Genomic DNA, 54,602 nt, shown 5'->3' with positions numbered 1-54,602 from the left:
CGCCCGACGCCCGCGCCCCCGCCGGCCCCGACTCCGGTGCCGGCGCCCGGGCCGCCGCCGCGTGCTCCCGGCGCGCAGTCCATCGTGACCCGGCATCTGGACGGTTCGGTGGAGGTGGTCACCGATCTCGACGGCGACGGCGTCGCCGACATCGTCCAGGTCGACCTGAACGGCGACGGGGTGTTGGACGTCACCTACGTGGACAGTGACCACGACGGCCGGCTGGACACCGTGCTGCGCGACCCCGGCATGGTCGGGACGGGCGGCGGGGGCCAGCGACGCGCGTGAGCGCGCGCTCCGGGCTCAGAGCTTCGCCATCACCTCGCTGGCGACCAGCTCCAGGTGGGCCAGGTCGCTGAGGTCCAGCACCTGGAGGTAGATGCGCTGGCTGCCGGTCTCCGCGTACCGGCCGATGGTGTCGAGGACCTCGGCGGGCGTGCCGGCCAGGCCGTTGGCCCGCAGCTCGTCCGGTTCGCGCCCGATGGCGGCGGCCCGGCGGTCCACCTCGGCGTCGTCGCGCCCGCAGCAGAGCACCAGGGCGTTGGACCAGACCACCTCGGCCGGGTTCCGCCCGATCTCGGTGCACGCCGCGCGGACCCGCTCGAACTGCGCCGCGGTGTCGGCCACCGAGGCGAACGGCAGGTTGAACTCGTCGGCGTAGCGGGCGGCCAGCCGCGGGGTGCGCTTCGGGCCCATCCCGCCGAGCAGGATCGGCGGGCGGGGCTGCTGCACCGGCTTGGGCAGGGCGGGCGAGTCACTGATCGGGTAGTACCGGCCGGCGTGCTGGAACCGCTCCCCCGCCGGGGTGGCCCAGAGCCCGGTGATGACCTCGAGCTGCTCCTCCAGCCGGTCGAACCGCTCGCCCAGGGACGGGAACGGGATGCCGTACGCGGTGTGCTCCTCGGCGTACCAGCCGGTGCCGATGCCCAGCTCCACCCGGCCACCGCTCATCTGGTCGACCTGCGCCACCGTGATCGCCAGTGGGCCGGGCAGCCGGAAGGTGGCGGCCGTCATCAGGGTGCCGAGCCGGATCCGGCTGGTGTCCCGGGCCAGGCCGGCCAGCGTGGTCCACGCGTCGGTGGGGCCCGGCTCGCCGCTCGCGTCGCCCATCCTGAGGTAGTGGTCGGACCGGAAGAACGCACCGTAGCCGGCGTCCTCGGCGCACCGGGCCACGGCGAGCAACTGGTCGTAGCTGGCGCCCTGCTGAGGTTCGGTGAAGATCCGCAGTTCCATGATCCGAGCATAGGTAGTTCGTCCCGATGCCGCTCCTGGACGGTGACGGTGGCCATATGCTTTGACAGTCATATGAACGGTGAGGCATATTCGGGCGGTGTCCACCGACGTCTTCACCGTCCTCGCCGAGCCCACCCGGCGCCGGATCCTCGACGAGCTCCGCGACGGGGAACGCAGCGTCGGCGAACTGGTGGACGGCCTCCAGGTCAGCCAGCCGGCAGTCTCGAAGCACCTGCGGGTGCTCCGCGAGGCCGGCTTCGTCTCCTGCCGGACCGCCGCCCGACAGCGGATCTACCGCCTCGACCCGGGCCCGCTGCGGGCGGTCGACGGCTGGCTGGACCCGTACCGCCGGCTGTGGAACCGGCACCTGGACGCGCTGGAACGACACCTTGACAGTCAGGAGCAGTGAATGGACCGCGAGGCCTTCCGCCCGAGCCCGCCCGCCGAGGTGCGCGCCGAGCCCTCCGCCGCCGGCGCCACCCTGGTCTTCGTCCGCGACCTGCGGCACCCACCAGCCACCGTCTGGGCGGCGCTGACCGACGCGACACAGCTCGCCGAGTGGGCGCCCTTCCTCGCCGACCGGGATCTCGGCGCCCCGGGCGCCGCGGTGCTCACGATGGTCGACGGCGAGACCACCACCCCGACCTCGGCGACGGTCCGTCGGGCCGAACCGCCGACCCTGCTGGAATACACCTGGGGCGACGACCTGCTGCGCTGGGAGCTGAGCGCGCTGGGCACCGGTACCCGACTCACCCTGCGGCACTCGGTCGCCGACCGGGGGATGCTGGCGATGGTCGCCGCCGGCTGGCACCTCTGCCTCGACGTGGCCGACCGGCTGCTCGACGGCGATCCGGTCGGTCCGATCCGGGGCGCCGAAGCCCTCGACTTCGGCTGGCCCGAGCTGCGCGACACGTACGCCGACCGGTTCGACGAGAGCTGAACGGCCGCGTCCGCGGTCCGCCTCCCCCGACCGGGCTGTCGCCGGCGACGGGCGTCCGGCCATCCGGTGCCGACGTCTCTTCCGCCCGCGTGCCCGCGGCGTCCACGCTGGACGGAACCGGCCGCGACCGGCGGCGCGGCGGACGCGAGGAGCAGATGATGGACGATCAGCACCGTGACCGGTTGACGACGGCCGTGGCGAACCTGGTTCCCGAGCTGTCCCGGCGGGCCGGCGAGATCGAACAGGCCCGCGAGCTGCCCGCCGACCTGCTCGACGCGCTGCGCGACGCCGGCTGCTTCCGGATGTTCGTGCCGCGCAGCCACGGCGGGTACGAGGCCGACCTGCGCACCGGGCTGCGCGTGCTGGAGACGTTGGCGCGGGCGGACGGGGCGACCGGCTGGACCGTGATGATCGGCGCCGAGACCCCGCACCTGCTGGCGATGCTGTCCCGGGAGCGGTTCGACAAGCTCTACGCCGAGGGCCCGGACGTGGTGGTGGCCGGCGGCTTCGCCCCCCAGGGTCGGGCCGAGCCGACCGACGGCGGCTACCGGGTCACCGGTCGCTGGCCCTTCGCCAGCGGCAGTCTCCACGCCGACTGGATCTTCGGCAACTGCCTGCTGACCGACGCCGGGCAGCCGCCGACCGGAGAGCCGCCGCGACTGCGCTCGATGCTATTTCCTGCCGACCGCGTCACCGTGCACGACACCTGGCACGCGTTGGGCCTGCGCGGCACCGGCAGCCACGACGTCGAGGTGGCCGACGCGTTCTGCCCCGCCGATGACAGCCTCGACCTGTTCACCGGGGTGCCCTGCGTACCCGGGCCGGGCTTCGTCGCGCCGCTGGTGCACTTCGTGCTGCACCTCGGCGCGGTCGCGGTGGGCATCGCGCAGGGCGCCCTCGACGACATGGTCGCGTCGTTGGCCGGTGGCCGGCAGCGGCTCTACGCCCGCCAGTCGCTGGCCGACTCGCCGGCCTTCCGGATCCAGCTCGGCCGGGCCGACCTCGACGTCCGGGCCGCCCGGGCACTGCTGCACGACCTGGCCGACGAGCTCTGGGCGGCCTGCGCCACGGATCCGGCGGCGGTGGCCCGGCTGCACCCGCGGATCTCTGCCGCACTGCCCTGGGTGACCGAGCGGACCGCCGTGGCGGTGGACGCCTGCTACCGGGCCGGTGGCGGCGGGGCGTCCCGGGACGGCGCGCCGCTGCAACGTCGGTTCCGGGACATCCACACGTTCAGCCAGCACGCCGCGGCGGCCGAGGGTTGGCTGGGCAACAACGGCACCGAACTGCTCGGCCGTCCGGTCGAGTTGGCGTACTGAGCTCGGCTCGGTCAGACGTACGGGCGGGTGGCGTACGCGGTCCGGAGCGCGGCCAGCCCGGCGGCTCTCGGCGAGAGGGTGCCCCATCCCGAGTTGAAGTAGTTGGTCTGGACGATCCGTGGCCCCCGCTCGGCGTTGAGCTGGGCCACCGCCGCCGGGACGGTGGCGATCCAGGCCGGCTGGTCCGGGATCTCGGCCGACCGCACCCCCCACTCGGCGATGATCACGGGCCGGGACAGCGCCACCGGGCCGAGGTCGGCCACCGCCCAGTCCTTCGTGCGACGGAACCGCGACAGCGCGGTGTGACCGGCGTTGGTGGCGTAGGCGTTCCACTGGAGGAAGTCCAGCCGGGACATCAGCGACTCCGGGTGGGTGCGCTGGAAGCAGGCCCGGTCGAAGCCGCCGACGCCGACCGAGAAGGTGGTGCCGGCGGGGAGTGTCCGTGCCTTGAACCAGGTGAGGATGTAGTTCATCGCCTGCACCGCGCGGGCGTCCGACTCGGCCCAGGTGTACGCCTTGCCGTCCTCGGTGGTGCCGAACTCGTGGTCGGTGTCCAACTCCGAGGCGAGCTGGATGTTCACCCCGAAGCCGAGCGTCCGGTACTGCGCCAGGGCGCGGTGGAGCAACCCGTCGCACTGCCCGTTGACAACCTGGCTGTACCCGTACGCCTTCGGCCAGGTGGTGCCCGGGCGCTGCTGGATGGTCATCGATGGTGCGGGCACGGTGTAGTCGGTGACGTCCACCCGGAAGCTCTGCGGCCCCGCGTTCGCCGCGCCGTAGTGCTTCAGCTCCAGGACCATGTTCATCCGCACCCCGGCCTTGCCCAGGTTGATCAGCCAGGGCCGGTTGTAGCCGGGGAAGACGTAGCCGTCGGCGAAGCTGCGGTACTGGGTCAGCGAGCGGAAGTTGCCGCCGGCCATGTCGGCGGTCGGGTCCGCGCCGCCGGAGAGGTAGTAGCCACCCAGCACCGGTTGGCTCAGCGCGTAGTCGGCGGTGGTGGTCGCGGTGTGGCCAGCGGCGTCGCGGACCTGGACGGTGACCCGGGGCATCACGCCACCGCCCGATACACGGCCACCGAGCCATTGTCGGAGACCCGGGTCCAGGTACGCCCGGAGTCGTCGGTGACGGTCAGGGTGAGCGGGTCGATGACCGCGGTGACCTTGACGGGTGCGCTGCTGTTGCCCTGCGCGTCGGTGACCACGATGGTGACGGTCAGGGGTCTGGTGTCGGCGTCGGAGTAGGTGACGGTCAACAGCATCTGATCGCCCGGTGTGTAGACGGATGCGCTCAGGGCTGCGGTCGCGGTGGGAGTGGCCATGTTCGGGGCCCTCTCTGGTTCGGCCGCCGGGTTGGGGCGCGGGTGAGCGACCCCGGACCCTGCGGGGTCCACGGTGCGAAAGACGGCGGGGTACGGCGGCGCGGCCGGATGGGCGGCGTCGCCTGGCCGCCGGAGGTGTAGACGACCTTGTCCCGATGGGCGATGGCACCGTTGCGGGCGCCCGCAGCGGTGTGGGCGGCAGCCACGGACCGGGCCGTACGCGAGGTCGGAGCGGCGGCTGTGCCGGGTTCCCCCGCGGCGGCGGCGCCGGGCTGGGTGCGGACGGCCCCGGTGCGGACGATGCTGTCCCCACCGGGCCGGAGGAATGGGATGTGGCCCGCCATCCGTCCGCCTCTTGACCTGCCCCAACAGTGCTCTACCAGGGGCTTTGCCGTCTTGTCCGGTATGCGACAGCCACCTGCGGGCCCTGCCTGTCAGCGCTCCCCGGGGCCGAGCGACCGGTGCACGGTCACCGTGCCCGGCAACGCGGCGCACCCCGTACGCACGTGTTCGATCTTCGCGGCGCGCTCCGGGTCGGTCTGGTCGAACAGGACACCGAGGGCGGTGCCGCTGTGCGCGATGACCAGGCCGTGACCGTCGACCTCGCGGCAGAGGCGGTGCAGCACGTCGAGGTGCCGACGCGGGCGCAGCTTGCCGTTCAGCACGGCGCTGCGGGTGGTGACCTCGCCGACGGCGGGCAGGTCGGCGGCGCGTACGGCCTCGGTGAGCGCGGCGAGCAGCCGCGCGTACTCCCGCTTGTCGGCCTGGTCGAACGGCTTGGGGATCCGGTTGAACCGGATGGTGTCCACGGTGCCGCCCTCGTCGTGCGCCACCACCGTGAGCGGGGGCAGCACGCCGATCCGCTCCCGCAGCCGCACCTCACGGTGGTGGAAGGCGACGATGCCGTCGTACATCACGCCGTCGGAGGGCTCGATCCGGCGCAGCAACGACTCGATGGCGCGCTCGCCCAGCGTCATGCCGAACGCGTCACCGACCGCCCGCGCGGTGGCCACCAGGTCCGCCGACGAGCTGGCGAAGCCCTTGCCCTCGGCCAGGTCACCGCCCAGTTCCAGCACCCCGCCGCCGGGAATGCGGAACAGTTCCAGGACGGCGGCGGCCAGCCGGGCCGACTTCTGCTTGTGCTGCGGGAAGACCCGGACCCGGTCCAGCCCGGCGCCGGGCCGGAAGGTGGCGGTGGCCCACCGCGCCATCGGGAACGTCACCAGGAAGTCCCGGTCGGCATCGGGCAGGACGCCCTGCAACAGCTCACCGAAGGTGCCGAACGCGGTGCCGACGCCGAGCCTGCCGGTGGCCGCCCGCGGCGCGTCCCGGCCGACGGCGTACGCCCGCTCCCTCCGTCGCACGATCGACCTCTCCGTCGCGTTGGCTGCCGCCGGTCACGTTACGTCTCTGCTACCGGCTGCCCCGACTACCGTCCGAGCGGTCACCGCCGTCTTCGGGAAAGCTTGACCAGCGCGATCCGTGGATGATCGTCGCCGGCGCCGTCACTCGGGCACGGCGCCCCGGACGGCCCAGGCCCGAGCGATGAGCCGGATCGAACCGTCGGGCCCCATCGGTAGCCGGGCGGCCAGCAGCTCCCGCAGCGCGGCCCGCTCCGGCAGCGGCAACGCGCGGGCGTCCCCGACCTGGAAGGTCGCCCGACCATCGGCGACCCGCCTCGTACGCGTCACCGTCCGCCCACACCGGCTGCGCCATGCCCGAACGATACGACAGGTTCCGTCGCTCGCTGACGCGCCGACGGGGGGCGGCGGCTCAGCCGGCCTGGCTCTCAGTCGAGGTGCTCGCCCGGGGCCGTCTGCAGCAGCCAGGCCAGCGGCATCCGTGCCCGCTCCTCGTAGGCGCCGTCCCCGATCAGCCTGTGCAGGGTGACGGTCTGCGCGCTGTCCCGGTCCACCACCCAGTACTGCGGGATCCCCGCCGAGGCGTACTCCCGCACCTTCGTCACCGAATCCATCGCCTCGGAGCCGGGTGACACGATCTCCACCACGAGCACGATCTCGGTCACCGCGGCCCAGACGCTGCGCGCCGGCGGTTTGCGCCACACACTGAGATCGGGAATCCGGCCGCCGTCACCGTCCGGGCCGGAGATCCGTACACCGGCGGCCTGGAGCACCTGGTCGGCGGGCCAGCCAGCCATGATCAGCCAAGCGAAGAGACGACTGGCGATCATGGCGTGTTCCGAGTCGGACGGCGGCATGACCGACAGGACCCCCTCGGGGCTGGTCTCGTAACGGTGGCCGTTCGGATCGGCGCCGTTCATCGCCGCCACGTCGTCGAGCGTCACGATGGCGGGCATGTGCATGCCAACGGCCTCGGCGCTCATGCCCTCATCCTAAGCGACCAGCCACGCCGACTTCGGTAGTGCGACGCGCCCGCGGGCGGCACCTCGACATTTCCGGCGGGTTCGCATGCGGGCGAAGGAGGCCGACCTGAGCCCGCGCATCGGATCCAGCTTCGGCCGCCGATCGCGACCCGCGCCCTGTATCTGGGCGGGCTGGCCGCCCTTGTCCTGGGAGGCTTCTGGGCTGTTCCCGCCGCGGTGATGACCGCCCCGCTGGCCGGATCGGGTTGGACGCTGCTGGCCGTGACGGCCGGCGTGACCGGCGGGTTGGCGTGGTTCGGGATCGTCGCTGAGCAGCGGCGGGTGAAGGCCGACGAGGCGGAGCATGCTCAACAGCTGTCGGCCCGGTGGGCGGCCTTCGACGACTGGCGGCGAAAGCTGTCGGACAAGCCGTCCGACCCGGAGATGGCCGCCTGGTTGGAATGCGACCGCAAGATCCTCGTCGACAAGGCCATGCAGCAGTATCGGCTCAGGCCGAGCCAGGTGGTCGCGCACGCCTTCATCGAGGCACCCGCGAGGTCGTACAAGCGGGCGCGGGTGGTACGCGGCCCGTGGCGCTATTCCCGGTACCGTCTGCTCCTCTTTCTGCTGACGGACGACGGCGTGCGACAGGTGAACATCGACCTCGACTTCGAGGAGGGTGCGTCCCGTACGACCCAGCGGCTGAACTACCGCTTCGACGCCGTGGCCGCCGTACGTATCGATGGGGTGGCGACCCAGCAGCAGACGTTCGAACTGACGCTGTTCAACGGCGAACCCATCTCCGTTCGGGTCACCGTCTCGAACACCGAGGGGATCCGGTCAGATGAGGACCCGAGGGCCCTGTCCCAGGTCTCGTTGGACGCGTCCGGTCTCATCCACACCCTCAACGTGCTGGAGGGGATCGCCGCCGAAGGTAAGGAGTGGATCAGACAACAGCGGCAACGGGCCGACGAGCGGCTCGCCGAGCTCACGAAGAGTGTCCACGACCTCATCGACTGACGCTGTCATCCCCTGTTCCCGACCGACGACCCACGCTCAACGGGCCGTACGCCCCGGGTGCTGGCCGGACAAGCGCCCACATTCCTGTCGGCGATGGACTCGAACGAACCCCGGGCCCTCGGGAGATCCGAGGGGCCCGGGGTTCGAGAGCACGTCAACCGGCGAGCGCCAGATCTGCTGTTGTGGCTTTGATGCCGCGCATGAGCGTGAGGACGGCCTGGACGGACGGCAGCATCAACGCACCGGAGCGGGTCAGCGTCACACCGGTGGAGGTACGGACGAACAGCTTTGTGCCGAGGCTCATCTCCAGGCACTTGATCTGGTAACTCACCGCGGGCTGCGAGTAGCCCAGGGCCCGGGCTGCCATGTCCATCCGTCCGTGCTCGGCTACAGCGACGAAGGCCTGTAGTTCGCGCTCGTTCACAAGATACCCCCGAATATCGACTGACTCCGCTTGACTTGTCATCACCAAGCAGTCATCAGGTTAATGACTTCCGTCATGCCGGTCAATACCCCTCCGGAGGAAGTCGGAGCCGCATCGTGCCCGGTCAGGGCGTCTTTCAGGAAGTACACAGCCAGATTTCCGTGACACAGCGCGAGTCATGCGCTAGGGAAGCGTCAGTCATCGACGATGACTGCGGCGGTGGGTGTTCGCCTGGGCGAGCTGGCACGCGCGCATCGCGTCGACGGTCGGTCGTGCGCCGCGGGCACGTCGGCGCACCTCAGCCACCCGGTGGAAGGGGGCCGCGCTTCGGCCGTGACGAGCTGCCAGGCGCGATGCGGCGCGTGGATTCGTGGCGTGGCTGTGACACACGAGGACCTCCTGTCGACGTGGATGGCTTCGGTAGCCCCACGTCGGACAGGAGGTCCTCGTCATTGCGGTTCGCCGGGTCCCGCCGTCACACGAGCTCGATCAACGAACCGTGGCGGCACACCCCGGAAATGGTCACCAGAGCGACGTCGGCGTTCCGCACGCCGTGCCGGCGCACAACCGCGCGGTGGCGGAGGGCCGACCGATCAGGTAGGTCTGAAACGTCGTGACGAACGACTCCGGACTCTCTCCGGCGCACGTCACGGGCGACTCCCAGGTCCCACCGAGGTACTGGATCTGGACGTGGAAGCAGCCGGTGGCGGTGCCGGTCTGGATGATGCCCTTGACCGTACGCTTCTGGCCGACGCCCAACGGGTCCTGCTGGACCGTCTGGGTGCCGCTCGCCGTGGCGCCGCCGTAGGACGCCTCCCACGGAAAGGGCAGCACCGACGCGGTGGTGGGCGTCCGGGCGACCGCGGGCGCGGCGACGGAGACCGCCGCGGCAGTCATCACCACGGCCGCCGTGACCACCCGGCGAACCCTGCCTAACAGTGACATGAATTGCCTCCGAATACCGATTGATGGTTCGGGAAGCGGCCCGGCGGAACTGATGCGGCAGGTAACCGATCGCATTGCCGTGCTTTCGCCGAGACAATCACAGCGATCTGGCGACGGGGCGGGCAACGCCATATCGAACTTTTGAAAGAGCGGTCACCCCGGTGCGGCGGCGCGCGATTTTAGGTGCAGCCGGCACCGGTGCGCCACCCCCGACCAGGCTGGCTCCAAAAAATTCGAAACGGACTCCACCCGACGGGTCCCACCCACTAGACATGGGGTCATGACGAAGCACACCGCAGCCACCACTGACGACAGCCGCCTCGTTCGCCGCCTGGTGATGCCCGCGATCGCGTTCGCCGCGATCGCGTTCGCCGGCTCGGAGTCGACCGACCAGACCGTGACCGACCAGTCCCAGGCCGGCATCGTGGCGGTCGCCGACGCGCCGGTGCCGGAGCCTCGGGTGTCGGCCGACTGGCCCTGGTGAACGACGACGCCGATCAGCCGGTCGCGGCAGCGAGGGAGCCGCGGCCGGCTCCGAGCCCTCCACCACCTGACGGTGGTGGAGGGCTTCTTCACGCACGCATCTCAGGACGCCGGGGCGTCGTCCACCTCGCGCCAGATCTGGACCGCCCGCCGGTAGGCCGCGGCCGCCTCGGCGAGCTGGGCGGCCCGGCGCAACGAGGCGGCGGCCTCCTCGGATCGCCCGCAGCGGCGCTGGGCCCGGCCGACGGCCAGGACGAAACGCACCCGCTCGATGGCCGACAGGTCGGCCTCGTCGACCGTGCTGGCGATCTTCAGAGCCCGTTCCGGTTCACCGACGGCCACCGCGTACCGGACCTCCAGGCTGGCGGCTGCGGACGGCGAGGCGGCGAAATCGGCCGCGGACATGGCCGCGCGGGCGGCGACCATGTGCGCCGTGATCTCCGGCAGATCGGCCTCGGCATCCATCAGCGCGGACACGGCCGCCGCGGCGAACCGCGCCCAGTCCCGCAGGGAGGTGGTGGGGTTCGCCAACATCTCCCGGGCCGAGCGCAGGTGCTCCAGCGACCGCTCGACCTCGCCGATCCGCGCCATGGCGATGCTCGCCACCCAGTGCGCCCGGCCGGAGATGGCGGGGCTGTCCAGCTCCTGCGCCAGTGCCATCATCCGGTCGACGATCCGGATCACCTCGGCCCCGCCGCCGGCGTCGCTCAGCACCGAGATGTGCACCGCGTACAGGCGGATGTGCTCGCCGCCGCGGACGAACGCGGTGCTGGTGATCTCCTGCTCGGCGAGCTCGATGTGGGTGAACGCCTCGGCGAGCCGGCCGACGTCACGGGCCGCGCCGATCAGCGCGATGCGGGCGCGCACGAGCGCCTCCGGTACGCCGGTCTTCTCGGCGACCTCGACGAGCTCCTGCAGCAGGGCGTGTCGGGCGACGCGGTCGTTCCGTTGCTCCAGCACCCGTTCCAGGGCCAGGCCGCGGCTCAGCATCGTCGTCGCCTCACCGGCCTCGTGGGCGGCACGGTACGCGCTGGTCAGCCCCTGCTCGGCGCGGACCAGGTCGCCCTGCTCGATCGCGCTGCCGATGACCAGTTCCTGCGCCAGCCGTGCGGCTTCCAGGGGCGGTCGCGAACCATCCTGGGGCGGTCGCGAACCCGACGCCGGCGCGGGTGCGGCGTCCCGGACAGCTTCGGCGTCGTCGATCAGAGCGGCCATCGGTACGCCGAGGACGCCGACCAGGTGGGCGACGACCTCCAGGGTCGGCACCCGGGTGCCGGACTCGAGCAGCGAGATGTAGGACTGGTTGACCGCACCGACGGCGAGGTCCCGCTGGGACATTCCGCGTTCGGTGCGCAGGCGTCGCAGCCGTCGCCCGAACTCGGGCTGGGCAATCTGCGTGGCCATGCGACTACCTCGTGTGCCTTTCCGTATCCAATTCGACGCGGTCCGGTGACGGACCAGGGAGCAGAATACGCCGCGCACGCCGACGCACCGGCTCCGCCGATATGATTCGCGCTGCATTTTGTCGGGACCATAAGGGTGCACGAGTACCGGGGACGGCGAACGCCCCCGCGAGCAACCCCGGGGGAAGGTGCTCGCGGGGGCCGGGACCTGCCACGGCCCGGAGGCTATGACTCGAACGATGCCTCCAGGCATATGACCGGTTCCGGCGACCTGCCCGAGGTCCGGCGGGGCACCTCCGGCGGGTCGCGCCTGCTCCCTCTATCTCACCGAAACGGACTCAGTCCGACAAGTCGGTATTAAAAATTTTGAATCGGCGCCGTGCGCGGGATCCTGGTGGAACGGGGTGCCAGCCGGTGCGCTGCACAGCAACCGGTCCAGGACCGTCCGGGCCACCCGGGCGTCGAACCGGGCCGCCAGACCCGCTCCGGCCGTCGTGACGAGCCGCGCGGCGAGCTCGTCGTCCCGAAGCAGCCGGACCAGCTGGCCGGCCAGCTCCGCGGCGGTCTCCCCGGCCAGGACATCGGTGCCGGCCGCCAGGCCCATGCCCTCGAAGGCGATCGGCGTGCCCACTACCGGGACCCCGTACTCCACCGCCTCGCCGACCTTGCCCTTCACCCCGGCGCCGTAGCGCAGCGGGGCGACCGCCACCCGGGCGCGCCGGTACAACGGCTCCAGTTCGGGCACCCAGCCGTGCACCGTCACCCGGTCACCGGCCAGGTCCGTGACCGCGGGCGGGGCCGCGTCGCCGACCAGATCCACCGTCGCGCCCGGCATCTCGGCCCAGACCAGCGGCATGATCTCGGTACACAGCCAGCGTGCCGCGTCGACGTTCGGCTCGTGCAGATAGTTGCCGACAAACAGCACCCTTGGCGCCGACCCGCGCTCGAGCGTGGTGCGCGCGGGCCGGTGGATGTTCGACAGCACCTCGATCCACGCGTCGGGCACCAGCTCCCCCAGCAGCCGGCGCTCCTCGTCGGAGACCACGAGCGTCACATCGCACTCACGGGCCAGCAGCAGCTCCACCGCGCGCATGCTGTCGGCTCGAGCCCGCAACACGTACCGGTCCGCGCTGCCCTGCGCGGCGGCCAGCGCCGCCTGCCGTTCGAGCCGACGAAAGTGCACATCGACCGTGTCGTACGCGACGAGGCAGCCCGGCGCGGCGTCCCGCACCCGGGCCAGCATCTGCACCGCGGGCCCGGGGCGGCAGAGCAGCGCCAGGCCGACCCGGTGCCCCTCGTCGGAAAGGAACCGGGTCTGCTGCGCCCGATCGGTGATGACACCGACGCCGGCGGCGCGCAACCGGTCCGCGTACGGCCGCTCGGCCCTGCCGTTCTCCGGGAAGAAGAGCACCTGACGCCCGAGGGCGAGCAGCTCCTCGATGATGCGGTGCAGGCGTAGCGAGCCGGAGTCGCGGTCCGGGGTGGGCAGCTGGTGGTCGACGACGAGGACCAGGTCGGCGGGTGGCACGGCGGTCAGCTCGCGGCGAACAGGATCAGGAGCTGCGCCGTGTCCAGTCCGTGGAAGGCGTCCCGCAGCGGCCCGGACGCCCAGCCGGTCCGGGCGATCTCGGCGGCCCGCGCCCGGGTCGCCTCGTCCCGGGCACCGGGGACCGCGCCGATGCCGTGCAGGATCGTGATCAGCACAGCGGTCTCCTCGTCGGGCTGGGCCCCGTTGAGGGCGGCCTCGATCCCGGCCCGGATCTCCCGCTCTCGCGCACCGTCCGCGGTCGGCCAGCTCCGGGTCTTCACCAGACCGAGCACCCGGTTCTCCTCGATCCGGATCGCGCCGTCGGCGGTGAGCAGCTCGAGCAGCGGCTGCCAGCAGTCGTGGCCGAGGTTCTCGGCGGCCCAGCCGACCTTCATCGGCTTGTCCCCCAGCTTCGCCAGCGCGGTGTCCAGGGCTGGGTCGCCGGTCGGGGTGCTGTCGGAGACCACGACCCGCGCCTCCCGGGCGTCGTCGGACGCGGGGATCGAGATCCGACCGGCCCGCACCAGGTCGAGCAGCACGGCACTGCCGACCGCGCGGTACCGGCGGCCCAGGTCGACGGTGCTGCGCCCGCTTTCGTCATCGAGCAGCAGCAGGACAAGGTCTTCGGCCAGTCGGGACATGAGCTCTCTCCTCGGGTTGGAACGGACGTACATCGAACAGCTGCGGGCGGGTCAGGTTCAGGCGGCGCGGCGGCGCAGGGCGCGGTCGCGGCGGGCGGCCATCGTGGAGCCCGACTCGCGGCGGGCCATGAGGCGCAGCACCACCGGCGCGGCGAGCATGCCCAGCACCGCCCACCCCCCCAGCGCTACAACGGTCTCCCAGTGCCGCCACGATTCGCCGATCTCGGCGGCGAGGGCGCTCTCCGGCAGCAGCGCGGACCGGGCCGCCAGGCCCAGCCAGTACAGGGGGAAGGCCTGCGCGACGATCTGCAACCAGGTCGGGAAGCCGGCGATCGGGTGGAAGATGCCGGAGACGGTGGCGAGGGCGAAGACCGGCAGCATGACCAGACCGATGCTGCGCGGGCTCTCGATCAGCGAGCCGAAGACCGCGCCGAGGGGCAGCATCGCCAGCAGGCCCAGCGGCAGCAGCCAGAGCAGGGTGAGCCACCGCCGGGCCTCGCCGAGATGCAGACCGTCGACCAGCAGCGCACCGGCGCCGAGCACCGCGACCCAGGCCACCAGGACCATGCCGGCGACCAGCAGCACCTTGCCGATCAGGTACGACACCATCCCGTGCGGCAGCGCCTTGAGGCGCAGCAGTGTCCCGTCCTCGCGCTCGACCACGAGTTGCTGCGCCAGGTTGAGCAGGCCGTTGAAGCCGATGCACATGCTGAGCAGGCTGGGCAGGACGAAGGCTGCCACCGACACGTCGGTGCCGGCGAGCATGTTGTCGCGCAGGAAGTAGATCGGTGCCAGCAGGCCGATCAGCCACACCAGGTTGCTGCCGAGGTCCTGGCCGTTGCTGAGCACCTGGCGCAGTTCGGTGCCGCCCCGGCTCAGGCCCTGCCGTACGGCGTTTCCCGTCACGTTCATCGCTTCGCCTCCTCGCGCGCCACCATCGACAGGTAGATCTCCTCCAGACCCGCCCGGTGCACCCGCAGGTCCTCGACCTCGCCGCCATCCTGGATCAGCCGTCGCACGAACACCGAGACATCGGCCGTACGCGCGCTGTGCGCCCGGCCGCCGCTGGTCCAGGTCACCTCCGCGTCCCCGCCGAACTCACGGGCCAGCTCGGCGACGGTCCCCCGGGCGGCGATCCGGCCGCCGGTCAGGATCAGCACCTGGTCGGCGAGCTTCTCGGCCTCGTGCAGGTCGTGGGTGGTCAGCAGGATCGTCATCCGGGCGTCGGCCAGGGTCCGGAGCAACTCGTGGAACTCCTGCCGAGCCTGCGGGTCGAAGCCGACCGTGGGCTCGTCCAGGAACAGCACCTCGGGCCGGCCGACGATGCCGACGGCGATGTCGAGCCGGCGGCGCTGCCCGCCGGAGAGCGCGCCGATCGGCTTGTCGGCCTGCTCGCTCAGCCCGACGGCGGCGAGCAGCTCGTCGACGTCCCACGGCCGCGTCACGCCGTCACCCGCGTACGGCCGGTAGAAGGAGCCGAAGTGGGCGAGCAGTTCCCGGACCCGCCACTTGCCGTGGTCCCGCCAGGACTGGAGGACGATGCCGAGCCGAGCCCGCCACGCCTCGTCGCCACGGGCGGGGTCGACGCCGAGCACGCTGACCTCACCGCCGGATCGGAGCCGGAAGCCTTCCAGGATCTCGATCGTGGTGCTCTTGCCGGCGCCGTTGGGCCCGAGCAGGGCGACGATCTGGCCGCGGGTGATGGTGAAGTCGATCCCGCGGAGCACCTGCTGGGCGCCGTAGCTCATCTGCAGCCCGCGCACCCGCACCACGGGCGGCGGCTCCGGTGGGGCGGTCCGGACCGGGTCGGCTGCGGTGACCGTGGTCGTCATGCCGCGCGTCCTTTCTGAACGGGGTTCGCACCGGCCGGGGGCAGGTGCAGCTCGATGTGGTCGGCGGCCGCGCGGGCACCACCCGCGGCGGCGATCTCGGCCCGCATCTCGTCGAGCCGTACGCGGGCCTGGGCGCTGGTCGTGATCGCCCGTACCGCGGCCCGCACGGCACCGGCGTCGAAGGCCCGCGGCGGGATGACCCGGCCGAGGCCCAGGGCGTCGATCCGGGCGGCGGTGACGAACTGCTCGACCCCCTGCGGGACCACCACCAGCGGCACGCCCTGGGTCAGTCCTTCGAGGACGCTCCCGGTGCCGCCGGCGGTCACGAAGACGCCGGCCTGTTCCAACACCCGCACCTGCGGCACCCAGCGGTGGACCTCGACGCCGGTCGGCAGGTCGCCCAGCGCGGCGGGGTCGAGGGTGTTTCCGGTGGCGATCACCACGTGCCACCCGTCGCCGGCCAACGCCGCCGCGCACTCGGCGAAGGCGCCGGGCCGGGTGTTGTACGTGGTGCCGAGCGAGACCAGGGCCACCGGGCGGCCCGGCGGGGCGGTCCAGTCACCGTCGGCGCGTCGCCGCCACGGGACGGGGCCGACGAAGCGGTACGCGTCGTCGACCTGCGCCGCGTTGACCTGCAACGATCGCGGCATCGCCACCACGCACGGCTTGACGTCGGGAGCGACCCGGACGGGGGCGCCGATCTGCTCCTCGCTCCCCCGGTAGAAGACGTGGGTCGGCGAGAACTGCACCTCGGGCACCCGCCAGTGCCGCGCGAGCAGCGGCGCGTGGGCGGTGACCGTGTCGTACACGATCAGGTCCGGGCGGTCGCCGGCGTACGCCGCCGCGACCTGTGGCAGCGCGGCGTCACGTTCGCGGGCGAAGACCGCCGCGGCCTGCCGGCCGTCGTCGTCGGTGGCGAGCCAACCGCGACCCGGGGCGTCGGCCGACGGGAAGGTCGAGGTGTACGGCACCAGGGTGGCGCCCGCCTCCTCGACGAGCGGACCGAAGTCCGGTGCGGTGGCGAAGGTGACGCGGTGCCCCCGGCCGGCGAGCTCCGCCACCACGCCGAGCATGGGGTTCACGTGGCCGTGCAGCGGCACGGACATGAAGGCGATGTGCGCTCCGGGCGGCGGGTGGGCTTGCGCCACAGTTGTTCCCCCAATTCGAGGTGGGCCGCCGCCGGTGCGAGCGATCAGGTCGCTACGGGCGGGGGCGGCCGTCGGTCACTACGTCGTCGGCGACTCGGCGAAGCTCGGCCATGTGCGCGGTGAAGACAGTTCTACCGAGCGGGGTGAGCGCCACCCAAGCGTGGATTCGAGAATTGAATGACTCCTTGCGCAGGGTCACGTAACCGGCTTCCTGCAACACTTTGAGCTGCTTGCTGAGCACCGAGTCGCTGACCGCGAGGGCGTCGCGGATGGTCGAGAACGACAGCGACTCGACCCGGCTGAGCATGGCGCAGATCTGGAGCCGGTTGAGCGGGTGGATCACCTCGTCGAAGCCGTCCCTCATGCCTGTCGGCCCAGATCCCGCACCAGCGCCGCGTCGATGCGACGGCCGGCGACGACCGTGATGACGAGCATGACGACACCGCAGGCCGCCATGGCGCCGCGCAGGTCGGCCCCCCACTCGAGGGCGAGCCCGAGCACGATCAGCACGGGCAGCGCCATACCGGCGCGGACGCTGATCCGGCGGGCGCCGGGGGTCGCGTGGTAGCGGTCCAGGGAGATGCCGGTGACGTGGTTGGCCGCGAGGTTGAACAGCAGCGGCCCGATCAGCAGACCGATGATCACGCCGTACGGGATCCACGCCCAGCCGATCGAGACGGCCGCGAACGCCCAGAACAGCGACAGGCCGATACCCAGGTGGTACCACCACGGCGCGACGGCGCGGCCGGCAACGATCTCGCGGCCGCCAGCGACCTCGGCCAGCGTCCGACGGGCTTCCTGCGGGCTCATCCGCTCCATGGCTCCTCCAGTTTCCATAATGGAAAGTCTAGGCCCGACTTTCCATGGCGGCAAGTCGGTCGGCGGAAAAGTCGGCGGGCGGATCGCCCAGCACGACGGTGTGGCTCAACGCCCCGAACAGATCGTGCGCAGCCCCGGACAGGTCCCCGGGTCGAGGCGTCCGCAGCAGCTCCGGCCGCCGGACCACCCAGTCCAGCCCGCGCCCCGCCGCCGTGGTGTGCCGCAGCGCGTCCGCCAGCCCCGCCGGCGAGTCGAATGCCGACAGCAACTGCGCCGAGCAGTACCGGCGTACGGCCGCCAGCTCCTCCTTGGACGGCGGCTCGGCGATCAGCGCCGCCACCTCCGCGCGTACCCCCGCCACGGCCTCGTCGATCCGGTCCCGGGGCACCGCCAGTCGTACGGAGGCCCGCCGGTACCCGGCCAGCACGTCGCGGCGCGCCAGCATGACGTCGGCGCGCCCCAGCCGGCGACACCGCTCGGCCAGCCTGGCGGTGGCGTGCCCGCCCAGCAGCGCCGTGGTCAGATACCGGGCGGGCTCCGCCGACCCGGCCTCGGGCTCACGCCCGGAGAGCGTGAGATGGACGGTGTCGCCGGCCGCCTCGCGCAGGAGCAGCACCTGCGGTCCGGAGTCGTCCGGCGCGGCCGGTTCCGCACGAGGCGCGGCGGACCAGCCGGCCAGGGCGTCGACGGCCGCGGCGAGGAGCACCTCGGCGTCCGCGGCGCCGACCACGACCAGCGTGGCGTGCTGCGGACGCAGCACCCGGAGGTGCAGCTCGGTCGGATCGGCCGGCGGTCGCTCGGACTTGCCGGCCCAGTGCCGGCGCAGCGCCTCGTCCATCCGCTGCTGCGGTACGAACGGCGCCGGCCGGGCCGCCGGCAGGGGTCGCCACGCGGGCAGCGGACCGGGGACCAGCACATCGGCCACCACCTGGAGGAGCTTTGGCAGCAGCGCGACCGGCGCCCAGGCGCTCAGGTCGGCCCACTGGCCGTCCTGCGCCAGCTGCAACTCACCGCCCATCCCGGCGACGCGCCGGGCCGCGTCGGTGTGCGCGCCGAGGATCCGCAGCAGATCGGCGACCCGCTGCGGATCGCGCCAGCCGTCCGGCCCGAGCGGCAGCCGCAGCCGCAGCTCCACGAGCTCGGCCCGGCGGTCGGGAACCGCGACGACCCGCAGGCCGTTGGCGAGGCTGATCTCCCGCGCCCCGGTCAGCGCCGGCGGGACGGGCGCGCCCAGCGCGGGCACGGGTCGCGGCCCGCCAGCGCTGGCGCCGAGCTCCGCCGCGGTGCGCCGAACTCGGTCCGGACGCCGGTCGGCCACACGGTCCGGCCGTCGGTCGGCCACACGGTCCGGCCGTCGGGTGGCCACACGGTCCGGCCGTCGGGTGGCCTGGCCCTCCCCGTCGGGGCCCCCGTGCGGGCCGGCGACGAGCAACGCGCTCGGTGCGACGGCCAGTGCCTCGGCGGCCCGGGACACCCGCTCGGCCGAGGTGTCCGCGATCAGGCGGGGCAGGTCGTCGACCAGCTCCGCCCGGCCGAACAACAGCTCGAAACGGCCCAGGGCGCGGCACCGGTCCTCCAGCCGGGCGTGCTGCCGGCGGTGCTGCCCGGCCAGCTCGGCCGCCGCGCGTCCCACTCCGGCCCGGGCCCTCGCCGGGTCGCCGAGGCGGGTCCACTCGGCCGCCAGATCGCCGACGAAGCCGTCCGGCGTCAGGTCGTCCGGCAGCACCGCGGTCACCACGAAGACGTCTGGTGCCAGCGCGTCCAGCGGCCCGAAGAACCCGCAGCCGGCTCCGGCGCGGACGCCGACCCGCGGATGCCGCCACCGGGAGGTCAGCCAGGCCAGCACCATGCACGCCACGTAGTCCGGCAGCTCCCGCAGCGGATCGGGCAGTCGGTGTCCGAGCGCCAGCGCGGTCTGCGCCGCGCCGGCGACCCGCTGACGGACCTGACGGTCCTGACTCGGCGGCGGTTCGGCGATCGACGGCGGCGGGTCCGCCGGCCGGGCGGGCACCCCCGCGAAGTGCCGCTCCACCAGCGGCCAGACCGCCGCCGGTTCGTGCGGGGTCACGATCGTGAGAACCGCGTTCGCCGGTACGTAGTGGGCGTCGAAGAAGGCGGCGCAGTCGTCCACGGTCAGCGTCCGCAGCGTGCCGACATCGCCGTACCCGTCGTGGGCGTTGGCGAACGAGCGGAACATCACCTCGGGCAGGCCCGGCCACGGCAGCCTGCCGTACAGCCGGCTGTCCCGCATGCTCTCGATCTCGCGACCCACCTCGATGAGCTGGCTCGCCAGCTCGGCGTCGGTGAACCGCGGCGCGCGCATCCGGTCCGCCTCCCGGAACAGCGCCTGTTCCAGCGCCGCGGCGGGGACCACCTGGAAGTAGTCGGTGTAGTCGGCGTGCGTGGTGCCGTTGGCCGTACCGCCGAGCGGATGCAGGTCGTCGTAGAACCGTCCACCGGGCAGGCTTTCGCTGCCCCTGAACATGAGGTGCTCGACGAGGTGGGCGATCCCCTCGCTACCGGGCGACTCGGCCCGGAAGCCGGTGCCGTAGTGGACGCTCACCGCGGAGCGGGGCGCCGGCCAGCCGGGCAGAAGCACCACGCGCAGGCCATTCGGCAGCGTGCGCCGGTGCAGCGGATGAGCGGGTCGCGACCCAGCCGGGACAGTCATGGGTTTTCCTCAGGGGGACAGCAGGTGCCGGGCGAATCCGGTGTACTTCTCGAAGACCTTCGGCTCCCAGCCGACATAGGTCGTGTAGTCGTGCACGTGCAGCAGCACCCGGAAGGCGACGGTCTCGCGCCACCGGTCGTCGAGGTCGCGTCCGTAACCGTCGAGCAGGGCGTTGGTCAACCGCTGCCACGCCGGCCGGTCGCCGCCCAGGTACCACTGCAGCTCGACGAGCTCACCGAGGACCCAGCCGAGGTCGTAGTACCAGGGCGCGGCGCACACGTCCTCGCCGATGAGCGCGTCGGCGCCCGCCTCCTCCCCCTCCGCCGGGATCAGCGAACCCAGACCGGGCGCTCCGTGGCACAGGACGCGCTCGTCGGCGGCGGCGATCCGGGCGGTGTGCTCCCGCACCCGGGCCAGGGCCGCGGCGCCGAGCCGGGAGCGCAGCAGGGATTCGGCGTACGCGCTGCGCGGGTGCGGTGATCGCCCGTCGAGCCAGCGGGTGAAGCGGACCAGCCCGCGCGGCGCCCGCCCCGCCGCGACGTCCGGCGGGAGCGGTTGCTCGTGCAGCTCGTGCAGCGCCTGGCCGAGCCCGTGCACCAGGGGCGCCAGCGCCGGGTCGGGGCCGCCGCCCAACAGGGCGGCGGCCACCGAGGTCGCACCCCGTACGAGATAGGTCCGCCCGTCGTCGTCGGGCTCACCCACGGCCCAGCGCACCGACGTCGCGGCCGGTCGTGCCGCGAGGAGCCGGCGCAGCTCGGCGCCGGCCGGCGCGAACGGCGCGGGCGCCAGCGGCCCGGGTGCCCGCCGCCACCGGTATCCACCAGCGGGCTCGGGGCGTACCGCGGTGACCAGCAGGCCGGTGCCGAAGTCCCGGCCGGTCGGCGCGGTCAGGGTGGCCGTTGTCATACGGTCACTCCCCCGGTCAGGACCGGCACGTCCACCTCGGCCAGCTCGCGGCGGCGGGCCTCCAGCCGGCGCAGCGCCTCCGGCAGGGGTGGGCTCACCCAGCCGTCGTCGCGGCCGGTGGTGAGGCTGCGCGCGGGCAGCGGGGGAATCAGGGCCACGTTGCGCCGCTCGGCCAGGGTCGCCCAGTGCCGCTGGAAGGCGGGGCTGTCCAGGCCACCCGGCGGCAGCGCGGGCGCCAGGCCGACCGGCGCGGAGGTGCACTGCATCGCCAGCAACGCCGGGCTGTCGGCGAGCCCGAGGGCGAGCCGGGCGACGAAGTGGAACGTCGCCGGGTAGACCAGCATGGCGTCCGCCCACTCGACGTGCTCGACGTGCCGGGCCCGCTCGCAGTCCTCCCAGGTGTCGACGACCACCTCGTGGTCGATCCGGAGGCTCAGCGCCTGTCGGGTCACGAAACGCAGGGCGCTGGGAGTGGCGACCACGGCCACGTCCAGCCGCGGGTAGGTCTCCCGGAGCCAGTTCAGCCAGGTCGGCACGTTGCTGGCCGCGGCCGAGCCGGTGACCACCAACAGCAGCCGCCTCAGCTCCAGCTCCGGCGTCTCCAGGAACTCGAGCGGTGGCCCGGCACTCATCGCGCCACGTTCCCGAGGATGGTCTCCAGCTCGCCCAGCGTGGTCCGGGCGCCGTACGTCACGCAGACCCCGGCCAGGTTGAACGCCACCTCGTCGGCGCCCGCGGCACTGAACTCCTTGATGCCCTGCGTCAGCTCCTCGTGGTCGCCGTAGAGGAAGGCGCCACCCTCGACGAGGGCCCGGCCGCTGGCCCGCGGGTCGTCGGCCATGTCCACGTCGATGCCCGAACGGCTCAGCATGTCGATGTAGTGCGGCAGGCGCATGTGCCCCGAGTTGCTGTTCAGGGCGAGGTCGACCGGGTCACGGCCGGACTCCCGCAGCGCCATCGGCACGATCGCGACCAGGCGCGGCATGGGCCGCCCAGCCCGCTCCGCACCCCGGCGCAGCGCGGGCACCACGGTCTCCCGCAGGTACGAGGCCGGGGTCAGCCAGGTGATCGCCACGTCCGCGACCTCACCCGCCAGCTCCGCCATCCGCGGCCGCAGCACGCCCAGCCCGATCTCGATGGGCGGGCGGGGGAACGTGCCCAGCTCCATCCCGCACGAGAAGAACTCGCCCTGGTGGTTGACCTTGCCGGTCTCCAGCAGGGACCGGACGATCGTCGCGTACTCGCGGACCGCGCCGAGCTGGCTGCGGTACGGGGCACCGAGCGTGCCGCGCTGCAACGATGCGCCACCGGGGCCGAAGCCGGCCACCACGCGGTGCCCGGTGGCCACCGCCAGCGTCTGGGCGCGCAGCGCGGCGTCGTACGGGTGCAGGAACGGCATGAGGTTGACCGAGGTGCCCATCGGGACCCGGAAACCGCTGGCCGCGGCGTACGAGAAGCTGACGTGGGTGTCGCCGACGTTGCCCTGCCCCTGCCAGAGGCAGGTTGCCTCGCTCCACTGGGTGAGCGCGGCGAACGGCAGCAGTTGCTCGGGGCGGCGCGGCGCGAACGGCATCATGATCGAGTAGTCGGTCATGCCAGGGCTCCTGTTCCGACCAGCATCTGGCCACGGACCAGATCGGTGTAGTTCGAGCAGTTGCGCAGAAGCTCGTCGTGCGGTCCCTGACCGACGACCTCGCCCGCCTGGAGGATGACCACGTGGTCGGCGTGCTGGATGGTGGAGATCCGGTGCGCCACCACCAGCACGGCCCGGGTGGCGGCCAGGTCGTCGACCAGGTCGCGCAGCTTCTGCTCGTTGATGCTGTCCAGGTGCGACGACGGTTCGTCGAGGAGCACCAGAGGGGCGTCGGTCAGCATGGCCCGGGCGATGGCGAGCCGCTGGCGCTGACCGCCGGAGAGATCGACGTCGCCGGCGAGGACGGTGTCCAGGCCCTGCGGCTTGCGGCGGATCTCGTCGGCCAGGCCGACCCGGTGCAGCACCGCGAACAGCTCCCCGTCGGAGAACGCCGCGTCGCCACGGCCCAGGGTCAGGTTGCGGCGCACGGTGTCCTGCACGGAGCTCGCCGCCTGGTCCACGTAGGCCACCTGGCCGCGCAGGTCGGCGAGCGGCCACTGCCGGGTGTCACGGCCCTGCACGCGGATGCTGCCTGCGGTGACGTCGGCGAAGCGCTGGATCAGCTCCACCGCGGTGGTCTTGCCCGCGCCGGAGAGGCCGACGATGGCGGTCAGCCCTCGCGCCGGCACCTCGAACGAGACGTCCCGCAGGACCGGCGTGCTGCCGTAGCTGAAGTCGACGTGGTCGAACTGCACCGCCGGCACCGGACCGACCGGTGCGGCCACAGGCTGCGCGGTCTCGCCGCCCGACTCCTGGGGCTTGTCGAACAGGCCGGTGAACCGTTCCCGGGCGACCGTGCCCATCTTCAGCGCCGTGACGCCCGCCGCGATCATCATGAACGGGCCGGTGAGCTGCAGCAGGTAGAGCAGGAACGCCACGAAGTCGGCCAGCGGCAGGCTGCCGGCGACCATCCGCGCGCCGCCCCCGGTGATCACCGCGACCAGGGCGATCTGCTGACCCAGGTTGACCACCGGGGTCATCAGGGCCTCCATCCGGGCGGCGTCGATCTCGCGGCGGGCGACGGTCTCGGCGTGGCCGGCGAGGTCCGCGCTCACGGACTCCTCGGCCCGGTACGCCTTGATCACCTTGACCGCGTCGACGGCCGCGATGAACCGCTGGGCCAGGACGCCGGTGGACTCCTGCACGGCGACGTAACTACGCCGCAGCCGTTTGACCACCAGGGTGATCAGGCCGCCGGCGACCGCGAACGCGCCCAGCGTCACGGCCAGCAGCAGCCAGTCGAGGAAGCCCATGATCACCAGGGTGCCGATGGCGGTGAGCCCGGCGATCGGCAGCTGGATCGGGCCGACGTCGATCAGCTTCTTGATCCGCGAGGTGTCCGCGGTGATCCGGGTGACCAGGTTGCCGCTGCCCTCGCGCCGCACGTCGGCGAGCGGCAGGCGCAGCGCGTGGCCCATGGTGCGAACCCGCAGCCGGCAGATCATCCGCTGGCCCAGCCGGGAGAGCAGGAACGTGGCGAGCGTGTTGGCCAGCGCGGCGCCGAGCCCGAAGACGATCAGCCAGACCGTCCAGCGGTCGGCGGCGCCGTCGCCCAGGGTGGCGATGAGCCGACCGACCGCCCAGGGCAGCGCCAGAGTGCCGGCGGTGGACGCCAGGGCGAGCAGGCCGATCAGCAGCATCGTGCCCGGATGTCCGGTGGCCAGGTCGCGCACGATGCGCAGCGGCCGGTCCGGTCGTTGCCGCGCCTCCGGCGGATGGTGTCGCATGGGATTCTCCGTTCGGCAGCTGTGCTAGTGGGCGGTGAACTCGATCAGGGTCCGGACCGCCGTCGCGGGGCCGCGCCAGGAGACCCGTAGGCCGGCCTCGGCGCCGAGCCGCTCGATGTCCTCGGCCGTCCGCGTGGGCGCCGGCATCATCGAACGCAGCTGCAGCTCCGAGCCGGGGCCGGAGACCGGCATGGCGATGTCGGCGACCAGCACCTTGCCGGTGGCCCCGGCCGCCTCCCGGCAGCGCTTCAGGATCAGGACCGCCTCGTCGTCGGACCAGTCCGCGAGGATCGCGGAGAGCAGGTACACGTCCTTGCCGGTGGGCAGCGGGTCGAAGAAGCTGCCCTGCACCGCCGTCACCCGCTCCGCGACGTCGCTGCGCGCGAAGCGCCGGCCGGCCTCCGCCGAGACGTTCTGCAGGTCGAGCAGGGTGCCGTGCAGGTGCGGGTGGGCCCGGACCAGGGCCATGGTCAGGCTGCCCAGGTGACCGCCGACGTCGATGAAACTGTCGACGCCGCTCCAGTCGTACTCGGAAATGATCTTTCCGGCGTCCCAGCGGAGCACCTGCTTGTCGAGCTGGTCGGCGGCCTCGCCCTGCTCGCGCCACTCGGCGGCGAAGGCCGGGTCGGTGTTCACCGCGTCCCAGTAGTCCCGGCCGAACTCGGCGGCGTAGCCGGGCCGGCCGGTGCGCACCGTGTGGTCGAGGCGCAGCAGGCTCAGCGTGATGCTGCCGATCATGCCGTCGTTGCGGAGCACCTGGCGCACGCTCTGCGGGTGGTCGGAGCGCAGCGGGTCGCCGAGCGGCGTCAGGGCGTACTCCCCGCCGGGTCCGGTCTCCAGGATCTTGATTTCGACCAGGTAGCGCAGCAGCGTCCCGGTCACGTCGGGGGCGCTGCCGGCCCGGTGGGCGATCTCGGCAGCGGTGGTGGCGCCGGCCGCGATGTGGTCCGCGATGCCGAGCGTGGCGGCCGCGCGGACGGCGGCCGGGACCAGAAGATCGGTCATGGTCAACAGTTGCTGGAAGGGCGGGGTCTCAGTCATCGCGGTGCACCTCGCTAGGGATTGGTCAGGACCGAGCGGCGGGCCGGCGGGAGTCCGGCCCGCCGCTCCGGACCTGGTGCTCGTTTCAGCAGCCGTCGTCGATGGTCTTCGAGACGACCTGGCCGCTCATCCAGCTGACGCCAGCGCTGACGATGGCGCAGCCGGGCGTCGTGGCGGGGGCGTCCGAGACGGCCGAGAGGTCGATGTCCTCGGCGGTGCTGTAGGTCTCGTAACCCGCCAGCAGCTCCTCGATGTTGTTCGCCTTCTCCTGCATTACCTCTCCTCGGTGTGTGTGGTGTTACCGGACGTCCGCGGGATCGCGGACGGGATCAGGGGGTCGGTCAGCAGGTCGCCTCGTAGGTGGCGGCGGTGAGGAAGCTGACCGCGGCGCTGGCGCAGTACCAGGTGGTCGCCGGGGCGTCCGCGACGGCGGAGACACCCAGGTCGTCGTCCGCCTCGAGGTAGGTCTCGTAGCTGGACACGAGCTCCATGATGTTGTCGCTCTTGGTGATGTCCGTGTTCACGTCTCTCTCCTTCGGGGAAGCACTGAGCTCCAAACTGGGAACGCCCCTGTTGACCCTCCCAGCAAGCGAGCTCAGGTCTTGGCGATGCGTTTTCGGTCGGGTTCAGACGGTGGTGTTGCGGGCCGGATTGGCCGGGTCGATGCCGGCTTCCAGGAAGCGCGCGACGATCAGCGAGTCGACCCGCTGAAGGTCGTCGGCGGCCTCCACCAGCGCGGCGGCCAGGACGGTGGCGCGGTGCTGGCCGAAGCTCAACCCCTGCCGGCCGGACTTGCCGTCGACCGGCTCCCAGGCCGTGCCGACGCCGGGCGCGATCCGCTCGACGAACGCTGACGTCTCGGGGCCGGTGCCGCGCAGGCCCTGAGCCAGCTCCGCCAGGTCGGCGGCGATGTGCTGCCAGTCGCTGCCCAGGTAGACCACGATCGCGTCGCGTCGGGGATAGAGCTCCCGGGCCGAGAGCACCTTCGCCCGGTACGGCACCTCGCGCTCCTCGAGGAAGGTGAGCACCTCGCGCCAGGCGCCGACGGCGTGATCCACGTCGAGAACGTTGAGGTAGACCCGCAGGACGCCCCGGGAGGTGTCCCGCTGCCGGGAACCGTCGACCAGGAAGAAGCCCGGTGACAGCGCGGCCCGCCACGGCGGCACGGCCAGCCGCACCGGCTCGCCCGGGGCGTACCCGGTCGTGGTGATCGCTTCGATCGGCGCCCAGATCCGCAGGCCCTCGCGTTCGACGAGGATCCGTCCGCGTCCGGCGGCATCGCGCTGGACGGTGGACCGGACGACCGCCCGGACCTCGATCTGCCGGTGCGGCACGGCCGCGGTGAAGCGTTCCTCGAGTGCGTCCTCCCGCAGCCGGGTCGGCACCTTGCCGTCCGGCTGGCCGGAGTGCAGCACGTTGTAGATGGACTCGGCGAGCAACCGGCGGAGCTCGCGGGGGAAGTCGGCGACGATCTCGCGGCCGCCGATCACGGCCGTGGTCCGCTCCGGAGAGACCCGGATCTGACGGACCGCGTCCCGGATCGCGGGGGCCAGTTCCCCGGCCACGGGTTGGGCTTGCAACGTCATCGGGCACCTCCGAAGCCGAGGGTGGTGGCGAATTTCTCGGGGTTGACCAGCGCGGCGCGGCCGACGCCGGCGGCGGCGCGCTGGATCGCGGACAGCCGCGACGAGGACAGGGCGCCGGCGACCAGCCGGTCCAGCAGGTGCCAGCCGGCGAAGGCGGTCGCGCGGACCGCCAGGCCCGGGTCGGCGTCCGGCCGGACGTCCGTGTACGCCCGCCAGAACTCGTGCACCAGCGGCAGCAGTCGGCGCATCTTCTCCACACCGCGCTGGAGGACCAGCTCGTGGGTGAACTCGGTGTCCACGAACGCCTCGTCGCCCCGGTTGGTGACCAGGTCGAGCACCGACCGGTAGACCCACTCGCCGGCGAACGCGCCGACGTCGCGGGCCGGGTCGGCCAGCCGGAACTCCTCCCAGTCGGTGAGGAACAACCCGTCCTCGGCGACCAGGAACTGGTCCACCCGCAGATCGCAGTGCGAGGGCACGCGGGGCGCCTCCCGCTCGGCGTCGCGCAGGCGCTGCACCGCGGCGATCAACTCGGGGTCGTTCTGCAACAGCCGCCAGGCCTCGATCTCGCCGGCACTCGACTTCAGGAACACCGAGAGCGGCAGGCCCTGGAGGAACGTGACCGGCGGGAACCCGGGCGGCGACTCGTCGAGGCGCAGGCCCTCCGGAGGCGGGGTCGCGTGCAGGTGGCCGATCGCCCGGCCGACCTGGTGCGCGTGCGCCAGGGTGAATGTCTCGTCGACCATCAGCGCGGCACCGTTGACCGCGTCGTTGATTCGTTCGAAAACAACGATCCGGTGGTCGGGGTTACTGCCGATGAATTGCGGCCAGTGCACATTCTCGAAATTGGCTTTCGCGGCGTAGGCCTCGAAGTCGAGCAGCCTGCGCATTCTGTTGTTGGTGTCCTCGACCTGTCCGGTCAGGCGCTTGACGAAAACGTCCCGGCCGCTTTCGGTGACACCCGACCAGGCGTCGTTACGACCGATCGGAGCAGACACGGTGTCCCGTACGAACGGGCCGACACCCAGCTCCACCAGCACTTCGTCAACCTCGGGAACCGAGTCCAAGTCGATCGGCATCACGTGTTTCGTGACCACCGTCGCCACCTCCAACAATTCTCGGACGGGCACGCCAAGGCGTAGCCAACGTTCAGTTGAATATTCCGGCGATGACGCCGGACCCGGTCACTCGCCTGCCTTCCGGCTGTCTTTCCTGCCGTACCGGCGAGCGGTGTGGTTGAAGATAATCACGACCGGGTAGGACCGGGCAAGGCATCGATGTCGGGCCGTATTAAAATCGTTTCTACGAGCCGCGGCATTTTGTCCGATGTATCGGCTGGCCGGACCGGCCAGGGCGGTCGGGCGGCGGGCGAAAGCGCAGCTCAGAGCGGATCGGCACGGGTGCAGGGCGCCACGTGCCCGTGTTCCAACTTTCGCAACTGGACGACCCGCTCAAGCCGCACCGGCGAGGCCGGCAGAGCGGCCCGCCGCACGCGCAGAAGTGGCTGGTCAGGGGCTGTTCACCGCGCCGCGCGGCGTGCGGGCGCCATCGGCAGCTCGGTGTCGAGCAGGTCGCCGACGTGGGCGACGTACCCCCGGCGCGGAGCCCAAGACATTTACGATCTTCTCATGCAGACGACGGTGGATCGTGCGGGACTCAGCAGACTCATCTCCGCGGCCGGGGGCATCGCCGACGGCATCACGGCAGTCATCGACGACCTCGGGGCGCAGGCCGTCGCCGCGGCGGTGGTCGGCGAACTGCTGCACCGGGCAGACGTACCGGCGGGCCCCGACGTGAGCGTGCATCTGGGGTTGCGGCACGGCGACGCGACGATCCGGTACGGGCTCCAGGTCGGGTCGGCGGGAATCGCGCACCACCCTGTCGGCGGCGAGCGCGAGCCGGCCGGGGTGCCCGACGTGTCGCTGACCCAGGACCTCACCGAGGTGGTCCGCAGCCTGTTCGGGCCCCGCGGCGCGCAGTCCAGCGCGAGTCGGGTGGTCCACTGGGGGCATCTGGAGAATCCCGCGGCGTTCGACCGCCCGCTGCCCGCGTACGACGTGGTCCGTCGAATGGTGGACGCGCTGGACCGGCCGTACGACGTCGGCCTGGCCGAGCTCTGCGTCCGCTACGGCTCCGACAAGTGGGGCCACCACACCTACCCCCGCCGGTACGAGCAGCACTTCGGCCCGCTGCGCGACCAGCCACTCACCATCCTGGAGATCGGGGTCGGCGGGTTCGGCGACCAGCGCCGCGGCGGCGCGTCCCTGGAGGTCTGGCGGCGCTACTTCCCCCGGGCCCTCGTCTACGGGCTCGACATCGTCGACAAGTCGCACCTCGGTGGCCAGCGGGTCGCCGTGCTCCAGGGCGACCAGTCATCCCCCGTCGACCTGGCCCGGGTGGTGGAGGTGATGGGCAGGCCGGACATCGTCATCGACGACGGCAGCCACGTCAGCGCCCACCTGCTCGCCTCGTTCGCGTACCTCTTCCCCGTCCTGCGCGACGGTGGCCTGTACGTCATGGAGGACCTGCAGACGTCGTACTGGCCGACCTTCGGCGGTCGGGCAGGGACCTACGACGACCCGGCGACGAGCCTCGGGTTCCTCAAGACGCTCATCGACGGCCTCCACCACGAGGAGATCGTCGGACGGGCACCCGCTGCCACCGACCCGGACATCGGGGGCGTGCACTTTTACCACAACCTGGCGTTCATCGAGAAGGAGCGCAATCTGGACGGTGGAGCGCCGTCCTGGATCCCCCGGGGAGTGCGCCAGCGCACCAGCGTGCCGGACTGAGCGTGGTCCGGCGGACTCCGTCCGCCGGACCGGTACCTGCGCGCGGGGCCACGGGCCGGATCGCCCGTGGCCCCGCGAACAGCACCTACAGACCGGCCGCGCCAGCCGCGACGGCCTCCTGCACGGCGGAGGTACGGCGTGCCTCGGCGCGCTGCTCGCCGGCGTCCTCCCGGTCGGCGACGGCCGCGGCCCGGGCCATCCGGGAGGTGCCCGCACCCGCCTGGTCACCGGTCACGCCGCCACGGATCCGGTTGTTCCCGGCCACCTGGGCGACGGGGTTGTTGGACGTCAGGGCCAACTTTCCGTCGATGATGTTGTCGTCGACGGTGACACCGCCGGTGGTGTTCGTGATGCTGACGTCCCGGCCCCAGTAGCCCCCGGAGGCGCAACTGTCGAGGGTGCCGTTCGGCCCGAGCTGCACGGCCCCGAGGTTGCCGGCGAAGGTGGCCTGACCACGGACGGCGCTGCCGCACACGACACTGCCGGTGGCGCTGTTGAGCACCGACAGCGTGCCGTCGACGAACGAGTCGTGCACGTCCGTGTAGTAGGTGCCGGTGGTGCTGAGGTTGCGCTCCACCTGGGTGCCGCGGTCGAGCCGGACCTCACCGGCGCCGGCGTTGACGGTTCCGACGATCGTGGACCCCTCCACGAACAGGAAGCTGTCGATGGTGGCGGCGCCCTTCGGCCGGACGGTCACGTTGCCGGTGCGGGCGTCCTTCAGGAACGTGCCGTAACCGCCGGCGGCCAGCACCACTTGGCCGCCGATCGTGGTGTCGGTGGCGTCCAGGTAGCCGTCGGCGGCGACGCGTACCTCGCCGCTGACGGTGCCACCGGTGACCACCAGGTTGCCGCCGGCGGCGACGCTGACGTTGCCGGTGATCGTGGTGCCGGTGAGCGCGCAGGACTCGCCGGCCGGCACGTACAGGTCGTTGGGCACCGTCACCGCACCGCCGGTGCCGATGCAGTAGGTGACCAGGTCGGCGTGTGCGCTGGGCGCCACCGCCAGCACCGAGGAGGCGACGACGGCGGTCACGGTGGCCAGCTTGGCAACGGTACGTCTGGGCATCGCTGTACTCCCTGTCGATGAGGTTCGGTAACTCATGCGCCGACGTCCGATCGGGCCGCGGCTCGGACGATGGCGCCCTGCTGGCGCAGGGTGAGGGTGCCGCCGGCCACCAGGGTGGCGGTGACCGCTTCGACGTGCCGGACGAAATCGGCGTGCCCCGGGTAGGCGGCGTCTTCGTCGATCAGGTCGTTGATGGTGCAGCCGTCGCCGGTGTCGACGTTGGCGACGCCGGTGTCGTCACCGTCGATGACCACCCTGGCCCGGGTGTCCGAGTCGGGGCAGGCGTCGGTGCCGTCGGCGACCACCGTGAACGTGGTCGACTGCTCCGCCGAGGTGTTGCCGGCGGCGTCCGTCGCCCGGTACCGCAGGGTGTGCGCCCCGGTGGCCCGGACGGAGACTGGGCTGGCGTACGTGGTCCAGGCGCCGGTGTCGAGCGCGTACTCGATCGACGCGACACCCGAGTCGCCGTCGGTGGCCGTGACGGTCACGGTCGCACCGCCGACGTACGCGCCGTCGTCGTTCTGGTCGCCGGCGACCGTGGCGGAGACCACGGGCGGAGTCGTGTCCTCGGGGGCCGGGGCCACGACGGTGAAGTGGGACATCTGCTCGGCCGACGTGTTGCCGGCCACGTCGGTCGCCCGGTAGTGCAGCATGTGCATGCCGACGCCGTTCACCACGATGGGCTGGGAGTACGCGGTGAAGGCGGCGCCGTCCAACGAGTACTCGATGGTGGCGACACCGGACCCCGCGTCGGTGGCGGCCAGCGTGGCGGTGGCCGTACCGACGTAGTTGCCGTCGCCGTCCCGGTCACCGGCCACGTCGACCGTCACCACCGGCGGGGTGGTGTCCTCCTCGCTGGGCTCCACGACCCGGAACGACACCGAGCCGACCGCGCTCGTGTTGCCGGCCTGATCGGTGGCGCGGAACTGCACCGAGTGGTCGCCGACCGCGGTGACCTGCACGGGCTGCGTGTACGGCAGGAAGCTGGTGTCGTCGACCTGGTACTCGACGGTTTCCACGCCCGATCCGGCGTCGGTGGCCGTGACGGTCACCGTTGCCGCACCCACGTAGTTGCCGTCCCCGTCGCGGTCGCCGGACACGACGCCGTTCACCGTCGGCGGCGTGGTGTCGCCGCCTCCGCCACCGTCGGTGACGACCAGCTCGCCGACCATCTGACTGTGGCCGGGGATGGAGCAGAAGTAGCGGTACCTGCCCGGCGTGAGGTTCACCGTCGCCTGGTGCCGCCCGTTGTTCACGTCGAACGGGTTGGCCAGGATGTTCAGCGTCACGTCGTGGTTGTAGCCGTCGGTGGTGGTGTCGAAGGTCAGCGTGTGCGGCATGCCGGTGGTGTTGCCGGTGGCCGCGCTGTTCTCCCAGATGATCGTGGTCGCGCCGGCGACCGCCGTGGCGGGCGCGGACTTGTAGCGGGTGATGCTGTCGTCGGCGGTCCAGGTCAGCACCTGTTCCGCGACGCGCGGGGCGGCGGAGGCGGACGCGCCGGCAAACGGGGTCACCGTGAGCAGGAACGCCGCCAGCGCGGCCGTCAATCGTCGGATCATGGTTTCTCCTAGAGCTCGCGCACGCGGATGTTGCGGAACTCGATCAGATCGTTGTCGCCGTGGTTCTGGAGCCCGATGAAGCCGCTGAGGAACTGCCGCAGATCGGTCGGCGGGTCACCGGCGCGCGAGGACTGTTTGCCCGGCGTGTTGTCGAACTCGTTGATCACCACGCCGTTGCGGATCATCGTGTAGTGCTGCCCGACCACGCGGATCTCGTAGTCGTTCCACTGGTCCTTCGGGGTGACGCCGGCCTGGGCGAGCGGCACCGGATCGAAGTTGTAGACCGAGCCGGTCTTCTGCGGCTCGCCGGTCTCACCGTCGTAGATCTGGATCTCGTGGCCGCAGTAGATCGCCACCCATGCCGGTGAGGTCCGGGCGGACCCGACCGTGCCGCAGCTGCCCGGCGGGCGCTGTTCGAGCGGGATCCGCGGGTCCGGGAAGCGGATGAAGACGCCACTGTTGGCCCGGCCGGTCCCCGGTGCGATGTCGCGGAACTGCACCTTCAGGGAGAAGTCGGCGAGTTCCTTCGTGTGCCAGAGCATGCCCAGGCCGCCGCTGGAGCGCAGCGAGCCGTCCGGCTGGATGCCGAACGATCCCGACGGCGCCTGCTGCCAGCCGAGCAGCGACTCGGCCGTGCCGTCGAAGAGCGGCTCGTACCCGGTGCGACCGTCCCGCCCGATTTCGGACGCGGCAGCCAGGCGGGTCAGCGTGCCGGCCTCACGGGCAGAGAGCAGGCCGTCGTCCTGGAGCGTGTCGGTCAGCGTGGTCACGTGCCGGACGAAGCTGTTGTGGTCGGCCCAGGTGCTCTCGTCGTCGATCAGGTCGTTGATGGTGCAGCCCTGCCCGACCGTGCGGCTGGGCACCTTGGTGTCCGTGTCGCCGAGCCACACGGTGGCCCGGTTGTCCGGCACCGCGCAGCCCACCGTGACCGTGGTCTGCACCGTCGCCGTCTCCCCGTCGGCGTACGTGACGGTCAGCTTCGCCGTGTAGGTGCCGACCCGGGCGTACGTGTGCCGCGGGTTCGCCTCGGTCGACGTGGCGCCGTCGCCGAACTCCCACCGGTGGCTCACGCCACCGGAGCGGGACCCGTTGAAGGCGATGGTCAGCGGCTTGTTCTGCACGGCGACCGAGCTGGCAGCCGGCGCCGGGGTCGGAGCGCCACCGGTGTAGGTGATCCGGATCAGCTTCTGGTTGGGGTGCAGGCTGAAGAACCCGCCCGCGTAGTCGAGCAGGTAGAGCGCGCCGTCCGGCCCGAACTTCGCGTCCATCCAGCTCTGCAGCCGGGTGTCGCCGTTGCCGCCGGGGATGATGGCCCGCAGCGACTCGGCGAACACCGGCGGCGCGGCGGTGGGCACGCCGGCCGGGTCGACGGTGACCGCGACGCGGTTCTGCGCGTTCGACTGGTCGCCGATGAACCACTTCTCGTCCCAGTACTCCGGCCAGGCCACGCCGCTGTTCTTGTCGACGAGGTCGCGGTGGTAGGTCGGGCCGGACATGATGGCCTGACCGCCGCCGCGCAGGTACGGCTGGGTGTAGGTGGCGTCGGCCGCGACGTAGGTCGGCAGACCGCTGCCGTCGGTCCGCTCCGGGAACACCGGACCGCCACCGTCCGGGGAGTACCAGATCATGTTGTCCCGGGCCGGCGGGATGTCCACCAGACCGGTGTTGCGCGGCGACTCGTTCTTCAGGTTGTCGCAGTCGTACCAGCCGGTGAGGACGGTCGCGTCGGTGGTGCTGCGGTCGCGGTACGGCTGGCGGTTGCCCATGCAGTACGGCCAGCCCTGGTTGCCGGCCGAGGTGATGATGGTGGCGGTCTCGTACTTCGCCGGGCCCAGGGTCGGGCTCGGCGACGCGGCGTCCGGGCCGACCCAGCCGGCGGTCAGCCACTGGTGCTCCGGGTCGATCTGGAGGCGGGCGATGTTGCGGACGCCCATCACGTAGATCTCCGGCCGGGTCTTCTCGGTGCCCGGCGGGAAGAGGTTGCCCTCCGGGATGGTGTACGTCCCGTCCGCCTCCGGGTGGATCCGGATGATCTTGCCGGCCAGGTCGTTGGTGTTGCCCGAGGTGCGACGGGCGTCCTGGAAGGAGGTGCCCTGGTACTCCTGCGTCCAGTTGTTGCCGGAGTAGCCCTGCGAGCCCTCGGAGGAGTTGTTGTCGCCGGACCCGACGTACAGGTTGCCCTTGGCGTCGAACGCCATGCCGCCGCCCGCGTGGCAGCAGCTGTGGATCTGCACCGGGAACTGCAGCAGGTCCTTGCGGGTGGCCTGGTCGATGGTCTGGGTCCCACGGTCGTAGGTGAACCGGGAGATGGTCCGCTGCCCGACCCGCTTCACCCGGTCGACCGACTCGTGCGGCATCCAGTAGACGTAGAGCCAGCCGTTGTCGGCGAATTTCGGGTCGGGCACGATGCCGAGCAGGCCCTCCTCGTTCTTCACCAGCTCGGAGCCACTGCCCCGGTTACCCATCACCTCGAGGGTCGTGAGCAGCTTGGCCTGCTTGGTGCGCGGGTCCCACGAGTGGATGGTGCCGCAGCCCAGGCCGACGTTCGGGTTGTTCCAGTCCGCGACGGGGCCACTCGGGCAGGCCGCCTTGCCGACGTAGAAGACCGTGCCGTCCGGCGCGATGGTCAGCCCGTGCGGCTCGCCGATCTGGTCGAGCTGCCCGGGCTGGTTGGCCGCGGTGAGTCGCTCGACCTTGTAGTTCGCGGCGATCGTCGCCTGGCAGTCACCGCGCTCCAGACCGGTCGTCCACTTGAGCGCCCCGGCCAGGTGCGTGCGGAACGCCGCCTCGCCGTAGCTGCCCTCGGTGTGGCCCATGCCGGTGTAGAAGGACCGGCCACCGTCGTAGTCCCGGCACCAGGACACCGGGTGGAACGGCCCGTTGGCGCCCGGCCCCGGGTTGTAGTGGCGCTCCTCGACCTGGGCGACGGTGTGCACCGTGCCGATCGGGTTCGGGTCCCAGTTCTCCCAGCGGTCCGAGCGGGTGAGCGTCATCGGCAGCGACGCCGTGGCCGGGTGCTTCCGGTCCAGGATGTCGACGACCGCCCGGTTCACCGCCGGCGGCGCCGGTGGGGTGGTGCTGCCGGTGAACAGGCGCAGGTCAGCGAGCTGGGTCAGCGGTTCCCCACTGTTCGCGGTGATGTTCAACCGGTAGTGCTTGAACTCCTGCGGCGTGGCGATGTCGAACCGGCGCGTCTGGAACCGCTCCGCGAAGGTCTGGTTGGTGCGCCGGTCCAGATCGGACCAGCTCTGCCCGTCCGTGGAGCCCTGCAGCGTCCAGTCCTTCGGGTCACGCCCCGAGGAGTCGTTGGCCGACGTCAACGCGTAGCCGGTGATCCGCTTGGCGCCGCTCAACTCGTACGCCACCCAGGCCGTCGGCGTGCGGACGAGCCACTTCGTGCCGGAGTCGCCGTCGGTCAGCTTCTCCTTGGTCTCGTTCGGCGTGTTCTCGCCGCTGGCGGTCACCCGGGCCACCGGCTCGGCGACCGGGATGGCGCCCGCCGGGCGGGTGCCGATCAGACCGGTGAACCAGGCGGAGTCGACCTGCGCGCGGGCCGCGTCGGCGATGCCGACGAAGCCGCCGCCGGCCTTCATGTAGCTCTGCAGCGCCGCTTCCTGGTCGCGGTTGAGCGCGGCGCCCGTCGCGGAGAGGAAAACCACGCTGCGGTACGCGGACAGCCCGGCCGTGGTGAAGACGGCGGGGTCCGTGGTAGCAGTGACAACGATGTCATTTTCTGCGCCAAGATCCTTGATCGCCTCCGCGGCGCGGGCGACCGGGTCCTGTTGCTCCGCCACCGGCCCGTGGAAGACGAGGACCGCCGTCCTGTTCTCCTGCGCCGCCTGTGGTGCGGGCGCCGCCTGCGGTGCGGCTGCTGCCGCCGTGCCCTGCATCAACGTCGCGATGACCGCTCCCGCGGCGAGGGCTCGTCGTAACTGTCTTGTCATCCCCGTCCCCACTTTCGATTCACTCAGCTGCCGTGTGTGTGGGTGTGGCCCTGGAACCTGTGGATCGCCTCTTCCGCGCCCGGCGGCATGCTGCCGTCGGCGTTGCGCACCAGGAAGATCCCGGCCATGCCGCCGTCCGAGTGGGACTGCACGTGGCAGTGGTACATCCACGCGCCAGGCCCGACGCCCTCCCCGGCGAGCACCTGGAAGCCGAAGGAGCTGCCCGGATTCAGGTCCTTGTTGTCGATCACGAGGCTCGGGTCGGCCGGGCCCTCGAGCATGCCGGTGCGGTTGTCCGCCCAGCGGTGCGCGTGCAGGTGGAAGGTGTGGAAGGTGCCCCCGTGCCCGATGGCGAGCCACTCCACCCGCTGGCCCAGGTTCGCCTCGAACATCGGCGTGTCCGGCGCCATCCGGTTGTTGATCATCATGTCGTTGAACACGACCGTGAACTGCTTCTCCGGCAGGATGTCGCCGCGACGCCGCACGATCAGCGCGCCGTACAAACCCTTGGCGACCCCGGCCGTGCCGTGGTCGGTGCCCATCGCGTGGTCGTGGTAGTGCCAGTAGCCGGCACTGCCCGGCATGAACCGTCGGCCGGACGCGAGGAACATCTCCCGCGAGCGCCACACGTACGTCCGGGTCTCGCCGGGATTGTTGAACGAGGCGTTGAGCGGGCTGCCATCCGAGTCGGTGCTGTAGTCCACCCCGTGCGGATGGATGGACAGCCGCTGGGTGGTGGTGTTGACCAGGGTGATCTCCAGGGTGTCACCCTCGTAGATCTCCAACACCGGCCCCGGCACGGTGGCCTGGCCGGGTGCCAGGCCGTACCCGAACAGCCCGCCGGGCAGCTGCTCGACGTAGATGGTGACCTTCTTGGTGATGCCGGCCATGGCCTGGGCCGGACTGCCGCTGAAGGGGACGCCGACAGTGGACGCGGTCACCCCGACCGCGCCAGCGGCCAGCACTCCGGTGGTCATCAGGGATCTGCGGGACAGGTGGCGGTGGGAGCCAACGGCGTGGTCGTCCATGGGACTCCGTTCTCGACCGGGTCAAGCCGCGACAGGGCATGGTGCGACGACCGTCGAGCACAGGAGGGACGGCCCCGCGAGCTCATGAGCCGCCGCGACTTTGCTCGGAAGACTCAGAACTTTCGACTGATGACCTCAATCTATGTATCGATCCGACGGAAGTAAAGATCCTTCGATGGAAAGCTCACGGCTGACAACGATTACCGTCACCGGGCGGCCCGGCAGGATGCTGGAGACCGACCCGACCAGGCCGCCGGTTGCCGTCCTGGCCGTACGGGTAGGGGCGATCCGTGCATCTCCAGGACGGGAGGACATCGCCACCCCCCGCTGCGCCGACGCCGCCGAGCTGCTCCGGCGCTCCTGGCGAATCGAGTACCTCGACGCGGCCACCGGGAAGCCGGTCGGCGACACGATCCCCGTCCCCGTCCCCGGCTCGGCAGTGGAGCTGGTCGGCTGGCGCAACGGCGACCCGGTGGTGGAGCGGCAGTCGCCGGAGGCGGACCATGAGAAACGGCGCGCCGACCTCGCGGCGATCCCCGCCCGTGGTCCCGAGCAGGTGCTGCTGAGCGCCCCGGACGGCGTCAGCGACCTTGAGGTGCCCGGCGACCTGCTGAACCGGGCAGCGTTCGGCGGTCCGGAGCCGCGACCATCTCCGTTCGCCGCGCCACCGTGGTTGTACGCCACCCTCGCCGTACCTCTGGTGCTCGCCGTCCTGGCGCTCGTGCGTCGGCAGCGTCGACGCTCAGCCGCCGAGTCATCACCTGTGGGCGGGCATGCAGGTGGTGACAACGGAATCTCGCCGTGAGGCGCAACCGCGGGCGGCGGGCACCGTTCCTGAGCGGGGGACGTGGGTGGCGGAGCGGCGAAGCCGGAAGCTAGTTGCCGCTGTTGAGATTGACGATCACACCCTGATCCGCGCAGGCCGTCTGCAACCCGGACATGTGGGTGGTCAGCGGGCCCATGAAGGCGAGCGCGCCCATCTCCTGTTCCTCCGGCAGGCTCGACACCTGCCAGGCAATGTCAATGAGGGCGGTGCCATGCTCCCGGATCTTGTCGTGGCGGGAGTCCTCGAACTGTTCCCGCGCCTCCCGGTACTCGGCCTCGGTCAGCTTGTCGTCGCCGCTGTCCTTCGCGGTGCCGTCGATCTCCTTGCCGTCGCGCATCGCCTTGCACGCGGCCACACCGGAGTCCTCCTTGATGAACCCGTCGTAGACGGCGTACCCGCCGGCGAGCAGGGCGAGGACCGCGACGAACGCTCCGACGGCGAAGAGGAGCGGCTTGCGGCTCGAACCGGCAGGCGGCGGGGCGGGCGGCTGCTGGCCGGGATAGCCACGTGACGGGTCCTGCTGCGCCGGCTGGTACTGCTGCGGCGGGTAGACCGGCCCGCCCTGCTGGTAGGGCGTCTGCGGCGGCTGCTGGGTCGGGTCGGTCACGGTGTGCTCCCCACTGGTGTTGGCAGTTGATGCTGATCCGACCGCTGTCCTCCAGCTACGGATTGTCGGCTTGGTGACTGCGGGTGTGGCCGGTCAGGGGACGCGCCGCTGACCCTTCCGCCCGCTAGGAACTGTGGAAGACCGGTCAGGGCGCAGGCCACATCGGAGCCTCCACCACCGGTGAGCGCCCAGAGACGATCGAGGGCCGTCCTTCGGTGAGTCAAACGGCGGTGAGCAGCGCGTCGAGCGGTCGCGGCAGGGCATCCCGGCCAACTGCCGCCTCGACGAGCAGGCGTGCGTAGCGCAGGTTACGACGTGAGCTGCTGCGCAGGAACCGCCACATCTGCGCTTCGAGCTCCCGCCCGTGCCAGGCGGGCTGACTCTGGAACGAGCGGAACGAGCGAAGGTCACCCTGCGAATCGAAGAGCGCTTCAACCCGTGCGGTGCCCAGCGCGCGGATCAGCTCCTCCTCCAGATCCTTGACACAGACGTGGAACCTGAGGTGTTCCATGTCAGTGCGCGTGCGAGGCGAGCCAACATGGGCCTCCTCCAGCCCACGCCGGAACACCTCCTCCTCACCCAGGTCGCACAGACCGGCAAGTCGCACCCGGGTGCTCAGGGGAGCCAACCTGGTCAGGAAGCGGCCGATCGCGTGCGCCCCGCCGATCGGCACGATCACGACCCGTTCCGCCTCGAGATCCCGGCCGCGGCCCAGCGCGGCCGTTTCCAGAGCGATCTGATCGCTGATGCCCTCGACGAGCACCACGGCCACGGCGGACTCGACCTTCGCCAGGGCGCGGGCCGTCGCCCGGATCGAGGCGGCATTGCCACCCAGGTGGCCATCCAGCTCCCCGGCGGCGGACATGTCAGCTCGTCGGGTCGTGGCCATGGCCGCAATCATCGGTGATGCGCCTGTCGGCCGACCAGGGATTTTCGGTGGTGGGCGGGACTCGAACCCGCGACCGACCTGGGCGCAGGGTGCCCCAGCGGACCGCCAGGACCAGGAGCCACCTGAAGCTAGAAGAAGATCACGGCTCACTGGTGATGTTCCCGCAGCCGCGATGGTTGGCCCTCAGTCCACATCCGCTACGAGTTGCCCTGGACTGGTTCCTCCGGGGAGATCCGGCTGATGTTCACGCCGGCGTCCGTCTCAACCAGGGTGATGGCTCCGACCCAGGTGGGATCATCGGGATACTCCCAGGTCGCGGGGTCAGCGAGTAGCTCCGGAAGAATGGTCCTGGGTATGACCCCGCCTGGGATCAGCCCTTCCCGTCCATCATCAGCAATCCATCGTTTGTACCGGCGGACGTCGATGAGAGGCAATTCGGCAACGAGCTATGCCCAGCACCTGTCCTGTCATGGGACATACTTGACGCTCACGTCCCACCTGATGCCCGACATGATCCTCAAAGGGCGCCGCGGAAGCCTTCACGGTCCGCGACACGGGCGCGCATCGCGGCATGGCCGAACCGCCGGCGATGGCTGCCACGCCCGTAGCGATCGGACCGCGCAGACCCGGACGTCTGGGCGTCCCCTCTGGCTGAAGCGAGCTAGTCCTATCCCCGTGCTCTAATCCCGTCATGCATGTCGTCGTCACAGGCGCACTCGTCGAAAACGGCGCGGTCCTGCTGGTACACCGCAGGCCGACCAAACGGGTATACCCAGATGTCTGGGATCTGCCCGGGGGGCAGGTCGAAGCGGGTGAGTCGGAACTACAGGCCCTCGCGCGTGAGATGCACGAGGAGCTCGGTGTTCACATTGTGGCGGAGTCCTCGTCACGGTTGGGCGTCTTGCATGACGGCAGTGGTGAGGACGCCGTTCACGTGGGCGTCTGGCAGATTGGAGACTGGGTTGGCTCTCCCACCAACCGTGCACCTGACGAGCATGACGACATCGCATGGGTCGGGATCAGAGAGCTGGGCGGCCTTCCCCTCGTGCATGGCGTCTTGGCGGCAATGGTTCGTTCTCTGCCTGAGTTTGAGTGCACCCACAGGCACTTAGATGTCACCGACTGTAACCAGGACGACCGAGGAACCAAGGCCGACTGTCGTGCATGTGCTGGGACGGATTCGTCAAGCAGGTGGTGGGGCTAGACAACTCGGCTCACTGAGCTGGGTGCACTGGGCCGGCGGGGCGTCGTCGTGGGTCTTGCCACGTGGCCACTTGCGGCCGTGCGCGTCACTGGCTTCTGCTGCTCGGACTTGCCTGATGACTTCGGCTGGTCCTGCCTTGGTGATGAGGGCGAGCACTTCCGGCCAGTCTGTGAGTGCCGGGTCTTCGTTCGCGCTGCGCAGTCGATCGGCCTCGCCGAACTGACGCCGCACGAGCTCCGGCACACGGCGGCCAGTCTGGCGGTGGCCGAGGGCGCCAACGTGAAGGCGGTGCAGCGGATGCTCGGGCACGCCTCGGCGGCGATGACGCTGGACGTCTACGCGGACCTGTTCGAGGACGACTTGGACCAGGTGGCGAACCGACTCGACCGGGCGGCGGGTCGTGCTGCTGCGGACTCAGTGCGGACTGAGGGCATCGGTCCGGATCTCGATGCGGTTCGTCCGGGTCGTCGACAGCATGGATGACCAGGGAAAACGGCTGGTGGGGCGGGCGGGACTCGAACCCGCGACCGAGGGATTATGAGTCCCCTGCTCTAACCGGCTGAGCTACCGCCCCGACACCGCGCCGGATCTTATCCCGCCCCGTGGATCACGGGCCAGCAGCGATCCGGCCCCACCTCATCGCCGCCGCCGCCGCCGTCGCCGTCGCTTCACGATGGGCAACGCGAGAATAACAGTGAGCAGCCAGAGCACCACGACGGCGCCCCAGAGCTGTTCCTCGCCCGGCTCGGTCTCGGTGAGAAGCATGGCGAGGGTCAGCAGCACGCTCAGCCCGCCCACCAGTAGGACACCCACCCCGCTGAGCACCATCGCGGGGACCTCCCACCAGGTACTGTTGGCCGGTTTCGTGGGCTGCCGTACGACGGCCTTCGGCTGTGGGATCGCGTCTGGGGCGCGGGCCGGCATGGCGATCTGCCGGTCGTCCGGCACCTTGGCGTCGATGGCCGGGATCGCCGCCGGGTGCAGGTTGAACAGGGTGGGCTCGATGTGCAGCGCGATGGCGTCCGAGCCGATGAGCTGCCGCGCGCCGTCCGGCCAGACCAGCACGGCGGAGCAGTCGTCGTACCGGACGGTCAGCGGGTGGTCGGTCCGCAGGAGGGTCACTCCGTCCGCGCCGATCCGCAGCGCGGCGTTCCCTTCCATTGACGAGTAGGTGGTGCCCTGCAGGATCTCGGTCGAGTGGGTGGGTGCGGCGGCGAAGCCGGCCCAGTCGGCGGTGTGCCCGCCGGGCACCATGAGGAGCGCGGACGCCGTCACCTCCCCGGCCACCTCGTGCAGGTCCGCGAGGCTGACGGCCTTCAACTCGGCCCGGTGCTCGTCGATGGTGGGGTTCGGCTCACCGGTCAACACGTTGAGGGCGTACGACGGCAGCCGCGCGGCTTCCACCTCCGCGGTGCTGAGGGAGTCCTCCCGCTTGGCGACGGTGGCGTCCAAGTCCGCCTGCTCGATCCGCCCGACCCGCAGCTTGGCGAGGACGTCGATGAAGCCGCCGAGCACCGCGTCCTGCTTCTCTGACAGTGCGTCGGCGAGTGCCCGCAGCGACGCGTACCCGTCGCCACGCGGCTCGTACCCGGCCGTGGTGGTATACGACAGGCCGGCGTCCTGGCGCAACGACCGGTACAGCTCACGCTCCAGCACTCCGGCGAAGATGCTGGCGGCGGTGCGCCGCCGCACCACGGAGTCGAGCACCACGGCCCGGGCGCCGTTGACGAAGTACGCCGGCGTCTGCGGCAGCACCGACGAGGCCGCCGGCACCGGCTGACGGACCCCGGCCGGCAGCGCGAACCGCAGCCCGGCGGGTACCCGCTCGCCGGCGATCCAGAGCACCGCGTTCTCCCGGGTGAACCACCGAGCGGTCCACTCGCGCAGGTCGTCAGCGGTGAGCGCGCCCAGGCCCCACTCCGGGTAGCTACTCAGTCCGAAGTCCTGGGCGCCGTACCGCCACAGCGGGATCTCGTCCATCGCGGCGGCGCCCCGGCTGCTCCATTCGGTGCGCAGGATCTCCTTCTCGACGTCCAGCCTCGCCACCGGCAGGTCGGAGAGGTGCCCGCAGACCGCGGTGAGGAACGCCGCGATGTCCGTCTCGGAGCCCTGGGTGTGGAACGTGGTGAACGCGGGGGCGGTCATGCCGTTGACGTGGTAGTCGGCAAGACCGAGTGGTGCGAGCGCGAGGTGCTCGATGAGGTGGGTGGTGCCGGCGCGTGCGAGGGTCTCGTCGGCGGTGCCGACCCGGAAGGTCAGCCCGGCGTGCATCGGCCCGCCGGTGGGGGCGAGCAGCGTGGGTACGCCGTCCACGTCCAGGTGCTGGATCACGACTGGCCACCCTTCGCGTACGCCTTGGCGCGGTATTTCGTGAAGCCTTCGGCCCCGTCGACATAGGCCCAGGGGTAGTCGGTCCCCAGGTTGCCCAGGGCTCTGAACTGGCCGGCGGCGGCGGACCACTGCTCGGTCAGGCTGAACATCAGCGCGAACGTCGAGCGGACCCAGACCCAGCCCGGCCGGTTGACGAATTCCGGATGCAGCACGGATCGCTGCCCGGCCTGCATGACCTCGTCCGCCACCGGGTTGTCCCGCAGGTACGCTGCCCACTCCCGCTCGCTGTCGAAGTCGAGCCAGCGTTCCAGGTGTGCCTCCGCGACCAGCACCGCGTTGGGTGCCCCGCCGGGTGCGGCCTGGGTGCACTCGCGGGCGAAGGCGAATGCCCGGTCCCAGTCACCGCTCCACTTCGGGCAGAGCTGCTGGAGCAGACTCGCCTGTGCGGGCGCGTGGTGGGGATGGTGGCGGGCGAGGCGGTCATAGCGGCGGCGCGCCTCGTTCTGGCCCAATTCAAGACCCCGGGCGAGGGTGATCCGTTGGGTCCAGGCATCCGCGTCGTCCGGGTACCGCGCGGTGACGTCGATGAGCACCTGCTCGGCGCGACGCAGGTGCTCGTGGAACTTGTCGAACTGCGACCGGCTGACGTGCTGGGCTCGGGCGGCGCTGCGAATCCGCCAACCCGCACGGATGAGGTGGGTGCCGAGCAGAGTGCCGGCGAGCTGGTCGGTGGGGTCCTCGTCGTACACGCGGCGTAGGAACGCCGCGGCTCCGATGTGGTCGCCAGCCTCCCCGACTAGCAGCGTGTGGAAGCCGGGGTCCCGGTCCGCGAACAGCGCCTGCACGGCGGGCCAGTCGGCGGCGTCGAGCGCCTTATGCAGGTCGTTGACCTCGGGGTACGCGGCACCGGCGTCGAAGGTGGGGGCCGGTAGAGGGGCGGGCATGGCGGCGATCATAGGTGATCAACTACGGCGGCGACGTCCCGCTTTTTCTGGTCGTCAACCGCCGGGCTACGTCGGGCGAAGCTCCGCCAGCACCGCCCCGGCGCGCCAGCCGCCGGTCAGCGCGCCCTGGATCGATGGGCTGTCGCGGTGGTCACCGGCACGAACAGCCCCTCGCCCAGGGCCACCGGCTTGCGTAGCCGCCCCTGTGGTGCGCGGCGCGGCGGGGGGATGTCGCCGGCCTGGGTGCGGACGCGGCCGACGATGGCCACGTCGGTCTCAGCGAGCATCGCGGGCCTCCCGCTCACCGTTCCGTCCGGGACAACCGGCCCGGCCACCAGATTTTCGGCCCGATGTCGTACGAGAGCGCGGGCACCAGCAGCGACCGGACGATGATGGTGTCGATGAGTACCCCGACGGCGACCGCGGTGCCCAGCTCGACGAGCACCACCAGCGGCAGGACGGCCAACGCGGAGAAGGTCGCGGCGAGCACGATGCCGGCGGAGGTGATGACCCCGCCGGTGACGGCGAGGCCGGCGAGCACGCCGGCCCGGGTGCCGCGCCGGACGGACTCCTCCCGGACCCGGCTCATCAGGAAGATGTTGTAGTCGATCCCGAGCGCGACCAGGAACACGAACGCGAACAGCGGGAACGACGTGTCCACCCCGGGGAAGCCGAAGACGTGGCGGAACAGCAGCGCGCAGAGGCCGAGGGTGGCCGCGAAGCTGAGCAGCACGGTGGCGATGAGCAGCACCGGGGCGAGGAGTGCGCGCAGCAGCAGGGCCAGGATGATCGCGATGACCACGAGCACCACCGGGATGATGACGTTCTGGTCGCGCCGGGCGGCGTCGGAGGTGTCCACGTTGATCGCGATGAAGCCGCCGACCACCGCGTCGGCGCCGGGCACCTGGTGTACGGCGACCCGCAGGTCTCGGATGGTCCGCTCGGCCCTGTCGCTGTCCGGCGGGTCGGCCAGCGTGGCCTCCAGCTGAACCCGCCCGTCGACCACCTTCGGTGCGGCGTTCTCCTCGGGTGGGCCCGCCTGCGGGGTGGCGCTGAGCGGGCGCACGGCGGCGACGCCACGGACGCCCTGCGCCACCTGGGCCACCTGCCGCGCGGTCTGCTCGGTGGCGAAGATGGTGGCCGGGCTGCCGGTGCCGGCCGGGTAGTGCCGGGAGATTACCTCCTGGCCCACCACGGAGTCGGTGCGCTGGGTGAACAGGTCGGACTGGCCGAGGGTGGTGGCGCCGAGCTGGGTGAGGCCGAGGGTGAGGAGGGCCAGCACGGCCGCGGTGACCAGCCAGACCGGTCGGGCGTGCCGGGCCACGAAGCCGGCGATCCGGCTCCAGATGCCGTGCTCGGTCTGCGGGTCGGCCTGGTCGGCACGGGGACGCCGGGGCCAGAACGCCCACCGGCCGCCGAGCACCAGCAGCGCGGGCAGGAAGGTGAGCATCACCAGCAGGGTGGCGGCGATGCCGATGGCGGCGACCGGGCCGAGCGCGCGGTTGGAGTTGAGGCTGGACAGCAGCAGGCAGAGCAGGCTGAGGATGACCGTGCCGCCGGAGGCGATGATGGCGGGCGCGGCGCCCTTCCAGGCCGTGCGCATCGCGTGCCAGGGGCGGTCGTGCCGGTGCAGCTCCTCGCGGTACCGGGCGATGAGCAGCAGCGCGTAGTCGGTGCCGGCGCCGAACACCAGCACGGTGAGGATGCCCTGAGCCTGCCCGTTGAGCTTGAGCACGTCGGCGTCGGCGAGCAGGTAGACGAAGACCGAGGCCAGCGCGTACGACATGCCCGCGGCCAACAGCGGGAAGACCCAGAGCACCGGGCTGCGGTAGACGATCAGCAGGATGATCAGCACCACGACCAGGGTGACCAGCAGCAGTGGCCCGTCGATGGCGGAGAAGACCTCGATCAGGTCGGCGAGCAGGCCGGCCGGTCCGGCGACGTCCACCGCGAGCCCGTCCCGGTCGCCGCCGGCGATGTCGCGGAGCTGCTCGACGACCGCGCCGATCTCCTCCCCCTCGGCGTCGTCCACCGGTACGACGACCTGGAGTGCCTGGCCGTCCTCGCTGGGGATCGGTGGGGGCAGCGGGTTGACCACACCGGGCACCTGGGCGAAGCGGGCGACGTCGGTGCTCGCCCGCTGCCGGTCGGCGTCGGTGATGCCCGAGGTCCGCTCGTAGACGACGAGCGCGGGGATCGTCTGCCGGTCGACGAACTCGCCGGCGAGGTCCTGGGCGCGGGTCGCTTCGGCGTCGGTGGGCAGGAAGGCGGCGTTGTCGTTGGTGGCGACCTCGCCGAGCCGCCCGGAGTACGGCCCGGCCACGCCGCCGATGACCAGCCAGGCCAGTACGACCGCCACCGCGACCAGCGTGGCCCGGCCGCCGCCCCCTCCTCGCCCGGACATCCCATCCACCCCAAGAATCGACGCATCGATCGACGCAGCACGGGTCCACGTCGACACGAACCATCCTGCCGGGCGAGCGGGCCTCGGAGGCGCCGAACCGGTCAGCCCGAGTGGATCATGGAGTTGTGGTGCGAGCCCGGGGTTGGTGGGGACACGGAAACGCCCGCCGGCTCTCTGCCGACGGGCGTTGGGTGGAGAAGCTCCCCCGATTGGACTCGAACCAATAACCTGCCGGTTAACAGCCGGCTGCTCTGCCAATTGAGCTACAGGGGACTGCACACCGCTCGGCTACCGGATCTCCCCGATCGCCGTGCGACGGGACAAGAGTACAGGACATCCGGGGGTGGTGGTCCAGTGGGTTCCCCGCCGCCTCGCCATCATCGAGGCGTCCCAGGTCAAGGCCGCAGCCATCGATAATCGGGGCAAATCGTCATCCCGGCACAAGCAGGCATGAGCGGAGAGCAGGATGGGTAGTTAGCTGCGGACAGAGGACGCAGGCGCGGATTGGTCGCGCCCGGCGGGGCAGCCCGCCGGGGGTGACGGCGCGTCAGGTACGGAAGGAGCCGCCATGCGCGGAAAGATCATGTTTCTTGGCGGGCTGGCTGCGGGATTCGTCCTGGGCGCCCGTGCCGGCCGGGAGAAGTACGAAGAGCTCGTGGTCCGGGGCCGCAAGGTGCTCGACCACCCGACCGTCCAGGAGGCGGCCGGGGTCGCGCAGGCCCAGGCCAACAAGCTCTACAGCGAGGGCAAGGACAAGCTCGGCCAGACCAAGCTGGGCGAGAAGCTGGGCACGGGCAACGGCGGCTCCGGCAAGCAGGAGCTGACCGCCGCCGACGACGCGTTCGCCGGCACGCCCGCCACCATGGGCGCCAAGGCGGGCTCCGGCTCGTCGGGCTCCAGCAGCACGGCCGGCTCGACCTCCGGGTCGCCGTCGGCCACGACCCCCCGCAGCAAGCCGTCCGGCTCGGGCACCAACGCCAGCACGCTCTGACCAACCGCACGTTGACGGGCCGGTCGCCGGTAGGCGACCGGCCCGTGGTCTGTCCGGGTGCGGTCCGACCGCTCCGCCGGGCGGTCAGTCCTTGCTGCTGAACGCGGCGTCGAAGGCGGCGCTCGGGGCGTCGAAGGCCAGCCGGCGGACGAACTGCAACGCCTCCGGGGCGCCGACGAGACGGTCCATCCCGGCGTCCTCCCACTCGATGGAGATCGGGCCGGTGTAGCCGATCGCGTTCAACGCCCGGAAGCAGTCCTCCCAGGGCACGTCCCCGTGCCCGGTCGAGACGAAGTCCCAGCCGCGGCGCAGGTCGGCCCAGGGCAGGTGGGAGGCGAGCCGCCCGCGCCGGCCGTCCCCGGTGCGCACCTTGGCGTCCTTGCAGTCCACGTGGTAGATCCGGTCGGCGAAGTCGAAGATGAAGTTCACCGGGTCCAGCTCCTGCCAGACGAAGTGCGACGGGTCCCAGTTCAGCCCGAACGCGGGCCGGTTGCCGATCGCCTCCAGCGTCCGCTTCGTCGTCCAGTAGTCGTACGCGATCTCGCTGGGGTGGACCTCGTGCGCGAACCGCACCCCCACCTCGTCGAACACGTCGAGGATCGGGTTCCACCGGTCGGCGAAGTCCTGGTAGCCGCGCTCGATCATCGCCGGCGGCACCGGCGGGAACATCGCCAGGGTGTGCCAGATCGACGACCCGGTGAAGCCGACGACCGTCTTCACCCCGAGCTTCGCCGCCGCCCGCGCGGTGTCCTTGATCTCCTCGGCGGCCCGCTGGCGGACGCCCTCCGGCTCCCCGTCGCCCCAGATCCGGCCCGGCAGGATGTCCTGGTGCCGCTCGTCGATGGGGTGGTCGCAGACCGCCTGACCGACCAGGTGGTTGGAGATCGTGAAGACCTCGAGGTTGTGCTTCGCGAGCGTCTCCCGCTTGCGATCGACGTACGAGTCGTCGGCGAGCGCCTTGTCGACCTCGAAGTGGTCGCCCCAGCAGGCGATCTCCAGACCGTCGTAGCCCCACTCGGAGGCGAGCCGGCAGACCTCCTCGAACGGCAGGTCGGCCCACTGGCCGGTGAAGAGCGTGATGGGTCGCGCCATTGTCCTTCTCCCCCTGTTGTGATGGGGATTCCGTGTGCGGACCGGGGCGAGGGTGACCGGTCAGACCGGTACGCGGCGTCGCGACGGGACACCGGTGGGTGCGGGACGCACCTGGGCCCGGCGGGTTGCGCCTCCCACCGGGTCACCGGCCACCGTCACGGTCGCCGCTCCCACCCTATTTCCGCCCGTCGCATCGCGAAAGCCCACGGCCCCGGGTTGTTCGGGCGGTTTCCGGCCGGCCGGCCGCAGCGCGGTGACGCCGGTCGATCCCGGGTGACGGGCGCCCGGTGGCGTCACTCGGCCATCTCCTCCGGCGCGGGCAGCACGGCCCGGACGGTGAAGCCGCCGCCGGGACGCGGACCGGCGGTGAAGCTCCCGCCGATCCGCTCGGCACGCCTGCGTACGCCGAGCAGACCCCGCCCCGCACCCGGGCTGCCGCCGGCGGCGGGGCCGGCGCCCTCGTCGCGTACCTCGATCGTGATGCCCTCGGCGTCGTAGCGCAGCCGGACCGCGACCCGAGCGCCCGGGGCGTGCCGGCGCGCGTTGGTCAGCGACTCCTCGATGATGCGGTACGCCGCCACGTCGACCGCACCGGGCAGCGGCCGGGGCGGCCCGGCCAGGGTCCAGTGCACCGGCTGGCCGGCGGCGAAACCCTCCACCAGCGCGTCGAGGCGGTTCAGGCTGGGCGGCGGCCCGGTCGACAGGTCCGGCTCCTCGGGCCCGCGCAGCGCCTCGCGCAGCCGGTGACCCTGCGCCCGCGCCATCCGGTGCCACCGCGCGAAACGCCCCATGCCGGTCAAGGTACGGCAGCCGCCTGTGAGCCGGCGTGCGGCGTCCACGGGACACGCCCGGGTCGGCGCGGCGGCCACGGACACGCCCGGTCGGCGCGGCGGTCGGTTGAGCTGGCCGCCGTGCGGGGCGCCGCCGCGAAGCGCCGCCCGCAACCGCGCGAGCGCGATACCTCAGAGGTATATCTATGCCTCTGAGGTATCGCGCTCACGGCTGGGACCGGCCCGCCGGGCGGGGCACGCCCGGCGGGCCGAATCAGCGAGGGGTCAGGGCAGGGTCCACTTCTGGTTGGCCGCGCCGTTGCAGGTCCAGAGGTGCACGATCGTGCCGTCCGCCGAGTTGTTCCCGGAGACGTCGAGGCACTTGTTCGACGCCGCGTTGCGCAGGCTGCCGTCGGCCTGGGTGGCCCAGTTCTGGGCCCCGGTGCCGTTGCAGGTCCAGAGCTGGATCTTGGTGCCGTCGGCGGTGCCGCTGCCGGACACGTCCAGGCACTTGCCCAGCGCCTTGACCGTCGAGTTCGGCGTCACGGTCCAGGTCTGCGCCGTGCTGCCGTTGCAGGTGTAGATCTGGATCTGGGTGCCGTCGGCGGTGGCGCTGTTGCGCACGTCGAGGCACTTGCCGCCCAGACCCTTGACCGGGCCGGTCCCGGGGGTGCCGCCACCGCCGCCCTTGACCAGGGTGAAGTCGTCCACGTCGAAGAGCCCTGTGCCGCTACCGGTGAACGTGAGGTAGAGGTTCTGGGTGCCGGACGGGACGTTCGACAGGGCCGTGGTGACGTTGGCGAAGGTCGTCCAGCTGCCGGTGTTCGGCACCGCGACCGAGCCGAGCACCGGGCCGGTGGCCGAACCGGTCCGCACCTGGATGGTGCCGCCGGCGCCGCCGGAGACGACCCGGGACGTGAACGAGGTGACCCCGGTCAGGTTCACACCGTTGTACGCGGCCCAGTCGCCCGGGTCGATGTAACCGATGGTCTGACCGCCGTTGGCGCCCGCCTTGGTGAACGGGGTGACGCCGTTGGCCGAGCTGAACGCCTCGGCCTGGACGGTGGTGTTCCCGGTCGGCGGCGGCGTGGTGCCCAGCTCCTTGACCCGGATGTTGCGGAACGAGGCGTCGTCGCCGGTGCCGTGGTTCTGGATGCCGATGTGGCCGGCCAGCGAACGGACCGGGTTCGTGTTGGTGAAGTCGTTGATCTTCACTCCGTTGAGGAAGATCTGGAGACGTTCGCCCTCCACCAGCAGCTCGTAGGTGTTCCACTCCCCCGCCGCGTTGAGCGCCGCGTCGCGGGCCGCGATGTCGGCGGACTTGAACGTGTAGACCGCCCCGGTGGTGCGGTCGGCCGCGTCGGTGGCGTCGATCTGGATCTCGTAGCCGTTGTCCACCGCCGACCACGGGTCACTCGACGGTGGGAAACCGATGAAGATGCCGGAGTTGTCGTCGCCGGCAAGCTTCCAGTCCAGCTTCAGCGAGTAGTTGGTGAACTGCTTCGCGTTGTACCAGAACAGCCCCATGCCGCCCACCGAGGTGAGGGTGGCGTCGGAGTTGGTGAAGTTGCCCGGGCCGGCCTGCGACCAGCCGGCGGTCGAGCCGTTGTAGATCGGGGTGTAGCCGGTCTCGGGCCGGCAGTCGGCCTTGCTCCGACCGGCCGCGTACCGGATGCCGCCGAGCAGGTGGGCCCGGAACGCCGGCTCCGCGTACGACGCCTGGGTGTGCCCGGCGCCGGTGTAGAAGGACCGGCCGCCGCTGTAGCTCTTGCACCAGGTCAGCGGGTGGTCGGCGCCCATCCCGCCACCGGAGTACGACGACTCGTCCAGGGTGGTCAGCACGTGAGCGGTCGACCGGGCGTTGGTCCGGTAGTTGTACCACTCGTCGGTGCGGGTCCAGGTCTGCGGCAGGTGCGCGGTCGCCGCGTGCCCCCGGTCCTCCACCTTGATGTTGGCCTGCTGGATCGCCGGGTGCGACGCGAACCACGCGCCGACCAGGTTGCCGTAGAACGGCCAGTCGTACTCGGTGTCGGCGGCGGCGTGCACCCCCACGTAGCCACGGCCCGAGCCGATGTACGACTCGAACGCGGTCTGCTGGGTGGCGTTGAGCACGTCACCGGTGGTGTTGAGGAAGACCACCGCCTCGTACTGGTTGAGGTTCGCGGTGGTGAACGCCGCGGCGTCCTCGGTGGCGGTGACGGTGAAGTTGTTGCCCGCGCCGAGGTCCCGGATGGTCTGGATGCCGACCGGGATCGCGTCGTGGCGGAAGCCGGCGGTCTTGGAGAAGACCAGCACGTCGTAGGGGGCGTCGGCGGCGCTGGCAGGGCTGGCCGGGGTGGTGCAGGCGATGACGGCGAGGACGGCGGTGGCCGCGCCGAGGACGGGTCGCAGGAGTCTGCGCATGTCGCTCTCCTAAGAACGGTTAGGAGGGGCCCCTCGTACGACACTAGGCGTCACCGAGGGGCCCTTCCTGTCAACTCAGGGCAGGATCCACTTCTGGTTCGCGGCGGCGGTGCAGGTCCAGAGGTGCACGACGGTGCTGTCCGCCGAGTTGTTTCCGGAGACGTCGAGGCACTTGCTCGACGCCGCGTTGCGCACCGTGCCGTCGGCCTGGGCGGCCCAGTTCTGCGCCCCGGTGCCGTTGCACGTCCAGAGCTGGATCTTGGTGCCGTCGGCCGAAGCGCCACCCGAGACGTCGAGGCACTTGCCCAGCGCCCTGATCGTGGAGTTCGGCGTCACGGTCCAGGTCTGCGCCGTACTGCCGTTGCAGGTGTAGATCTGGATCTGCGTGCCGTCCGCGGTGGCGGCGTTGCGCACGTCCAGGCACTTCCCGCCCAGACCCTTGATCGGCCCGGCCCCGCCGGTGGGCGGCGTACCGGTGACGAAGGTGAACGCGTCCAGGTCGTAGAGCGCGCCGGTGCCCGACCCGGCGAAGGTCAGGTAGAGCGTGGTCGTGCCGGTCGGCGGGTTGGTGATCGACCCCGTCACCGTCGCGAAGGTCTCCCAGCCCCCGGTGACCGGGACCGTGGCCGAGCCGAGCACCGTGCCGGTGGCCGAGCCGGCCCGGACCTGGAGGGTGCCGCCGGCGCCCGCCGAGGAGACCCGGGCGCTGAACGAGGTCACGTTGCCCAGGCGGTACGGCTGGAACGAGATCCAGTCACCGTTGTTGATGTCGCCGACGGTCTTGCCGCCCTCGGCCGGGGTCTTGCTGAACACGTTGATCCCGGAGGAGCTGCCGAAGAACTCGGCCTGCCGGTGTCGCGGCGGCAGCGTGTGCTGGGTGTGGGTGGTGAGCCCACCGGCGTCGGTGTACTCCGCGTCGAAGATGGCGAAGATGTTCGCCGCGTCGTCGTGCTCACCGTCGACCGGGATGGTGATCGAGCCCGAGCACCCGGTCTTCGAGGTGATCTGGTGCCCGTGCTGGTCGTGCCCGAGCACGTAGGTCATCTTGACCTTCGTGCAGTCGATCGTGCCGTCCTCCGGGTCGGTCACGGTGATGCTGAACGGCACCGTGTCGCCGAAGCTGAACAGCTGACCGTTGCCGGGGCTGTTGATGGTCACCGTCGGGGCGGTGTTGCCCACGTTGATCAGCACGCTGGCGGTGCCGGTGGCGCCCTGCGGGTCCCGGACGGTCAGCGTCGCCGTGTAGGTGCCGTTGGCGGTGTACGTCTTCGTCGGGTTGGCCGCCGTGGAGGTGGTGCCGTCACCGAAGTTCCAGGAGTACGTCAGCGCGCCGCCCTCCGGGTCGGACGAGCCGGCCGAGGAGAACGTCACCGCCAGTGGCGCGGCGCCGGAGGTCCGGTTGGCGCTGGCGGCGGCGTTGGGCGCCCGGTTGCCGCCGGCGACGTAGTCGAAGCGGTAGAGCGCGGAGTTGGCGTCACCGTTGAAGTAGCCGGTGCCGTAGTCGAGCACGTAGTACGCGCCGTCCGGGCCGAACGCCGAGTCCATCACCTGCTTGCCGACCCAGGGGAACGTGTCGATGGTGCCCCGGGAGCCGTCGGCGTTGACGTGGATCGGCTTGATCCAGCCGCGCCCGAACTCGGTGGCGAAGAACTGCCCGTCGAACGACTGCGGGAACTTCGTGGTGGAGGTCGACGAGGCGTTGTACCGGTAGACCGGGCCGCCCATCGGCGACTCGGAGCCGCCGCCGAACTCCGTCGGGGTGCCGGCGTCACCGGCGTACCGGATCCAGGCCGGCCTGGCCCCCGGCAGGGTGGGCAGCCCGGTGTTGCGGAACGAGTTGTTGGTCGGCCCGCCGGTGCAGTTGTACTTCGCCCCGCCGGTGTTGCTGGCGAAGTCCCACTCGTTGTACGTCTCGGTGGCGGTGTTGGTGCCGGTGCAGTACGGCCAACCGTAGTTGCCCGCCGACGGGATCCGGTTGAACTCCACCTGGCCGGACGGCCCGCGGGTGGAGCTGGTGGAGCCGGCGTCCGGCCCGTAGTCACCGACGTAGACGACGCCGGTGGCCTTGTCCACGCTGATCCGGAACGGGTTGCGGAAGCCCATCGCGTAGATCTCCGGACGGGTCCGGGCCGTGCCGGGCGCGAACAGGTTGCCCGACGGGATGGAGTACGTCCCGTTCGCGTTCACCTTGATCCGCAGGATCTTGCCGCGCAGGTCGTTCGTGTTGCCGGCGCTGCGCTGGGCGTCGTACGCCGGGTTGCGGTTGGTTCGCTCGTCCAGCGGCGAGTAGCCGGCGGACTCGAAGGGGTTGGTGTCGTCGCCGGTGGAGAGGTAGAGGTTGCCGGCGGCGTCGAAGTCGATGTCGCCGCCGACGTGGCAGCAGAGGCCCCGGTCGGCCGGCACGTCGAGCACGTCGACCTTGCTGGCCTGGTTCAGGGTGAAGTCGGCGTTGAGGGTGAACCGGGAGAGCCGGTTGACGCCCTGCCACGCCGAGAAGTCGGTGCCGGTGGCGGGCGCGTCGCCGCCGGGGGTGGAGAGCGGCGGGGCGTAGTAGAGGAAGACCTGCCGGTTGCTGGCGAAGTTCGGGTCGACGCCGACGCCCTGCAGCCCCTCCTCGTCGTGCGTGTAGACCGGCAGGGTGCCGATCACGGAGGTGGTGCCGTTGGCGTCGGTGCGGCGCAGTGTGCCGTTGCGGGCGGTGTGCAGGACCGAGCGGTCCGGCAGTACGGCCAGCGACATCGGCTCGCCCATGTCGGCCACGCCGCGGGCCAGCTCGACCTGCTGAAAGTCCGTGGCGTTGATGGGGTGGGCC

Annotated in this window: 48 protein-coding genes, 2 tRNA genes and 3 pseudogenes; 11 read left to right on the top strand and 42 right to left on the bottom strand. The window is 71.4% G+C overall.

Features of this window, described 5'->3' with window-relative positions; all coding sequences use genetic code 11:
• Positions 1-288, top strand: a pseudogene (locus tag DKT68_RS06235) (hypothetical protein); the annotation flags it as partial.
• A gap of 15 nt (positions 289-303) precedes the next feature.
• Here the strand turns inward: DKT68_RS06235 and DKT68_RS06230 are convergent.
• Positions 304-1,233: an LLM class F420-dependent oxidoreductase gene (locus DKT68_RS06230; protein ID WP_109816457.1), complete on the bottom strand. Its 930-nt coding sequence runs from the start codon at positions 1,231-1,233 to the stop codon at positions 304-306.
• Positions 1,234-1,330: 97 nt separating this feature from the next.
• Between DKT68_RS06230 and DKT68_RS06225 the strand changes: the two genes are divergently transcribed.
• The 3 genes from DKT68_RS06225 (at position 1,331) to DKT68_RS06215 (ending at position 3,492) form a co-directional block, all read left to right on the top strand.
• Positions 1,331-1,642 (top strand): ArsR/SmtB family transcription factor, encoded by a 312-nt coding sequence (locus tag DKT68_RS06225; RefSeq protein WP_109816456.1) that lies wholly within the window; start codon positions 1,331-1,333, stop codon positions 1,640-1,642.
• The gene (locus tag DKT68_RS06220) at positions 1,643-2,173 is read left to right on the top strand and encodes an SRPBCC family protein (protein WP_109816455.1); all 531 of its coding nucleotides are present in this window, start codon (positions 1,643-1,645) and stop codon (positions 2,171-2,173) included.
• 158 nt (positions 2,174-2,331) lie between these two features.
• Positions 2,332-3,492 (top strand): acyl-CoA dehydrogenase family protein, encoded by a 1,161-nt coding sequence (locus DKT68_RS06215; protein ID WP_109816464.1) that lies wholly within the window; start codon positions 2,332-2,334, stop codon positions 3,490-3,492.
• 11 nt (positions 3,493-3,503) lie between these two features.
• Here the strand turns inward: DKT68_RS06215 and DKT68_RS06210 are convergent, their stop codons facing one another.
• The 5 genes from DKT68_RS06210 to DKT68_RS06190 form a co-directional block, all read right to left on the bottom strand.
• Entirely contained in the window at positions 3,504-4,541 is a 1,038-nt protein-coding gene (locus tag DKT68_RS06210) for a hypothetical protein (RefSeq protein WP_109816454.1), read from the bottom strand.
• Entirely contained in the window at positions 4,541-4,810 is a 270-nt protein-coding gene (locus tag DKT68_RS06205) for a hypothetical protein (protein WP_109816453.1), read from the bottom strand. The genes DKT68_RS06210 and DKT68_RS06205 overlap by 1 nt, the downstream gene beginning before the upstream one ends.
• Positions 4,811-5,244: 434 nt before the next feature.
• Positions 5,245-6,174: a GHMP family kinase ATP-binding protein gene (locus DKT68_RS06200; RefSeq protein ID WP_109816452.1), complete on the bottom strand. Its 930-nt coding sequence runs from the start codon at positions 6,172-6,174 to the stop codon at positions 5,245-5,247.
• Positions 6,175-6,315: 141 nt separating this feature from the next.
• On the bottom strand, positions 6,316-6,501 hold the full coding sequence (locus tag DKT68_RS31375) for a hypothetical protein (protein WP_201748927.1): 186 nt from the start codon (positions 6,499-6,501) through the stop codon (positions 6,316-6,318).
• Positions 6,502-6,599: 98 nt separating this feature from the next.
• Positions 6,600-7,154 carry a Uma2 family endonuclease gene (locus DKT68_RS06190; protein WP_109816451.1) on the bottom strand — a complete coding sequence of 185 codons (555 nt, stop codon included), beginning with the start codon at positions 7,152-7,154 and terminating at the stop codon, positions 6,600-6,602.
• Between the two features lie 219 nt (positions 7,155-7,373).
• Here DKT68_RS06190 and DKT68_RS06185 point away from each other — a divergent pair, with 219 nt between their 5' ends.
• Positions 7,374-8,153 (top strand): hypothetical protein, encoded by a 780-nt coding sequence (locus DKT68_RS06185; RefSeq protein ID WP_109816450.1) that lies wholly within the window; start codon positions 7,374-7,376, stop codon positions 8,151-8,153.
• Positions 8,154-8,307: 154 nt separating this feature from the next.
• On the opposite strand, the gene DKT68_RS06180 is transcribed toward DKT68_RS06185, so the two are convergent.
• A complete protein-coding gene (locus DKT68_RS06180) occupies positions 8,308-8,577 on the bottom strand; it encodes a LysR family transcriptional regulator (RefSeq protein WP_109816449.1) in 270 nt (89 codons plus the stop codon).
• Positions 8,578-9,099: 522 nt separating this feature from the next.
• On the bottom strand, positions 9,100-9,495 hold the full coding sequence (locus DKT68_RS06175; RefSeq protein WP_109816448.1) for a hypothetical protein: 396 nt from the start codon (positions 9,493-9,495) through the stop codon (positions 9,100-9,102).
• Between the two features lie 307 nt (positions 9,496-9,802).
• On the opposite strand from DKT68_RS06175, the gene DKT68_RS06170 reads away from it, so the two are divergent.
• Positions 9,803-10,006 (top strand): hypothetical protein, encoded by a 204-nt coding sequence (locus tag DKT68_RS06170; protein WP_109816447.1) that lies wholly within the window; start codon positions 9,803-9,805, stop codon positions 10,004-10,006.
• 101 nt (positions 10,007-10,107) lie between these two features.
• Here the strand turns inward: DKT68_RS06170 and DKT68_RS06165 are convergent, their stop codons facing one another.
• The 18 genes from DKT68_RS06165 to lxmK all read right to left on the bottom strand — a co-directional run bounded on the left by DKT68_RS06165 (position 10,108) and on the right by lxmK (position 28,019).
• The gene (locus tag DKT68_RS06165; RefSeq protein WP_161556626.1) at positions 10,108-11,409 is read right to left on the bottom strand and encodes a helix-turn-helix domain-containing protein; all 1,302 of its coding nucleotides are present in this window, start codon (positions 11,407-11,409) and stop codon (positions 10,108-10,110) included.
• Between the two features lie 318 nt (positions 11,410-11,727).
• Positions 11,728-12,936 carry a glycosyltransferase gene (locus DKT68_RS06160; RefSeq protein ID WP_109816445.1) on the bottom strand — a complete coding sequence of 403 codons (1,209 nt, stop codon included), beginning with the start codon at positions 12,934-12,936 and terminating at the stop codon, positions 11,728-11,730.
• 5 nt (positions 12,937-12,941) lie between these two features.
• A complete protein-coding gene (locus tag DKT68_RS06155) occupies positions 12,942-13,577 on the bottom strand; it encodes a GOLPH3/VPS74 family protein (RefSeq protein WP_161556625.1) in 636 nt (211 codons plus the stop codon).
• A 57-nt stretch (positions 13,578-13,634) separates the two neighbouring features.
• Positions 13,635-14,489, bottom strand: coding sequence for an ABC transporter permease (locus DKT68_RS06150; protein ID WP_109816443.1), 855 nt, complete (start codon positions 14,487-14,489; stop codon positions 13,635-13,637).
• Complete coding sequence (locus DKT68_RS06145) at positions 14,486-15,409, bottom strand: ABC transporter ATP-binding protein (RefSeq protein ID WP_236646736.1); 924 nt, start codon at positions 15,407-15,409, stop codon at positions 14,486-14,488. Before DKT68_RS06145 ends, DKT68_RS06150 begins: the two co-directional genes overlap by 4 nt.
• Positions 15,406-16,557, bottom strand: coding sequence for a nucleotide disphospho-sugar-binding domain-containing protein (locus tag DKT68_RS06140; protein ID WP_146218297.1), 1,152 nt, complete (start codon positions 16,555-16,557; stop codon positions 15,406-15,408). Before DKT68_RS06140 ends, DKT68_RS06145 begins: the two co-directional genes overlap by 4 nt.
• Before the next feature lie 52 nt (positions 16,558-16,609).
• The gene (locus DKT68_RS06135; protein ID WP_109816441.1) at positions 16,610-16,921 is read right to left on the bottom strand and encodes a transcriptional regulator; all 312 of its coding nucleotides are present in this window, start codon (positions 16,919-16,921) and stop codon (positions 16,610-16,612) included.
• Positions 16,918-17,394, bottom strand: a complete 477-nt coding sequence (locus tag DKT68_RS06130; protein ID WP_146218296.1) for a hypothetical protein — start codon at positions 17,392-17,394, stop codon at positions 16,918-16,920. The genes DKT68_RS06135 and DKT68_RS06130 overlap by 4 nt, the downstream gene beginning before the upstream one ends.
• 10 nt (positions 17,395-17,404) lie before the next feature.
• A complete protein-coding gene (locus DKT68_RS06125) occupies positions 17,405-20,047 on the bottom strand; it encodes a M16 family metallopeptidase (protein WP_109816439.1) in 2,643 nt (880 codons plus the stop codon).
• Between the two features lie 9 nt (positions 20,048-20,056).
• Complete coding sequence (locus DKT68_RS06120; protein WP_109816438.1) at positions 20,057-20,953, bottom strand: aminoglycoside phosphotransferase/kinase family protein; 897 nt, start codon at positions 20,951-20,953, stop codon at positions 20,057-20,059.
• Entirely contained in the window at positions 20,950-21,585 is a 636-nt protein-coding gene (locus tag DKT68_RS06115; protein WP_201748926.1) for a flavoprotein, read from the bottom strand. The genes DKT68_RS06120 and DKT68_RS06115 overlap by 4 nt, the downstream gene beginning before the upstream one ends.
• Positions 21,582-22,547 (bottom strand): LLM class flavin-dependent oxidoreductase, encoded by a 966-nt coding sequence (locus DKT68_RS06110; protein ID WP_201748925.1) that lies wholly within the window; start codon positions 22,545-22,547, stop codon positions 21,582-21,584. The genes DKT68_RS06115 and DKT68_RS06110 overlap by 4 nt, the downstream gene beginning before the upstream one ends.
• Positions 22,544-24,313 carry an ABC transporter ATP-binding protein gene (locus DKT68_RS06105; RefSeq protein WP_109816437.1) on the bottom strand — a complete coding sequence of 590 codons (1,770 nt, stop codon included), beginning with the start codon at positions 24,311-24,313 and terminating at the stop codon, positions 22,544-22,546. Before DKT68_RS06105 ends, DKT68_RS06110 begins: the two co-directional genes overlap by 4 nt.
• A 24-nt stretch (positions 24,314-24,337) precedes the next feature.
• Entirely contained in the window at positions 24,338-25,354 is a 1,017-nt protein-coding gene (locus DKT68_RS06100) for a methyltransferase (protein ID WP_109816436.1), read from the bottom strand.
• Positions 25,355-25,439: 85 nt separating this feature from the next.
• Complete coding sequence (locus tag DKT68_RS06095; protein ID WP_030330388.1) at positions 25,440-25,628, bottom strand: LxmA leader domain family RiPP; 189 nt, start codon at positions 25,626-25,628, stop codon at positions 25,440-25,442.
• Between the two features lie 67 nt (positions 25,629-25,695).
• A complete protein-coding gene (locus tag DKT68_RS06090; protein ID WP_030330389.1) occupies positions 25,696-25,878 on the bottom strand; it encodes a hypothetical protein in 183 nt (60 codons plus the stop codon).
• Between the two features lie 102 nt (positions 25,879-25,980).
• A complete protein-coding gene (locus DKT68_RS06085) occupies positions 25,981-26,940 on the bottom strand; it encodes a T3SS effector HopA1 family protein (RefSeq protein ID WP_146218295.1) in 960 nt (319 codons plus the stop codon).
• Entirely contained in the window at positions 26,937-28,019 is a 1,083-nt protein-coding gene (gene lxmK / locus DKT68_RS06080; RefSeq protein ID WP_109816460.1) for a class V lanthionine synthetase subunit LxmK, read from the bottom strand. The genes DKT68_RS06085 and lxmK overlap by 4 nt, the downstream gene beginning before the upstream one ends.
• Positions 28,020-28,568: 549 nt before the next feature.
• Between lxmK and DKT68_RS06075 the strand changes: the two genes are divergently transcribed.
• Complete coding sequence (locus DKT68_RS06075) at positions 28,569-29,732, top strand: class I SAM-dependent methyltransferase (RefSeq protein ID WP_109816434.1); 1,164 nt, start codon at positions 28,569-28,571, stop codon at positions 29,730-29,732.
• 85 nt (positions 29,733-29,817) lie between these two features.
• Here DKT68_RS06075 and DKT68_RS06070 read toward each other — a convergent pair whose 3' ends face one another.
• Genes DKT68_RS06070 through DKT68_RS06055 form a run of 4 tightly spaced genes read right to left on the bottom strand, consistent with a single transcriptional unit; the run spans position 29,818 to position 37,278 of the window.
• The gene (locus DKT68_RS06070; protein ID WP_109816433.1) at positions 29,818-30,798 is read right to left on the bottom strand and encodes a hypothetical protein; all 981 of its coding nucleotides are present in this window, start codon (positions 30,796-30,798) and stop codon (positions 29,818-29,820) included.
• 32 nt (positions 30,799-30,830) lie between these two features.
• Positions 30,831-32,357 (bottom strand): OmpL47-type beta-barrel domain-containing protein, encoded by a 1,527-nt coding sequence (locus tag DKT68_RS06065; protein ID WP_109816432.1) that lies wholly within the window; start codon positions 32,355-32,357, stop codon positions 30,831-30,833.
• 8 nt (positions 32,358-32,365) lie between these two features.
• The gene (locus DKT68_RS06060; RefSeq protein WP_109816431.1) at positions 32,366-36,301 is read right to left on the bottom strand and encodes a ThuA domain-containing protein; all 3,936 of its coding nucleotides are present in this window, start codon (positions 36,299-36,301) and stop codon (positions 32,366-32,368) included.
• A gap of 23 nt (positions 36,302-36,324) precedes the next feature.
• A complete protein-coding gene (locus tag DKT68_RS06055; RefSeq protein ID WP_236646735.1) occupies positions 36,325-37,278 on the bottom strand; it encodes a multicopper oxidase domain-containing protein in 954 nt (317 codons plus the stop codon).
• 226 nt (positions 37,279-37,504) lie between these two features.
• Here DKT68_RS06055 and DKT68_RS06050 point away from each other — a divergent pair, with 226 nt between their 5' ends.
• A complete protein-coding gene (locus DKT68_RS06050) occupies positions 37,505-38,134 on the top strand; it encodes a hypothetical protein (protein ID WP_146218294.1) in 630 nt (209 codons plus the stop codon).
• 70 nt (positions 38,135-38,204) lie between these two features.
• Here DKT68_RS06050 and DKT68_RS06045 read toward each other — a convergent pair whose 3' ends face one another.
• Together DKT68_RS06045 and DKT68_RS06040 are read right to left on the bottom strand one after the other, a co-directional pair.
• Positions 38,205-38,762 carry a hypothetical protein gene (locus DKT68_RS06045; RefSeq protein WP_109816428.1) on the bottom strand — a complete coding sequence of 186 codons (558 nt, stop codon included), beginning with the start codon at positions 38,760-38,762 and terminating at the stop codon, positions 38,205-38,207.
• Positions 38,763-38,982: 220 nt separating this feature from the next.
• Positions 38,983-39,651, bottom strand: a complete 669-nt coding sequence (locus DKT68_RS06040) for a TOPRIM nucleotidyl transferase/hydrolase domain-containing protein (protein WP_236646734.1) — start codon at positions 39,649-39,651, stop codon at positions 38,983-38,985.
• A 691-nt stretch (positions 39,652-40,342) separates the two neighbouring features.
• On the opposite strand from DKT68_RS06040, the gene DKT68_RS06035 reads away from it, so the two are divergent.
• Together DKT68_RS06035 and DKT68_RS31370 are read left to right on the top strand one after the other, a co-directional pair.
• Positions 40,343-40,855: an NUDIX domain-containing protein gene (locus DKT68_RS06035; protein ID WP_109816427.1), complete on the top strand. Its 513-nt coding sequence runs from the start codon at positions 40,343-40,345 to the stop codon at positions 40,853-40,855.
• 108 nt (positions 40,856-40,963) lie between these two features.
• Positions 40,964-41,338: a tyrosine-type recombinase/integrase gene (locus DKT68_RS31370; RefSeq protein WP_236646733.1), complete on the top strand. Its 375-nt coding sequence runs from the start codon at positions 40,964-40,966 to the stop codon at positions 41,336-41,338.
• A 14-nt stretch (positions 41,339-41,352) separates the two neighbouring features.
• On the opposite strand, the gene DKT68_RS06025 is transcribed toward DKT68_RS31370, so the two are convergent.
• The 6 genes and pseudogenes from DKT68_RS06025 to DKT68_RS06000 all read right to left on the bottom strand — a co-directional run bounded on the left by DKT68_RS06025 (position 41,353) and on the right by DKT68_RS06000 (position 46,807).
• Positions 41,353-41,429: transfer RNA gene (locus DKT68_RS06025), tRNA-Ile, on the bottom strand.
• Between the two features lie 62 nt (positions 41,430-41,491).
• Positions 41,492-43,186, bottom strand: a complete 1,695-nt coding sequence (locus DKT68_RS06020; RefSeq protein ID WP_109816426.1) for a M16 family metallopeptidase — start codon at positions 43,184-43,186, stop codon at positions 41,492-41,494.
• Complete coding sequence (locus DKT68_RS06015) at positions 43,183-44,130, bottom strand: tetratricopeptide repeat protein (RefSeq protein ID WP_146218293.1); 948 nt, start codon at positions 44,128-44,130, stop codon at positions 43,183-43,185. Before DKT68_RS06015 ends, DKT68_RS06020 begins: the two co-directional genes overlap by 4 nt.
• A gap of 66 nt (positions 44,131-44,196) precedes the next feature.
• Positions 44,197-44,345 (bottom strand): annotated as a pseudogene (locus DKT68_RS06010) (amine oxidase); the annotation flags it as partial.
• Positions 44,346-44,406: 61 nt separating this feature from the next.
• Positions 44,407-46,534 (bottom strand): annotated as a pseudogene (locus DKT68_RS06005) (MMPL family transporter).
• 200 nt (positions 46,535-46,734) lie between these two features.
• Positions 46,735-46,807: transfer RNA gene (locus DKT68_RS06000), tRNA-Asn, on the bottom strand.
• A 295-nt stretch (positions 46,808-47,102) separates the two neighbouring features.
• Here DKT68_RS06000 and DKT68_RS05995 point away from each other — a divergent pair.
• Entirely contained in the window at positions 47,103-47,525 is a 423-nt protein-coding gene (locus DKT68_RS05995) for a hypothetical protein (protein ID WP_109816423.1), read from the top strand.
• Positions 47,526-47,609: 84 nt separating this feature from the next.
• On the opposite strand, the gene DKT68_RS05990 is transcribed toward DKT68_RS05995, so the two are convergent.
• From DKT68_RS05990 to DKT68_RS05975, 4 genes are all read right to left on the bottom strand, one after another.
• Positions 47,610-48,617: a sugar phosphate isomerase/epimerase family protein gene (locus DKT68_RS05990; RefSeq protein WP_074313495.1), complete on the bottom strand. Its 1,008-nt coding sequence runs from the start codon at positions 48,615-48,617 to the stop codon at positions 47,610-47,612.
• 293 nt (positions 48,618-48,910) lie between these two features.
• Positions 48,911-49,408 carry a sensor histidine kinase gene (locus DKT68_RS05985; protein WP_109816422.1) on the bottom strand — a complete coding sequence of 166 codons (498 nt, stop codon included), beginning with the start codon at positions 49,406-49,408 and terminating at the stop codon, positions 48,911-48,913.
• Positions 49,409-49,672: 264 nt separating this feature from the next.
• Positions 49,673-51,790, bottom strand: a complete 2,118-nt coding sequence (locus DKT68_RS05980) for a ThuA domain-containing protein (RefSeq protein WP_109816421.1) — start codon at positions 51,788-51,790, stop codon at positions 49,673-49,675.
• A gap of 75 nt (positions 51,791-51,865) precedes the next feature.
• The coding region (locus tag DKT68_RS05975; protein ID WP_109816420.1) for a PQQ-dependent sugar dehydrogenase at positions 51,866-54,602 on the bottom strand (2,737 nt) is incomplete at its 5' end.

This window comes from Micromonospora acroterricola (genome assembly GCF_003172955.1).
Lineage (GTDB): Bacteria > Actinomycetota > Actinomycetes > Mycobacteriales > Micromonosporaceae > Micromonospora > Micromonospora acroterricola.
Note: the sequence above shows the minus strand (reverse complement) of the source record. Positions and strands in the feature narration are given on the sequence as shown.

Excerpts from the sequence above, each read along its gene's own strand:
- DKT68_RS05980 (WP_109816421.1), bottom strand. The coding sequence starts at position 51,790 with ATGCGCAGACTCCTGCGACCCGTCCTCGGCGCGGCCACCGCCGTCCTC.
- DKT68_RS06035 (WP_109816427.1), top strand. The coding sequence starts at position 40,343 with ATGCATGTCGTCGTCACAGGCGCACTCGTCGAAAACGGCGCGGTCCTG.
- lxmK (WP_109816460.1), bottom strand. The coding sequence starts at position 28,019 with ATGCCGATCGACTTGGACTCGGTTCCCGAGGTTGACGAAGTGCTGGTG.
- DKT68_RS06015 (WP_146218293.1), bottom strand. The coding sequence starts at position 44,130 with ATGCCCGCCCCTCTACCGGCCCCCACCTTCGACGCCGGTGCCGCGTAC.
- DKT68_RS06065 (WP_109816432.1), bottom strand. The coding sequence starts at position 32,357 with ATGATCCGACGATTGACGGCCGCGCTGGCGGCGTTCCTGCTCACGGTG.
- DKT68_RS06165 (WP_161556626.1), bottom strand. The coding sequence starts at position 11,409 with ATGGCCACGCAGATTGCCCAGCCCGAGTTCGGGCGACGGCTGCGACGC.
- DKT68_RS06135 (WP_109816441.1), bottom strand. The coding sequence starts at position 16,921 with ATGAGGGACGGCTTCGACGAGGTGATCCACCCGCTCAACCGGCTCCAG.
- DKT68_RS06150 (WP_109816443.1), bottom strand. The coding sequence starts at position 14,489 with ATGAACGTGACGGGAAACGCCGTACGGCAGGGCCTGAGCCGGGGCGGC.
- DKT68_RS06130 (WP_146218296.1), bottom strand. The coding sequence starts at position 17,394 with ATGGAAACTGGAGGAGCCATGGAGCGGATGAGCCCGCAGGAAGCCCGT.
- DKT68_RS06060 (WP_109816431.1), bottom strand. The coding sequence starts at position 36,301 with ATGACAAGACAGTTACGACGAGCCCTCGCCGCGGGAGCGGTCATCGCG.
- DKT68_RS06155 (WP_161556625.1), bottom strand. The coding sequence starts at position 13,577 with ATGTCCCGACTGGCCGAAGACCTTGTCCTGCTGCTGCTCGATGACGAA.
- DKT68_RS06085 (WP_146218295.1), bottom strand. The coding sequence starts at position 26,940 with ATGACGTTGCAAGCCCAACCCGTGGCCGGGGAACTGGCCCCCGCGATC.
- DKT68_RS06095 (WP_030330388.1), bottom strand. The coding sequence starts at position 25,628 with ATGCAGGAGAAGGCGAACAACATCGAGGAGCTGCTGGCGGGTTACGAG.
- DKT68_RS06190 (WP_109816451.1), bottom strand. The coding sequence starts at position 7,154 with ATGAGCGCCGAGGCCGTTGGCATGCACATGCCCGCCATCGTGACGCTC.
- DKT68_RS06115 (WP_201748926.1), bottom strand. The coding sequence starts at position 21,585 with ATGAGTGCCGGGCCACCGCTCGAGTTCCTGGAGACGCCGGAGCTGGAG.
- DKT68_RS06040 (WP_236646734.1), bottom strand. The coding sequence starts at position 39,651 with ATGGCCACGACCCGACGAGCTGACATGTCCGCCGCCGGGGAGCTGGAT.
- DKT68_RS06055 (WP_236646735.1), bottom strand. The coding sequence starts at position 37,278 with ATGACCACCGGAGTGCTGGCCGCTGGCGCGGTCGGGGTGACCGCGTCC.
- DKT68_RS06125 (WP_109816439.1), bottom strand. The coding sequence starts at position 20,047 with ATGACTGTCCCGGCTGGGTCGCGACCCGCTCATCCGCTGCACCGGCGC.
- DKT68_RS05995 (WP_109816423.1), top strand. The coding sequence starts at position 47,103 with ATGCGCGGAAAGATCATGTTTCTTGGCGGGCTGGCTGCGGGATTCGTC.
- DKT68_RS06070 (WP_109816433.1), bottom strand. The coding sequence starts at position 30,798 with ATGCCCAGACGTACCGTTGCCAAGCTGGCCACCGTGACCGCCGTCGTC.
- DKT68_RS06215 (WP_109816464.1), top strand. The coding sequence starts at position 2,332 with ATGGACGATCAGCACCGTGACCGGTTGACGACGGCCGTGGCGAACCTG.
- DKT68_RS05985 (WP_109816422.1), bottom strand. The coding sequence starts at position 49,408 with ATGGGGCGTTTCGCGCGGTGGCACCGGATGGCGCGGGCGCAGGGTCAC.
- DKT68_RS06230 (WP_109816457.1), bottom strand. The coding sequence starts at position 1,233 with ATGGAACTGCGGATCTTCACCGAACCTCAGCAGGGCGCCAGCTACGAC.
- DKT68_RS06220 (WP_109816455.1), top strand. The coding sequence starts at position 1,643 with ATGGACCGCGAGGCCTTCCGCCCGAGCCCGCCCGCCGAGGTGCGCGCC.
- DKT68_RS06205 (WP_109816453.1), bottom strand. The coding sequence starts at position 4,810 with ATGGCCACTCCCACCGCGACCGCAGCCCTGAGCGCATCCGTCTACACA.
- DKT68_RS06110 (WP_201748925.1), bottom strand. The coding sequence starts at position 22,547 with ATGACCGACTACTCGATCATGATGCCGTTCGCGCCGCGCCGCCCCGAG.
- DKT68_RS06050 (WP_146218294.1), top strand. The coding sequence starts at position 37,505 with ATGGAAAGCTCACGGCTGACAACGATTACCGTCACCGGGCGGCCCGGC.
- DKT68_RS05990 (WP_074313495.1), bottom strand. The coding sequence starts at position 48,617 with ATGGCGCGACCCATCACGCTCTTCACCGGCCAGTGGGCCGACCTGCCG.
- DKT68_RS06105 (WP_109816437.1), bottom strand. The coding sequence starts at position 24,313 with ATGCGACACCATCCGCCGGAGGCGCGGCAACGACCGGACCGGCCGCTG.
- DKT68_RS06210 (WP_109816454.1), bottom strand. The coding sequence starts at position 4,541 with ATGCCCCGGGTCACCGTCCAGGTCCGCGACGCCGCTGGCCACACCGCG.
- DKT68_RS06100 (WP_109816436.1), bottom strand. The coding sequence starts at position 25,354 with ATGACTGAGACCCCGCCCTTCCAGCAACTGTTGACCATGACCGATCTT.
- DKT68_RS06170 (WP_109816447.1), top strand. The coding sequence starts at position 9,803 with ATGACGAAGCACACCGCAGCCACCACTGACGACAGCCGCCTCGTTCGC.
- DKT68_RS06075 (WP_109816434.1), top strand. The coding sequence starts at position 28,569 with ATGCAGACGACGGTGGATCGTGCGGGACTCAGCAGACTCATCTCCGCG.
- DKT68_RS06185 (WP_109816450.1), top strand. The coding sequence starts at position 7,374 with ATGACCGCCCCGCTGGCCGGATCGGGTTGGACGCTGCTGGCCGTGACG.
- DKT68_RS06145 (WP_236646736.1), bottom strand. The coding sequence starts at position 15,409 with ATGACGACCACGGTCACCGCAGCCGACCCGGTCCGGACCGCCCCACCG.
- DKT68_RS06120 (WP_109816438.1), bottom strand. The coding sequence starts at position 20,953 with ATGACAACGGCCACCCTGACCGCGCCGACCGGCCGGGACTTCGGCACC.